The 54,874-nt window shown below is 70.7% G+C and carries 60 protein-coding genes (1 of these 60 cut by a window edge); 37 read left to right on the top strand and 23 right to left on the bottom strand.

Annotated elements, in window-relative coordinates:
* Positions 1 to 144: 144 nt before the first annotated feature.
* On the top strand, positions 145 to 1,014 hold the full coding sequence (locus F0L68_RS20280) for an alpha/beta fold hydrolase (protein WP_149851198.1): 870 nt from the start codon (positions 145 to 147) through the stop codon (positions 1,012 to 1,014).
* Between the two features lie 7 nt (positions 1,015 to 1,021).
* On the opposite strand, the gene F0L68_RS20285 is transcribed toward F0L68_RS20280, so the two are convergent.
* The gene (locus F0L68_RS20285) at positions 1,022 to 1,567 is read right to left on the bottom strand and encodes a CGNR zinc finger domain-containing protein (RefSeq protein WP_149851199.1); all 546 of its coding nucleotides are present in this window, start codon (positions 1,565 to 1,567) and stop codon (positions 1,022 to 1,024) included.
* A 125-nt stretch (positions 1,568 to 1,692) separates the two neighbouring features.
* Positions 1,693 to 2,277 (bottom strand): SigE family RNA polymerase sigma factor, encoded by a 585-nt coding sequence (locus F0L68_RS20290; protein ID WP_223198977.1) that lies wholly within the window; start codon positions 2,275 to 2,277, stop codon positions 1,693 to 1,695.
* Positions 2,278 to 2,407: 130 nt separating this feature from the next.
* Between F0L68_RS20290 and F0L68_RS20295 the strand changes: the two genes are divergently transcribed.
* Complete coding sequence (locus F0L68_RS20295; RefSeq protein WP_149851201.1) at positions 2,408 to 2,689, top strand: YciI family protein; 282 nt, start codon at positions 2,408 to 2,410, stop codon at positions 2,687 to 2,689.
* Positions 2,690 to 2,704: 15 nt separating this feature from the next.
* Here F0L68_RS20295 and F0L68_RS20300 read toward each other — a convergent pair whose 3' ends face one another.
* The 3 genes from F0L68_RS20300 to F0L68_RS20310 form a co-directional block, all read right to left on the bottom strand.
* Entirely contained in the window at positions 2,705 to 3,607 is a 903-nt protein-coding gene (locus F0L68_RS20300) for an SDR family oxidoreductase (protein ID WP_149851202.1), read from the bottom strand.
* Between the two features lie 168 nt (positions 3,608 to 3,775).
* Positions 3,776 to 4,708 carry an aldo/keto reductase gene (locus tag F0L68_RS20305; RefSeq protein ID WP_149851203.1) on the bottom strand — a complete coding sequence of 311 codons (933 nt, stop codon included), beginning with the start codon at positions 4,706 to 4,708 and terminating at the stop codon, positions 3,776 to 3,778.
* 77 nt (positions 4,709 to 4,785) lie between these two features.
* Positions 4,786 to 5,070 carry a DUF427 domain-containing protein gene (locus tag F0L68_RS20310; RefSeq protein WP_149851204.1) on the bottom strand — a complete coding sequence of 95 codons (285 nt, stop codon included), beginning with the start codon at positions 5,068 to 5,070 and terminating at the stop codon, positions 4,786 to 4,788.
* 180 nt (positions 5,071 to 5,250) lie between these two features.
* On the opposite strand from F0L68_RS20310, the gene fbaA reads away from it, so the two are divergent.
* Positions 5,251 to 6,285 carry a class II fructose-bisphosphate aldolase gene (gene fbaA / locus F0L68_RS20315; RefSeq protein WP_149851205.1) on the top strand — a complete coding sequence of 345 codons (1,035 nt, stop codon included), beginning with the start codon at positions 5,251 to 5,253 and terminating at the stop codon, positions 6,283 to 6,285.
* 99 nt (positions 6,286 to 6,384) lie between these two features.
* Here the strand turns inward: fbaA and F0L68_RS20320 are convergent, their stop codons facing one another.
* The gene (locus F0L68_RS20320; RefSeq protein ID WP_149851206.1) at positions 6,385 to 7,566 is read right to left on the bottom strand and encodes a hypothetical protein; all 1,182 of its coding nucleotides are present in this window, start codon (positions 7,564 to 7,566) and stop codon (positions 6,385 to 6,387) included.
* A gap of 388 nt (positions 7,567 to 7,954) precedes the next feature.
* Between F0L68_RS20320 and F0L68_RS20325 the strand changes: the two genes are divergently transcribed.
* The 4 genes from F0L68_RS20325 to F0L68_RS20340 all read left to right on the top strand — a co-directional run bounded on the left by F0L68_RS20325 (position 7,955) and on the right by F0L68_RS20340 (position 11,703).
* Positions 7,955 to 8,371 (top strand): DUF3151 domain-containing protein, encoded by a 417-nt coding sequence (locus F0L68_RS20325; protein WP_149851207.1) that lies wholly within the window; start codon positions 7,955 to 7,957, stop codon positions 8,369 to 8,371.
* 148 nt (positions 8,372 to 8,519) lie between these two features.
* Entirely contained in the window at positions 8,520 to 9,623 is a 1,104-nt protein-coding gene (locus F0L68_RS20330; protein ID WP_188316699.1) for an FUSC family protein, read from the top strand.
* Positions 9,624 to 9,847: 224 nt separating this feature from the next.
* The gene (locus F0L68_RS20335; protein WP_149851208.1) at positions 9,848 to 10,318 is read left to right on the top strand and encodes a hypothetical protein; all 471 of its coding nucleotides are present in this window, start codon (positions 9,848 to 9,850) and stop codon (positions 10,316 to 10,318) included.
* A gap of 236 nt (positions 10,319 to 10,554) precedes the next feature.
* Positions 10,555 to 11,703 carry an IS30 family transposase gene (locus F0L68_RS20340; protein ID WP_438672300.1) on the top strand — a complete coding sequence of 383 codons (1,149 nt, stop codon included), beginning with the start codon at positions 10,555 to 10,557 and terminating at the stop codon, positions 11,701 to 11,703.
* Positions 11,704 to 11,836: 133 nt separating this feature from the next.
* Here F0L68_RS20340 and F0L68_RS20345 read toward each other — a convergent pair whose 3' ends face one another.
* A complete protein-coding gene (locus F0L68_RS20345; RefSeq protein WP_149851210.1) occupies positions 11,837 to 12,520 on the bottom strand; it encodes a hypothetical protein in 684 nt (227 codons plus the stop codon).
* Between the two features lie 69 nt (positions 12,521 to 12,589).
* On the opposite strand from F0L68_RS20345, the gene F0L68_RS20350 reads away from it, so the two are divergent.
* On the top strand, positions 12,590 to 13,879 hold the full coding sequence (locus F0L68_RS20350) for an adenylosuccinate synthase (protein WP_149851211.1): 1,290 nt from the start codon (positions 12,590 to 12,592) through the stop codon (positions 13,877 to 13,879).
* Positions 13,880 to 13,931: 52 nt separating this feature from the next.
* Here the strand turns inward: F0L68_RS20350 and F0L68_RS20355 are convergent, their stop codons facing one another.
* Positions 13,932 to 15,551: a Na+/H+ antiporter gene (locus F0L68_RS20355; RefSeq protein WP_223198978.1), complete on the bottom strand. Its 1,620-nt coding sequence runs from the start codon at positions 15,549 to 15,551 to the stop codon at positions 13,932 to 13,934.
* 116 nt (positions 15,552 to 15,667) lie between these two features.
* On the opposite strand from F0L68_RS20355, the gene F0L68_RS20360 reads away from it, so the two are divergent.
* The 5 genes from F0L68_RS20360 (at position 15,668) to F0L68_RS20380 (ending at position 21,392) form a co-directional block, all read left to right on the top strand.
* Positions 15,668 to 16,801 (top strand): LLM class flavin-dependent oxidoreductase, encoded by a 1,134-nt coding sequence (locus F0L68_RS20360; protein ID WP_149851212.1) that lies wholly within the window; start codon positions 15,668 to 15,670, stop codon positions 16,799 to 16,801.
* 22 nt (positions 16,802 to 16,823) lie between these two features.
* On the top strand, positions 16,824 to 17,456 hold the full coding sequence (locus tag F0L68_RS20365) for a class I SAM-dependent methyltransferase (protein WP_149851213.1): 633 nt from the start codon (positions 16,824 to 16,826) through the stop codon (positions 17,454 to 17,456).
* A 98-nt stretch (positions 17,457 to 17,554) separates the two neighbouring features.
* Positions 17,555 to 18,268, top strand: coding sequence for a TetR/AcrR family transcriptional regulator (locus F0L68_RS20370; RefSeq protein ID WP_149851214.1), 714 nt, complete (start codon positions 17,555 to 17,557; stop codon positions 18,266 to 18,268).
* A gap of 10 nt (positions 18,269 to 18,278) precedes the next feature.
* Positions 18,279 to 19,430 (top strand): FAD-dependent oxidoreductase, encoded by a 1,152-nt coding sequence (locus tag F0L68_RS20375; protein WP_149851215.1) that lies wholly within the window; start codon positions 18,279 to 18,281, stop codon positions 19,428 to 19,430.
* 69 nt (positions 19,431 to 19,499) lie between these two features.
* The gene (locus F0L68_RS20380; RefSeq protein ID WP_149851216.1) at positions 19,500 to 21,392 is read left to right on the top strand and encodes an acyl-CoA synthetase; all 1,893 of its coding nucleotides are present in this window, start codon (positions 19,500 to 19,502) and stop codon (positions 21,390 to 21,392) included.
* Between the two features lie 4 nt (positions 21,393 to 21,396).
* Here the strand turns inward: F0L68_RS20380 and F0L68_RS20385 are convergent, their stop codons facing one another.
* From F0L68_RS20385 to F0L68_RS20405, 5 genes are all read right to left on the bottom strand, one after another.
* On the bottom strand, positions 21,397 to 21,978 hold the full coding sequence (locus F0L68_RS20385) for a Uma2 family endonuclease (RefSeq protein WP_223198979.1): 582 nt from the start codon (positions 21,976 to 21,978) through the stop codon (positions 21,397 to 21,399).
* A gap of 88 nt (positions 21,979 to 22,066) precedes the next feature.
* Positions 22,067 to 22,813 carry an SEC-C metal-binding domain-containing protein gene (locus tag F0L68_RS20390; RefSeq protein ID WP_149851218.1) on the bottom strand — a complete coding sequence of 249 codons (747 nt, stop codon included), beginning with the start codon at positions 22,811 to 22,813 and terminating at the stop codon, positions 22,067 to 22,069.
* 237 nt (positions 22,814 to 23,050) lie between these two features.
* The gene (locus F0L68_RS20395) at positions 23,051 to 23,284 is read right to left on the bottom strand and encodes a DUF397 domain-containing protein (protein WP_149851219.1); all 234 of its coding nucleotides are present in this window, start codon (positions 23,282 to 23,284) and stop codon (positions 23,051 to 23,053) included.
* Positions 23,281 to 24,240 (bottom strand): helix-turn-helix domain-containing protein, encoded by a 960-nt coding sequence (locus F0L68_RS20400; RefSeq protein WP_149851220.1) that lies wholly within the window; start codon positions 24,238 to 24,240, stop codon positions 23,281 to 23,283. Before F0L68_RS20400 ends, F0L68_RS20395 begins: the two co-directional genes overlap by 4 nt.
* A gap of 82 nt (positions 24,241 to 24,322) precedes the next feature.
* Positions 24,323 to 24,862 carry a helix-turn-helix domain-containing protein gene (locus tag F0L68_RS20405; RefSeq protein ID WP_149851221.1) on the bottom strand — a complete coding sequence of 180 codons (540 nt, stop codon included), beginning with the start codon at positions 24,860 to 24,862 and terminating at the stop codon, positions 24,323 to 24,325.
* A 76-nt stretch (positions 24,863 to 24,938) separates the two neighbouring features.
* Between F0L68_RS20405 and F0L68_RS20410 the strand changes: the two genes are divergently transcribed.
* Positions 24,939 to 25,790, top strand: a complete 852-nt coding sequence (locus F0L68_RS20410; RefSeq protein WP_149851222.1) for a CPBP family intramembrane glutamic endopeptidase — start codon at positions 24,939 to 24,941, stop codon at positions 25,788 to 25,790.
* A gap of 15 nt (positions 25,791 to 25,805) precedes the next feature.
* On the opposite strand, the gene F0L68_RS20415 is transcribed toward F0L68_RS20410, so the two are convergent.
* Positions 25,806 to 27,356, bottom strand: coding sequence for a Na+/H+ antiporter (locus F0L68_RS20415; protein WP_149851223.1), 1,551 nt, complete (start codon positions 27,354 to 27,356; stop codon positions 25,806 to 25,808).
* Between the two features lie 68 nt (positions 27,357 to 27,424).
* On the opposite strand from F0L68_RS20415, the gene F0L68_RS20420 reads away from it, so the two are divergent.
* The 10 genes from F0L68_RS20420 (at position 27,425) to F0L68_RS42505 (ending at position 35,462) form a co-directional block, all read left to right on the top strand.
* Positions 27,425 to 27,685 (top strand): UBP-type zinc finger domain-containing protein, encoded by a 261-nt coding sequence (locus tag F0L68_RS20420; protein WP_149851224.1) that lies wholly within the window; start codon positions 27,425 to 27,427, stop codon positions 27,683 to 27,685.
* Positions 27,686 to 27,772: 87 nt separating this feature from the next.
* The gene (gene purD / locus F0L68_RS20425; protein ID WP_149851225.1) at positions 27,773 to 29,038 is read left to right on the top strand and encodes a phosphoribosylamine--glycine ligase; all 1,266 of its coding nucleotides are present in this window, start codon (positions 27,773 to 27,775) and stop codon (positions 29,036 to 29,038) included.
* A 117-nt stretch (positions 29,039 to 29,155) separates the two neighbouring features.
* A complete protein-coding gene (locus F0L68_RS20430) occupies positions 29,156 to 29,572 on the top strand; it encodes a hypothetical protein (RefSeq protein ID WP_149851226.1) in 417 nt (138 codons plus the stop codon).
* The gene (locus tag F0L68_RS20435) at positions 29,565 to 30,170 is read left to right on the top strand and encodes a DUF3558 domain-containing protein (protein WP_188316702.1); all 606 of its coding nucleotides are present in this window, start codon (positions 29,565 to 29,567) and stop codon (positions 30,168 to 30,170) included. The genes F0L68_RS20430 and F0L68_RS20435 overlap by 8 nt, the downstream gene beginning before the upstream one ends.
* 12 nt (positions 30,171 to 30,182) lie before the next feature.
* Positions 30,183 to 31,454 (top strand): hypothetical protein, encoded by a 1,272-nt coding sequence (locus F0L68_RS42500; protein WP_188316703.1) that lies wholly within the window; start codon positions 30,183 to 30,185, stop codon positions 31,452 to 31,454.
* A gap of 5 nt (positions 31,455 to 31,459) precedes the next feature.
* Positions 31,460 to 32,230 (top strand): ESX secretion-associated protein EspG, encoded by a 771-nt coding sequence (locus tag F0L68_RS20445; RefSeq protein WP_149851228.1) that lies wholly within the window; start codon positions 31,460 to 31,462, stop codon positions 32,228 to 32,230.
* A gap of 213 nt (positions 32,231 to 32,443) precedes the next feature.
* A complete protein-coding gene (locus F0L68_RS20450) occupies positions 32,444 to 32,749 on the top strand; it encodes a hypothetical protein (protein WP_149851229.1) in 306 nt (101 codons plus the stop codon).
* 43 nt (positions 32,750 to 32,792) lie between these two features.
* Entirely contained in the window at positions 32,793 to 34,013 is a 1,221-nt protein-coding gene (locus F0L68_RS20455) for a transglycosylase SLT domain-containing protein (protein ID WP_149851230.1), read from the top strand.
* Between the two features lie 61 nt (positions 34,014 to 34,074).
* On the top strand, positions 34,075 to 35,274 hold the full coding sequence (locus F0L68_RS20460) for a pyridoxal phosphate-dependent aminotransferase (RefSeq protein WP_149851231.1): 1,200 nt from the start codon (positions 34,075 to 34,077) through the stop codon (positions 35,272 to 35,274).
* A 32-nt stretch (positions 35,275 to 35,306) separates the two neighbouring features.
* Positions 35,307 to 35,462 carry a hypothetical protein gene (locus F0L68_RS42505; protein ID WP_188316704.1) on the top strand — a complete coding sequence of 52 codons (156 nt, stop codon included), beginning with the start codon at positions 35,307 to 35,309 and terminating at the stop codon, positions 35,460 to 35,462.
* A 96-nt stretch (positions 35,463 to 35,558) separates the two neighbouring features.
* Here the strand turns inward: F0L68_RS42505 and F0L68_RS20465 are convergent, their stop codons facing one another.
* Together F0L68_RS20465 and F0L68_RS20470 are read right to left on the bottom strand one after the other, a co-directional pair.
* Positions 35,559 to 36,155 carry an HAD family hydrolase gene (locus tag F0L68_RS20465; RefSeq protein ID WP_149851232.1) on the bottom strand — a complete coding sequence of 199 codons (597 nt, stop codon included), beginning with the start codon at positions 36,153 to 36,155 and terminating at the stop codon, positions 35,559 to 35,561.
* Positions 36,156 to 36,207: 52 nt separating this feature from the next.
* Positions 36,208 to 37,230 carry a GntG family PLP-dependent aldolase gene (locus tag F0L68_RS20470; RefSeq protein WP_149851233.1) on the bottom strand — a complete coding sequence of 341 codons (1,023 nt, stop codon included), beginning with the start codon at positions 37,228 to 37,230 and terminating at the stop codon, positions 36,208 to 36,210.
* A 200-nt stretch (positions 37,231 to 37,430) separates the two neighbouring features.
* Here F0L68_RS20470 and F0L68_RS20475 point away from each other — a divergent pair, with 200 nt between their 5' ends.
* The 4 genes from F0L68_RS20475 (at position 37,431) to purB (ending at position 40,988) form a co-directional block, all read left to right on the top strand.
* Positions 37,431 to 37,949 (top strand): SigE family RNA polymerase sigma factor, encoded by a 519-nt coding sequence (locus F0L68_RS20475; protein ID WP_149851234.1) that lies wholly within the window; start codon positions 37,431 to 37,433, stop codon positions 37,947 to 37,949.
* A gap of 47 nt (positions 37,950 to 37,996) precedes the next feature.
* Positions 37,997 to 38,782 carry a hypothetical protein gene (locus tag F0L68_RS20480; protein WP_149851235.1) on the top strand — a complete coding sequence of 262 codons (786 nt, stop codon included), beginning with the start codon at positions 37,997 to 37,999 and terminating at the stop codon, positions 38,780 to 38,782.
* Positions 38,783 to 38,920: 138 nt separating this feature from the next.
* A complete protein-coding gene (locus F0L68_RS20485) occupies positions 38,921 to 39,505 on the top strand; it encodes a TetR/AcrR family transcriptional regulator (protein ID WP_149851236.1) in 585 nt (194 codons plus the stop codon).
* 52 nt (positions 39,506 to 39,557) lie between these two features.
* Positions 39,558 to 40,988, top strand: a complete 1,431-nt coding sequence (purB, locus tag F0L68_RS20490) for an adenylosuccinate lyase (RefSeq protein WP_149851237.1) — start codon at positions 39,558 to 39,560, stop codon at positions 40,986 to 40,988.
* Between the two features lie 16 nt (positions 40,989 to 41,004).
* On the opposite strand, the gene F0L68_RS20495 is transcribed toward purB, so the two are convergent.
* Positions 41,005 to 42,189 carry a nitric oxide synthase oxygenase gene (locus F0L68_RS20495; RefSeq protein WP_188316710.1) on the bottom strand — a complete coding sequence of 395 codons (1,185 nt, stop codon included), beginning with the start codon at positions 42,187 to 42,189 and terminating at the stop codon, positions 41,005 to 41,007.
* Between the two features lie 154 nt (positions 42,190 to 42,343).
* On the opposite strand from F0L68_RS20495, the gene F0L68_RS20500 reads away from it, so the two are divergent.
* The 3 genes from F0L68_RS20500 to F0L68_RS20510 all read left to right on the top strand — a co-directional run bounded on the left by F0L68_RS20500 (position 42,344) and on the right by F0L68_RS20510 (position 44,630).
* Positions 42,344 to 43,228: a phosphoribosylaminoimidazolesuccinocarboxamide synthase gene (locus tag F0L68_RS20500; protein WP_149851238.1), complete on the top strand. Its 885-nt coding sequence runs from the start codon at positions 42,344 to 42,346 to the stop codon at positions 43,226 to 43,228.
* A gap of 192 nt (positions 43,229 to 43,420) precedes the next feature.
* Positions 43,421 to 44,212, top strand: a complete 792-nt coding sequence (locus F0L68_RS20505) for a DUF2334 domain-containing protein (protein WP_149851239.1) — start codon at positions 43,421 to 43,423, stop codon at positions 44,210 to 44,212.
* Between the two features lie 199 nt (positions 44,213 to 44,411).
* Entirely contained in the window at positions 44,412 to 44,630 is a 219-nt protein-coding gene (locus F0L68_RS20510) for a hypothetical protein (RefSeq protein WP_149851240.1), read from the top strand.
* Here the strand turns inward: F0L68_RS20510 and F0L68_RS20515 are convergent.
* On the bottom strand, positions 44,624 to 45,619 hold the full coding sequence (locus F0L68_RS20515; protein ID WP_149851241.1) for an NAD-dependent epimerase/dehydratase family protein: 996 nt from the start codon (positions 45,617 to 45,619) through the stop codon (positions 44,624 to 44,626). The two genes, F0L68_RS20510 and F0L68_RS20515, sit on opposite strands and share 7 nt — an antisense overlap.
* Positions 45,620 to 45,861: 242 nt before the next feature.
* On the opposite strand from F0L68_RS20515, the gene purS reads away from it, so the two are divergent.
* The 3 genes from purS to purL are packed head-to-tail and all read left to right on the top strand — an operon-like array spanning position 45,862 to position 49,051.
* A complete protein-coding gene (gene purS, locus F0L68_RS20520) occupies positions 45,862 to 46,101 on the top strand; it encodes a phosphoribosylformylglycinamidine synthase subunit PurS (RefSeq protein ID WP_149851242.1) in 240 nt (79 codons plus the stop codon).
* A complete protein-coding gene (purQ, locus tag F0L68_RS20525; protein ID WP_149851243.1) occupies positions 46,098 to 46,769 on the top strand; it encodes a phosphoribosylformylglycinamidine synthase subunit PurQ in 672 nt (223 codons plus the stop codon). Before purS ends, purQ begins: the two co-directional genes overlap by 4 nt.
* Entirely contained in the window at positions 46,766 to 49,051 is a 2,286-nt protein-coding gene (gene purL, locus F0L68_RS20530; protein ID WP_149851244.1) for a phosphoribosylformylglycinamidine synthase subunit PurL, read from the top strand. The genes purQ and purL overlap by 4 nt, the downstream gene beginning before the upstream one ends.
* A gap of 77 nt (positions 49,052 to 49,128) precedes the next feature.
* On the opposite strand, the gene F0L68_RS20535 is transcribed toward purL, so the two are convergent.
* The 3 genes from F0L68_RS20535 to F0L68_RS20545 all read right to left on the bottom strand — a co-directional run bounded on the left by F0L68_RS20535 (position 49,129) and on the right by F0L68_RS20545 (position 51,962).
* Positions 49,129 to 49,977, bottom strand: coding sequence for a lysozyme (locus F0L68_RS20535; protein WP_149851245.1), 849 nt, complete (start codon positions 49,975 to 49,977; stop codon positions 49,129 to 49,131).
* A gap of 132 nt (positions 49,978 to 50,109) precedes the next feature.
* Positions 50,110 to 50,985 carry a lysozyme gene (locus tag F0L68_RS20540; RefSeq protein WP_223198980.1) on the bottom strand — a complete coding sequence of 292 codons (876 nt, stop codon included), beginning with the start codon at positions 50,983 to 50,985 and terminating at the stop codon, positions 50,110 to 50,112.
* 155 nt (positions 50,986 to 51,140) lie between these two features.
* A complete protein-coding gene (locus F0L68_RS20545; protein ID WP_149851246.1) occupies positions 51,141 to 51,962 on the bottom strand; it encodes a lysozyme in 822 nt (273 codons plus the stop codon).
* 158 nt (positions 51,963 to 52,120) lie between these two features.
* On the opposite strand from F0L68_RS20545, the gene gad reads away from it, so the two are divergent.
* Positions 52,121 to 53,518 carry a glutamate decarboxylase gene (gene gad, locus F0L68_RS20550; protein ID WP_149851247.1) on the top strand — a complete coding sequence of 466 codons (1,398 nt, stop codon included), beginning with the start codon at positions 52,121 to 52,123 and terminating at the stop codon, positions 53,516 to 53,518.
* A 28-nt stretch (positions 53,519 to 53,546) separates the two neighbouring features.
* Here the strand turns inward: gad and F0L68_RS20555 are convergent, their stop codons facing one another.
* The gene (locus F0L68_RS20555; RefSeq protein WP_149851248.1) at positions 53,547 to 53,792 is read right to left on the bottom strand and encodes a hypothetical protein; all 246 of its coding nucleotides are present in this window, start codon (positions 53,790 to 53,792) and stop codon (positions 53,547 to 53,549) included.
* Between the two features lie 141 nt (positions 53,793 to 53,933).
* Between F0L68_RS20555 and F0L68_RS20560 the strand changes: the two genes are divergently transcribed.
* Positions 53,934 to 54,254, top strand: a complete 321-nt coding sequence (locus tag F0L68_RS20560) for a hypothetical protein (protein ID WP_149851249.1) — start codon at positions 53,934 to 53,936, stop codon at positions 54,252 to 54,254.
* 147 nt (positions 54,255 to 54,401) lie between these two features.
* Complete coding sequence (locus F0L68_RS20565; protein WP_149851250.1) at positions 54,402 to 54,659, top strand: hypothetical protein; 258 nt, start codon at positions 54,402 to 54,404, stop codon at positions 54,657 to 54,659.
* A 78-nt stretch (positions 54,660 to 54,737) separates the two neighbouring features.
* Here F0L68_RS20565 and F0L68_RS20570 read toward each other — a convergent pair whose 3' ends face one another.
* Positions 54,738 to 54,874, bottom strand: the end of a protein-coding gene (locus F0L68_RS20570; protein WP_149851251.1) for a ribbon-helix-helix domain-containing protein. The gene runs 148 nt beyond the window's last position; the window shows 137 of its 285 coding nt (coding positions 149-285); its start codon lies off the right edge, out of view — the gene reads right to left on this strand; the stop codon is at positions 54,738 to 54,740.

Below are 54,874 nucleotides of genomic sequence, written 5' to 3' on the forward strand. Positions count from 1 at the left end.
CGCACACCCCGCACCGTCACGAAGTGAAAAAGCTCCCGCCTGACGGGCTTTGGTCAGCGGGTGGTGCGTGGACGGTCAGCGGGCTGGCCGACTCTGAGCACTGCCCGACACGCTCGAAGCCCTCAAGCGAGAGAAGAGAATCCCATGAGCCAGACGACCCAACACTCGGTGAGCGGCCCGCGCACGGTGACCTCGGCGGACGGCACGCCGATCAGCTACCACACGGTGGGGACAGGCCCCGGCATCATCCTGATCGGCGGGGGCTTCCGCCACGCGCAGGACTACCTGCCGCTGGCCCACGCGATGGCCCCCTCCTGCACGGTGCACGTCATCGACCGCCGGGGACGCGGCGCCAGTGGCCCGCAGGGCCCCGACTACAGCTTCCGCACGGAGGTGGAGGATCTGCTCGCCGTCCAAGCGGACACCGGGGCGCGCTGGGCGTTCGGCCACAGCTACGGCGGGCGCGTGGCCCTGGAGGCCGCCAGGGTGTCGACCGTGTTCGAGCGGATCGCCCTGTACGAGCCCGCCCTGTCCACCACCCCCGCCCCCACTGGCTGGATCTCCGCCTACCGCGAGAGGCTGGCCGCCGACGACGCCTACGGCGCGTTCGCGTGCTTCATCAAGGGCGCGGGCGTCGCGCCCCGCGCGATCACCGCGATGCCACGCTGGTACCTGCGGCTGGTGCTGCGTTTGGCCTTCCCGTCGCCGAGCAGGAAGTACGCCAAGCAGCTCATCGCGGCACACCTGGCCGAGGCTATGCAACTCGCCGCCGACCCTGGGCGCCCCGCCGAGTTCGCCGGGGTCACCGTCCCCACCCTCCTGCTGTGCGGCGGCCGCAGCGCGCCGGGGACCACCGAGCCGACCGCGGCCCTGCGCGACGCCCTGCGGGACGCCACCCTCGAAACCCTGGACGGACTCCAGCATTTCGGTCCCGAGGGCAAGACAGCACCCGTCGTCGCCCAGCGCGTGCTGGCCTTCCTGCTCGATGACCGGAACGGCCGGCGCGGCCGGTGAGATTTGGTCAGGCGCTGCGCATCCGCCGCATCGCGTGTCGCCGGGAGCACCAGCGGCGGTTGCCGGCCGGGGAGTCGTCCACGAACCGGATGTCGCAGTCCTCGGCTGCGCACACCTGCACCCTCGGCCGGTCCGGCTCGGCGAGCAGGGCGACGGCGTCCGCCGCGACCGCGCCGAGCGCCGCGGCGACCGGGTCGCCGACGGCCGCGCGATGGGCCCGCAGCACGCCGTCGGCGTCCATCCGCAGCTGTGGCGGCGGCTGGCGGTGCGCCCACGCGTGCCGGTTGATGACGCGCAGGTCGGCGCGGTCGACGGGCCGACCTGCGGCCAGCGCGAGGCTGGTCCGGTCGACGGCCTCGCGTAACTCGCGCGCCGAGGCCAGGTGGTCGGCGGTGACCCTGGCGGGCTCGGCCAGCAACCCGGCCAGCTCGAACCACTCCGCCAGGTCGGCCGGTTCCAGCAGCAGGTCGCGCCGCCGCCTCGACCGGTCCCGCAGGGTGTTCACCAGACTGACGCTCGGCTGCCCGCCGTCCCAGACCCAGTCCTGGCGCATGGCGTCACTCTGTCACCCGAAGTGGTCGCCTAGCTACGGTCACAAGGTCGCAAACTGCTATCGACCGTCGACGATCTTGGTGCCCTGCCACGACAAGCGTGTGGCAGTACCGCAGGCCTTCAGCGCTATCGGCCGGCCATGATCTTCTGGAGCGCGTCTAGGGCGCGGCTCGCGGTCGACTTCACGGTGCCCTTGGAGATGCCGGTCGCCTCGGCGATCTCGGCCTCGGACAGGTCGCCGTAGTAGCGCAGCACCAACACCTCGCGCTGCCTCGGCGGCAGCTGGCCGAGCGCCGCGACGACGGCCTGGTGTTCGGCGGTCAGCATCGCCAGGCTCTCGGCCGAGCGCGCGTTCACCGCGTGCGGCGGCGTGTAGTCCCGCGCCGTCTTGCGGCGGCGCAGCACGCTGCGCGACCCGTTCACCACGGCGGTGCGCAGGTAGCCGAGCGCGGCCTGGGCGTCGCGCAGCCCGCCCCAGTTGCGGTGCAGCCCGGTGAACGCCTCCTGCACCACGTCCTCGGCGGTCGCGGGCTCGTCGACGAGCAGCAGCGCCAACCGGACCAGCCGCATCCGGTGTTGCCGGTACAGGTCTTCCAGGGTCAACGGCGTGGTCGCCGGCGCGGGTGTGCCGTCGAGCACTCGCAAGTGGCTCAGCGTGTTCTCCACGCTGTACTGCGCGCCTCCGCCGGATTGTTCCTGGGGTCCCACCACGGGGATGACGTTACCCAACGAACCGCTCCCCGCGCGCCACGACCGGGTACCTGGGTGGCGCGGGTGTCGGGTCGTGTCCCGCCGACAGGTAGCGTGCCGATGGTCCGATTGGTCCGCACAGGGAGCTGACATGGCGAAGTTCGTGGTGGAGCTGGTGTTCGGCGACAACCGCGAGGAGCGCCTCGCAGTGCGGCCAAGGCACCGCGAGTACCTGCGCGAGCTGGCCGACCGCGATGTGTTGCTTCTCGCGGGCCCGTGGGCCGACGACGCCGGCGCGATGCTCGTCTACGAGGTGGCCGACGAGGCCGAGCTGCGCGAGATCCTGGCCGCCGACCCGTACACGCCCGCGGCCGTCGTCGCCGAGACCCGCGTCCGCGAGTGGCAGGCCCTCACCGGCCGCCTGCTCGCCTGACGCAGGCCAGTACACCTAGCTCCCGCCGACCGCCGCCGCGCCGCCGGGGCCGACGGGCCGGGACGCCGCCTCGGCGCCGCGTTCCTCGATGTCGCGCACGGCGGCCTTGTCCGCGGCCGGCACGAACTTCGCCGCCTGCCGGTCGACCACGCCGGGCGCGAGCGCGCGGAACAGCTTGAGCGCGCCGATCCAGCCCGGCACGTACACCGACTTCGATCGCCGCGCGATCCCGCCGACGACCGCCTTGCCGACGGCGGAGACCGGGTAGGTCCTGCTGGCCAGGCCGGGCATGCCGGTGCGGATTGGCCCGAACACGGGGTGCTGGTCGGCGCTGTTGACCATGTCCGTGGAGATCCACGAGAAGTAGGCGACGCCGACGTCGACGCCGAGGTGCCGCACCTCGGCGCGCAGGCTGTTGGCGAACGCCTCGCAGCCCGCCTTGGCCGCCGAGTACGCGGCGTTGCCCGGCACGTGCACGATCGAGGCGAGCGAGGACACCACCAGGCAGTAGCCGCGCCGCTCGATCAGCTGCGGCAGGCAGGCCCGCACGGTCCGCCAGACGCCGAGCAGGTTCACCTCGATGACGCGGTCGAACGCGGCGGGGTCGATCGAGCGGACGAACCCGGTCGCGGCGATGCCGGCGTTGGCGACCACCACGTCGATGCCGCCGAAGCGCTCGACCACCCCGGCGACGGCGTGCTCCAGCGCGGCCGGGTCGGTGACGTCGGCCTCCCACGCGGCCGCGTCGCCGCCGCACTGCGCGGCCACCTCGCGGAGCTGCTCGCCCTCGAGGCCGACCAGGGCGAGCCTGGCACCCTGCCTGGCCAGCCTGCGGGCCACCTCGGCGCCGATGCCTCGCGCGGCGCCGGTGATCAGCACCACCTTGCCGGTCACGTCAGCCCTACCGCGTGCGCGCACAGCGACCTCCTCGGAATCCCGGTGCGAAAACCTCGTCCGAGTAGGCACGCTAGCCCAACCTACTGCCAGTAAGCTACTGGTGAGTCGGTAGAGATCCCGGCGGGCCGGGACTGGCTCCCGGCCCGCTGAGCCACGCCCGAAACAGGTCGGCGGCGCGGCGGGAACGCCTCAGCTGCTGGCCGCGTCCAGCCGGCCGAGCTCAGCTCCCGTGAGGGTTAGCGAGGCCACCGGCAGCAGCTCGGCGAGCTGCTCGGGGGTCCGCGCGCTGGCGATCGGGGCGGCGACCGTCGGCTGCGCCGCCAGCCACGCCAGCGACACGGCGGCGACCGTCGTGTCGTGCGCCGCTGCGATCTCGTCCAGCGCGGCCAGCACCCGCCCGCCGCGCTCGTCGAGATAGGCGCCTGCGCCGCGGGCGCGCGGGCTGTCCACCTCGACACCGGGCCGGTACTTGCCGGTCAGGAAGCCCTTGGCCAGCGAGAAGTACGGCACCGCCGACAGCTTCGCGTCGGCGACCACAGTGGCCAGCTCCTGCTCGTAGCCCGCCCGCTCGACCAGGTTGTAGTGCGGTTGCAGGGCGACATAGGACGCGAGGCCCTCGCGGGCGGACACCGCGAGCGACTCCGACAGCCGCGCCGGCGTGAAGTTGGACGCGGCGATGTGCCGCACCTTGCCGTCGCGGACCAGCGCGTCGAACGCGCTCAGCGTCTCCTCAAGTGGGGTGCCCGCGTCGTCCTGGTGCGCGTAGTAGAGGTCGATGTGGTCGACGCCAAGCCGCCGTAGCGAGTTCTCCGCCGCGGTGCGGATGTTCGCCGAGGACAGGGTGGTGAGCCCGTCGAGCATGCCGACCTTCGTGGCCACCACGACGTCGTCGCGGTTGCCGCGCGCGGCCAGCCACTCGCCGATGATCGTCTCGGACTCGCCGCCGGAGTTGCCAGGCGCCCAGGCCGAGTAGACGTCGGCGGTGTCGACGAAGTTGCCGCCAGTGGCCGCGTACGCGTCGAGCACGGCGAAGGACTGCTCCCGGTCGGCCGTCCAGCCGAACACGTTGCCGCCGAGGCAGAGCGGGAAGACGTCGAGGTCCGATGTTCCAAGCTTCGTCATGACAAGGACGATATGTCCCGGCTCAACGGGTGGGACAGGTCGTCGAGCCGGGACCGGTGGTCACCTGGATCACACCGTCACGCGGTGATCTCCACGCCGTTCCAGAACGCCACGTAGTCCTTGATCTGCGCGGCCTCCGGCTTCGGCTCCGGGTAGAACCAGGCCGCGTCGATGTTCTCCTTGCCGTCGACGTGCAGCGTGTAGTAACTGGCGGTGCCCTTCCACGGGCAGACCGTCGTGGTGTCCGACGGCCGCAGGTACTGCACGTGCACCGAGTCGAGTGGGAAGTAGTGGTTCCCCTCGACCATTTCCGTCTGGTCGCTCTCCGCGATGACCGCGCCGTTCCAGCGTGCTGTAGCCATGCCTCCAGTCTGCTCCTCGGCGCGCCGTCGCGCCCACGTCGCTGCGCCGGCCGGCGGCATCGGCTGCGCCCGCGAACGCGGCGAGGTTACGAAGAGTTGCCGCCGTGTGATCGGTGTGACCCGGGGCCTCGTAGGATGCAGCGGAACACGGCGCCCCGGGCACCCTGAGGAGGACTTCCGATGCCCATCGCAACCCCCGAGGTCTACGCCGAGATGCTTGACCGCGCCAAGGCGAACGAGTTCGCCTACCCCGCGATCAACGTGACCTCGTCGGAGACGCTCAACGCGGCGCTCCGTGGTTTTGCCGAGGCCGAGAGCGACGGAATCATCCAGGTCTCGACCGGTGGTGCGGAGTTCCTCTCCGGCACCAAGGTCAAGGACATGGTGACCGGCGCTGTCTCCCTTGCGGAGTTCGCCCACGTCGTTGCCGAGAAGTACCCGGTCAACGTGGCGCTGCACACCGACCACTGCCCCAAGGACAAGCTGGACGGTTTCGTCCGCCCGCTCGTGGCGATCAGCCAGGAGCGCGTGGCCGCCGGCAGGAACCCGCTGTTCCAGTCCCACATGTGGGACGGCTCCGCCGTGCCCATCGAGGAAAACCTCCAGATCGCCGCCGAGCTGCTCGCGCAGACCTCGAAGGCGAACATCGTGCTCGAGGTCGAGATCGGCGTCGTCGGCGGCGAGGAGGACGGCGTCGCCAACGAGATCAACGACAAGCTCTACACCACCGCCGAGGACTACCTGCGGACGCTGGACGCGCTCGGCAGCGGCGAGAAGGGCCGCTACCTGCTCGCCGCGACCTTCGGCAACGTGCACGGCGTGTACAAGCCGGGCAACGTGAAGCTGCGCCCCGAGGTGCTCAAGCAGGGCCAGGACGTGGTGTCCGAGAAGCTGGGCCTGCCGGCCGGCTCCAAGCCCTTCGACCTCGTCTTCCACGGCGGCTCCGGCTCGCTGCTCGAGGAGATCCACGAGGCGCTGACCTACGGCGTGGTGAAGATGAACATCGACACGGACACGCAGTACGCGTTCACCCGGCCGATCGTCGACCACATGTTCCGCAACTACGAGGGCGTGCTGAAGATCGACGGCGAGGTCGGCAACAAGAAGCTCTACGACCCGCGCAGCTACCTCAAGGCCGCCGAGCAGGGCATGGCCGCCCGCATCGCCCAGGCGTGCGAGCACCTCAAGTCCGCTGGCCGCATGATCGCCGGCTGACCTTCCCCGCGCCGTGCCACGAAGGGCGCCATCAGGACCTCGAACGGTCCCGATGGCGCCCTTCGTCATGTCCGGACGGCGTTCACGCGCGGACGGCCATCACACGCGGGCGGCCTTCGCCCAGCGCGTCGAGAGCCTGTCGACGCCGAACCACAGCGCCACCAACAGCACCAGCGTCACCGGAATCGTGCGGTAGTCCAGCGGCGGGGCGACGATCACCCGCGACTGCGCCCACAGCGCGCCGTAGCCGAGAGCCGTGAGCAGCGCGCCGCCGAGGCACGCGACGGCCGCCGCGCCGAGCCGCAGCCGGTAGGCGAGGTCAACGGCGAGGCCGAGGAAGATCGCGAAGAACGGCACCGCGGACGGCGGGAAGCTCGTGCCGACCAGGATCGGCCAGATCAGGCAGCGGTAGGCCACGTACGCGGCGGCCACGATCGTCGCGGACCACGCGCCGTTCATCAGGCCCCGCGCCACCACGAGCACCAGCGAGCAGAACGCCAGCGACCACACGGGATACACGTACGACGGAATCGGCAGTGCGAAGTGCAGCAACGAATCCCGGTTCACCGGGTGGCCGAGTTGGTTGGCGGCGAAGGTCAACAGGCTCGGCTCCGCGTACGGCGCGCCCCGGTCCCAGGAGGCGATCTCCAGCACGCCGTACTCCTGCTGCCCGTTGGGGAACCACACGTTCTCGAAGTAGAAGAAGAACAGCGTGCCGAGGCCGACCGCGTAGGCGCGCTTGGCCAGGAAACCGACCCATTTCCAGTCGACCAGCGGGACCAGTGGCCTACGCGGGAAGAACCGCAGCCAGCCGAGCACGACACCGGCCTGCATGATCGCGGTGCCCAGGTAGAGCATCGCGTGCGACGGGCTCCACGACGTCAGGTCGAGGCCGCTGACCCGGTGTTTGATCACGTCGAGCGGGGCGGCGATGATGAAAACGCCCATGCCCCACTGCATCAGCCGCAGGGTCGTCTTGTCGGCGCCGTAGCCGGTGAAGGTGTGGAAGACGACCAGCAGGATCGCCAGGCCGGTGCCGGCGGTGTTGAGCAGGTGCGGCGGCGCGAGGTCGTCGCGTAGCCACTTGAAGTGCCAGGACACGTCCCAGGACGAGCCGAGCAGCTTGCCGAGGAAGGCGAGCAGCCAGGCCAGGTAGAGCGTGACCACCAGCGGCGCCGGAGTCTCCCTGCCGGCCTCGCCGCGCGTCCAGTACAGCCGCGCCTGTTCCTTGAGTAATGCCACGAGGCCGCGCTTCGGCTCGACCTGCTGCCCTGCTGTCACGCGAACATCATCCCCGCACGCTCACCGGCCGAACAGGGCACCCTGCCCTGAAATTCCCCCAAGGATGCCCCCTAGGGGTGTCGCCGACCTGCGGAATTCCAAAATCACCCGCACGAGTGGGTGGTGTTCGTTGCCACGGTGGGCCCCGCTGGAGCAGGGTGCGCCGGATCGAACGGCCGGATGGAGGACTCCTGGTGATGAGCAAGCGCGTGATCGCCGCGGTGCTGGTGTCGGCGATGGTGCTGACGCTGGCCGGAGTGGTCGGGGTGATGGCCACGCTGCTCATCCGCTGAGCCCCGCCCCCGCAGCCTCGCCCCCGCAGCCTCGCCTCGGAAGCCTCGCCCCCTGAGCCGACGGCCGCCGGGGCGCGGTACGGCACGATGGGGCCATGACCTTGCACCAGGACCTGCTCGGCCCGGAGCCGACCCGGCTGCCCGAGCGCCCCGAGCCCCAGGCCGCCATCGACGGCGGCACCGACCCGGCGCAGGTGGCGCGCACCTGGCCGGACTTCAGCGAGGCGTGGGGCAGGCTGGCCGAGGCGGCGCTGACGGCGGGCGACCCGGTCGCGGCCTACGCGTACGCCCGCACCGGCTACCACCGCGGCCTCGACCAGCTGCGCCGGTCCGGCTGGAAGGGGCACGGCCCGGTGCCGTGGAGCCACCGCCCGAACCAGGGCTTCCTGCGCGCACTCGCCGCCCTGGCCCGCGCCGCGGGCGAGATCGGCGACACCGAGGAGTACGACCGCTGCCGGACGTTCCTCGCCGACAGCGACCCCGAGGCCCCCGCCGCACTCGGCCTGGCCTGACCCGCACCCTCGCGCGTCATGAAGGACGCCTTCGCGACACCCCGAAGGCGCCCTTCATGACACAAGCGCGGCCCTCGACCCACGGCGCGACGCTCCGGGCGCTTCCCGGCCTGACCGGGTCCGGCCACCGGTCGCCGGCCGGGTGAGAATGACCGCCGTGAAGAGCGTGCGCACGGAACTGGTCCGGCGGTTGCGGCGGTGGCAGCGGACCGCGCTGCCGATCGGGCAGGCCGCGCTCGCCGCAGGCCTCGCGTGGCTGGTTGCCAACAACCTGATCGGCCACCCGCGCCCGTTCTTCGCGCCCATCGCCGCGGTGGTCTGCCTCGGGGTGTCGCTGGGCCAGCGGCTGCGGCGTGTGGTCGAACTCGTCGTCGGCGTCTCGGTCGGCATCGGCGTTGGCGATGTCCTGATCTCCGCGATCGGCTCGGGACCGTGGCAGATCGCGCTGGTCGTGGCGCTGGCCATGTCCGCGGCCGTGCTGCTCGACGGCGGGGCCGTGATCGCCCTCCAGTCGGCGTCCTCGGCGGTGCTGGTGGCCACGCTGCTGCCGCCGAGCTCCACCGGCGGCCTGAACCGCATGGTGGACGCGCTGATCGGTGGCCTGGTCGGCCTCGCCGTCGCCGCCCTGCTGCCGGCCAACCCGATCACCGTGGCGCACCGCCAGGGCAAGGTCGTGCTTGGCGAGCTGGCCGCCGCGCTGCGCGGCCTCGCGGACGCCGTCGCCGAGCGCGACGGCGTGCAGGCTGCGGCCGTGCTGACGCGGCTGCGCACCAGCCAGGCCGGCATCGAGGACTTCCGTTCCGCGCTCCAGACCGGCAGCGAGATCGCCGCCATCGCGCCCATCCGCTGGAAGCGCCGCGACGAGCTTGGTCGCTACCAGGCCGCGCTGGTGCCGGTCGACTACGCGCTGCGCAACACCCGCGTGCTGGCCCGCAGGGCGCTGGCAGCGCTGCGGGACGGCGAGGAGGTGCCCGAGGCCCTGCCGGATGTTCTGCGGTGCTACGCCGACGCCGTGGACCAGCTGCGCACAGAGCTGGCCGAGGGCGCCGAGCCCACGAAGGCCAGAGCGGCGGTCCGAGACGCCGCGCGCGCCACCACGGCGGCCACCCTCGGCGGCGGAGGCTTCTCCATGCGCGTGGTGCTCGCCCAGATCCGGTCCGTGGCCGTGGACCTCTTGCAGGCCACCGGCCTGAGCCGCAGCGAGGCGACGGCGGCCCTTCCGCCGCTCACTCGTGAGGTGCCGCCGGCCTGAGCCGGCCCCCTCGCGAGTTATCCACAACCGCCCCGGTTGCCCACAGCCGGGGATAGGGGATAGAACGTGATCACATCGGAAATACGCCAGCAACGCATGTCGGATGAGATGCGCGCCAGCGAATATCTGATCTGGATCATCGAGATCAAGATGTGACTTTCGAGGTACCCGCGCCCTTGGCTATATTGTGGTGAAACTTAACCTGACTATACCTGGGGGCGGCTGTGGGCATGCTCGAACGGCGCACGATTGAGGTGGTGACACCATTCCTTGAGGTCGATGAGAATATTGAGATCACCACCTTGGCGATGGTGGGCATCATCCCGGTGAAGCAGAATCTTGCCAGCGCCGCAGCCGCAGCCGCGGTCGGCGTAGCGTTCGGCAGTGCTGTCATGGTGCTCACCTCGCCGAAGAAGTTCTACATTGCGCTGACTGACCGTCGATTGCTCTTTTTCGAAGAGCACAAACTCAGCGGACGGCCCATCAAGAAGGTCGCGTGGAGCCTGCCACGCCAGTTGCTGCACACCAACGAGCCGGCGAACCTATTGATCGTCGCACGGCTACTGCTGACGATTGATGGCCAGGCCAACGCTGTGAAGCTCACCTTTCCCCTGCCGGCCAAGCGTGGTGCCGCGCAACTTGCCGCCGCGCTCAACGGGAGTACCTCGGCAACGACTCAAGAATCAGGTGCCTGAGCCCCCGTTATCCACAACCGCCCCCGCTATCCACAGCCGACCACAAATCGCCACCCCCGACCATGGACCGCGAATAGACTGGCCAAGGGCAGTGCCCCCTTGAGTTCTAGCGGTCATCGCAACACCCGACTTTTGGGGATGCGATGGCCTTCGAGATACGCAAGATCCGCACGCCACAGGGACGCAAGAAGCTGGTCCGGGAGCGGGAGGAATACTTCCGGCTTGTGGATCAAGGTGTGAGCAGCCGGGAAGCCTGCCGGATCGTCGGCATCAACCGCCGGACCGGCAAGCGCTGGCGCAACGGCACCAACCCCACGAAGAACGGCACCAACCCCACGAAGAGACGACCCGCCCAGACAGCACACACAGCGCTGGCTGAGCGGGTCATTTCTGCCTCTCGGCACCTGACGGCGAACGAACGCCTCTACATCGCCGACCACTGGCGGGCCGGAGCCGGCGTCCGAACGATCGCCGTCCAGCTCAACCGTCATCCCTCCACGATCAGCAGGGAACTCAAGCGCAACGCGCATCCGACCAGCGGGGACTACCGCCCCCACGCCGCCCAGGCACGCGCCGAGTCCCGCCGACCGCGTCCCAAGCCCGCGAAGCTTGCCCAGAACCCGGAGCTGCGACAGTACGTGCAGGAGCGTCTGAACAAGCGCTGGAGCCCGGAACAGATCGTCCAGCACCTGCACAGGGACTTCCCCGACCGGCCGGAGATGCACGTGGTCCACGAGACGATCTACCAAGCCATCTACGTCCAAGGCCGGGGCGAACTGCGCCGGGAACTCGCCAAGGCCCTGCGCACCGGCCGAGCCCGCCGCAAGCCCCGACGCCTGGCCCAGCAGCGTCAGCCCCGCTACAGCCACCCCATGGTGATGATCAGCGAACGACCCGCCGAGGTCGATGACCGCGCCGTCCCCGGGCATTGGGAAGGCGATCTCATCATCGGCAAGGACAACGGGTCCGCCATCGGCACCCTGGTCGAACGCTCCACCCGGTACGTGATGCTGCTGCACCTGTCCAACGGCCGTACCACCGAGTTGGTCCGCGACGCGCTGGTCGAGGCCATGAAGACACTGCCGTCCCACCTCACCCGGTCCCTGACCTGGGACCAGGGCAGCGAGATGGGACGCCATCACGAGTTCACCCTCGCCACGGACATCCCGGTCTACTTCTGCGACCCGGCCAGCCCCTGGCAACGCGGCTCGAACGAGAACACGAACGGGCTGCTCCGGCAGTACTTTCCCAAGGGCACCGATCTCTCCGTCCACGGCCGCGAAGACCTCGACGCCGTCGCCGCCGAACTCAACGGACGCCCACGCAAGACGCTCGGCTGGGAAACCCCAGCCGAGCGTCTGCATACACTCCTTGCAGCCGCCTAACACCGACCACGTGTTGCGACGACCACTGGAATTCACCCCCCGTGGTGGGTGGGGGTGTCTTTCGGGGTGGGGGTGTCCCTGTAGGGAGAGCGTTTTCGCAGGTAGGTGGCCCTGACAGGCCAAGCCGCCCCTGTCAGGCCAGGCCGCGCACGAGTCGCAGGTCCTCGGTGTGTCGGTACCAGGTCCACTTGTTCATGGGCCGCGGATGCCGCACCCCGTCGGACGTCACGGTCGTCGGCAGGCACCCGACCTGAAACGCCCGACCCTGCGTGGTCGTCGTCCGCCGCCCGATCAGGCCCCGCCGCGTCACGTGCACGACCAGCCCGAGCTTGCGGTCCGGGTCCGCGGTGACCTCCACCCGCGCGGCCTGTCCGCGCAGCACCTGGTTGTCGTCGCAGTAGCCGACCCCGCGCACCGGCGCGATCACGCCCAGCCCGAGCAGCACCCCGCCGACGTCGTCACGGACCAGCGGCACCGGGTCGGGTTCGCCGCCAAGCGCCACGTCCAGCGCGCGCCCTGGGTCCGTCGACAGGCCCCACAGCTTGGCCACCTCGGAGTCGTGGTCGGCCGGCAGGTAGCCGATCGGGATTTCGCCGAGCCGCTCGGTGCGCAGCAGCCGCAGCACCACGGCGGCCAGGTCGGCGTCGGTGCCGGCCACGACGAGACGGAGGTCACCAAGCTCGCTCAGGACCGGGTCGAGGTCAGCCTTTCCCGGCGTGACGGGCACCCGTTGGAGGCGCAGATCGTCACGTTCGGTGAACGATGGCAACTCGGTGTGGCCGCCCGCATTTCCGCAGGCCAGCACGATTCCACGCACGATCAGCTCCTGGTCTACCCTTGGTCACCGGCATTTGCCCGAACTTCTTCGACCGCCTTGGAGTTTCACATGCCGGCCATCGTGCTGATCGGCGCCCAGTGGGGCGACGAGGGCAAGGGCAAGGCCACTGACCTGCTCGGTGAGAGCGTTCAGTGGGTCGTCCGCTACCAGGGCGGCAACAACGCCGGCCACACCGTGGTGCTGCCGGACGGCAACAACTTCGCCCTGCACCTCATCCCTTCCGGCATCCTCACGCCTGGGGTGACCAACGTCATCGGCAACGGCGTCGTCGTCGATCCCGGCGTGCTGCTCGACGAGCTGGCCGGCCTTGAGGCCAGGGACGTCGACACCAGCCGCCTGCTGATCTCGGCCGACGCGCACCTGATCATGCCCTACCACGTGGCGATCGATAAGGTCACCGAGCGCTACCTCGGCAAGGCCAAGATCGGCACCACCGGGCGCGGCATCGGCCCGTGCTACCAGGACAAGATCGCCCGCGTCGGCGTCCGTGCCCAGGACCTGCTCGACGAGAAGATCCTGCGGCAGAAGGTCGAGGCCGCCCTGGACTTCAAGAACCAGGTGCTGGTCAAGGTCTACAACCGCAAGGCGCTCGACGCGAACCAGGTGGTGGACGGCGCGCTGGAGCACGGCGCGAAGTTCGCCGACCGCATCGCAGACACCCGCCTGCTGCTCAACCAGGCGCTTGAGCGCGGCGAGACGGTGCTGCTGGAGGGCTCGCAGGGCACCCTGCTCGACGTCGACCACGGCACCTACCCGTTCGTCACCTCGTCGAACCCGACCTCGGGCGGCGCGTCCGCCGGTTCCGGCATCGGGCCGACGAGGATCACGACGGTGATCGGCATCCTCAAGGCGTACACGACCCGCGTCGGCTCCGGTCCGTTCCCGACGGAGCTGAACGACGAGATGGGCGAGACGCTGCGCAAGACCGGCGGCGAGTTCGGCGTCACCACCGGCCGGTCCCGCCGCACTGGCTGGTTCGACGCGGTGATCGCCCGCTACGCGGCCAGGGTCAACGGCATCACCGACTACTTCCTCACGAAGCTGGACGTGTTGTCGGGCCACGAGAAGGTCCCGGTCTGCGTCGCCTACGAGGTGGACGGCCGCAGGGTCGACGACATGCCGATGACGCAGACCGACGTGCACCACGCCGTCCCGGTCTACGAGGAGCTGCCGGGCTGGTGGGAGGACATCAGCAAGTGCCGCACCTTCGACGAGTTGCCCGCCAACGCGCGGGCCTACGTCGAGCGGCTCGAGGAGCTGTCCGGCGCGCGCATCTCGGCGATCGGCGTCGGCCCCGGCCGCGAGCAGACCATCGTCCGGCACAGCATGACGGGCTGACCTCGTCAGCCCGCGTGGACAGTGCCGCTCCGGCGGCACTGTCCACATCGGACTAGAGCCGGGACCGCCACGAGCTGGTCAGGGCGGCCTCCTCAAGGTCTAGTTCGCGCAGCACCCGCCGCATCACCTCGTCGTCGAGCCTGCCGGCGTCCCGCTCGGCCACCAGCGCCTCCCGTTGGGTGCTGAGCAGCTCGCGCCGCAGCCGGGTGAACGCGCCAGCCCGACCGTCGGCGTCCTCGTCGTCGGTCTGCTCGAGGCGCCGCGCCGCGACCTTGGCCCGCATCCGTTCCATCGCGCGCAGCCGTTCGCTGAGCTTCGCGGCGACCTCGGGCGGCAGTTGCACGGCGGCGGGCGCGACGAGCTCGTCGAAGCGCGCCATGGCCGCCGCGGTGGCCGCCTCCCTGGCGTTCGCCTCCGCCTCGGCGTCCCGTCCCCGCTCGCCGGGGTCGCGCACGTCCAGCCTGCGGATCAGCCACGGCAGGGTCAGGCCCTGCACGAGCAGCGTGCCGACGGTGACCACGAACGCGACCAGCGCGATGGTCTCCCTGCCGGGGAACGGCGCGCCAGAGTCGGTGGTCAGCGGGATGGCCGCGGCGGCGGCCAGCGTCACCACGCCCCGCATCCCGGTCCAGGAGATCACCAGCAGCGCCCGCCACGACGGCCGGTCGCGCCGCTGCGGGATCAGCGGGACGCGCGGCAGCATGCCGAGCACGAACACCGCGACGACCCTGATCACGATCACCGCGAGCAGCACCAGCAGCGCCTTGCCGACGACCGTGTTCAGGGCGACGCCGGACGCGTTCAGGCCGTCCAGCACGGTGCGCAGCTGCAACCCGATCAGCGCGAAGACCACCGTCTCCAGCAGCAGGTTCACGGTGTTCCACACGGTCTGCGCCTGCAACCTGGTGGCGAAGCTCGCGCGCGGCGACAAGTGCCCGAGCACGAGCCCGGCGGCCACCACCGCGAGCACGCCGGAGCCGTGCAGCTCCTCGGCGATCAGGTAGGCCGCGAACGGCACGGTCAGCCCGAACACCGACTCAAGCGAGGTGTCCCCGAGCCGCATCCGCACGGCGTGTGCGGCCCAGCCGAGCACGAGGCCGAGCGCGATGCCGACCACCGTGGCGAGCCCGAACACCCCGACACCGCGCGCGAACGAGCCGCCAGCGCCGACGACGGCCGCGACGGCGACCTTGTAGACCGTCAGCGCGGCGGCGTCGTTGACCAGGCTCTCGCCGCTGAGCACCGTCATCAGCCCGCGCGGCAGCCCGAGCTGGCGGCCGATGGCCGCCGCGGTCACCGCGTCGGGCGGTGCGACGACCGCGCCGAGCGCGAGTGCCGCCGCGAACGGCAGGCCGGGCATCAGCAGGTGCACGACGTAGCCGACGGCGAAGGCCGTCACCACCACCAGCACAACGCCGAGGCCGACGATCGGCCGGACGGCGGCCTTGAGGCTCAGGTAGGAGCTGTCCAGCGCGGCCGAGTACAGCAGCGGCGGCAGCACGACCGTGAGCACCAGTTCGGGGTGCAGTTCGAACGGCGGCACGCCGGGCAGGAACGACACCACCATCCCGACGGCCACGAGCAGCAGCGGGGCCGACCAGTTGAGCCTGCGCGCCAACGCGGTGACGGCGAGCGCGGCGATCAGCAACCCGAGCAGGTGGGCGTTGTGCACGGCGGAACCTCCGGGTGCTCTGGTCGTCAGGGCGTTTCCAGGATTCGGGACGGGGACGTCGTCCGTTGACTTCCTCCTGACGTGGCGAGAAAACTCACCCGGGTGAGTGAGCGCAGATGAGCCTGACGCTGCACTGGTTCCTCCCGACCTCTGGGGACGGCAGGAACGTGATCGAACGCTTCCACGCCAACAAATCCCTCGGCGGGGCCGCGCAGCGCGGTCCCGACATCGACTACCTGGCCCAGGTCGCGGTCGCCGCGGAACACCTCGGCTTCACCGGGGTGCTGACGCCGGCCGGCACGTGGTGCGAGGACGCCTGGCTGACCACCGCCGCGCTGATCGCCAGCACCACGCGGCTGAAGTTCCTGGTCGCGTTCCGGCCAGGTCTCATCTCCCCGACGCTGGCCGCGCAGATGGCCGCGACCTACCAGCGGATCTCCCGGGGTCGGTTGCTGCTCAACGTGGTGACCGGCGGCGACGAGCTGGAGCAGCGCCGGTTCGGCGACTGGCTCGACCACGACCAGCGCTACGCCCGCACCGACGAGTTCCTGACGATCGTCCGATCGATCTGGTCCGGCTCGCCGGTCGACTTCACCGGCGCGCACTACCGGATCGCCGGCGCGACCCTGCTGGCGCCGCCGGATCCGGTGCCAGCCGTGTACTTCGGCGGTTCCTCGGCCGCCGCGCTCCCGGTCGCGGCCCGCCGCGCCGACGTCTACCTGACCTGGGGCGAGCCCCCGGCGCAGGTGGCCGAGAAGATCGGCAAGGTCCGTGCCCTCGCTGAGGAACAGGGCCGCAGGCTCCGTTTCGGCGTGCGGCTGCACACGATCAGCCGCGACACCTCGGCTGAGGCGTGGGCCGAGGCGAAGCGCCTGCTCGACGCCCTGGATCCGGGACAGGTGGCGCGGGCGCAGGAACAGTTGCGCGCCAGCCAGTCCGTCGGTCAACAGCGGATGGTCGCGCTGCACGGCGGCGGCCTGGACAAGGGCGTGCGCGGTCTGGAGATCCACCCGAACCTGTGGGCCGGCGTCGGCCTGGTGCGCGGCGGGGCCGGCACCGCGCTGGTGGGCAGCCACGAGGAGGTCGCCGACCTCATCGAGGAGTACCACGCGGTCGGCGTCGACGAGTTCGTGCTGTCGGGCTACCCGCACCTTGAGGAGGCGTACTGGTTCGGCGAGGGCGTGCGCCCGGTGCTCGCGCGGCGCGGACTGCTCGGCACGGCAACGGATTCGACGCTCGTGTCGGCGTAGTCGCCGTGGCAGGCTGGTCCGCATGGGGGATCACGACAGGGTCCGGTTGAGCTACGACACCGTGGCCGAGGAGTACGCCACCAGGCTGTGTGACGAGCTGTCGGGCAAACCGCTGGACCGCGCCCTGCTGGCCAGCCTCCTTGAGCAGGCGGAACCGGACGCCCCGATCGCCGACCTCGGCTGCGGCCCCGGCCACGTCGCGGCCTGGCTGGCCGAACGCGGCGCGCGCACGGTCGGCGTCGACCTGTCGGCCGGCATGGTCGAGGTGGGCCGACACCGTTACCCGGCGGTGGAGTTCCGACAGGGCGACCTGCTGTCGCTGCCGGCCGGGGACGGCGAGTTCGGCGCGGCTGTCGCCCTCTACACGATCATTCACCTTGCGCCCCAGGAACTTCGTCGCGCCTTCGAGGAGCTGGGGCGGGTGCTGCGCCCCGCCGGTCTCCTGCTGCTCTCCTTCCACGTTGGCGAGGAGGTCCGGCACCTGGACGAGTGGTGGGGCCACGACGTGGACGTCGACTTCCGCTTCCTCGACCCCACCCGCATCGCGGACCTGTTGGCGGACACCGGTTTCACGGTCGAGATGCGGATGGAACGCGTCAACTACCCGCACGAGGCCGCGACGCGCAGGGCCTACCTGTTGGCCCGCCGAACCTGACCCGGCGAACCCGGACCTAGAACCCGACCACTGGCGACTGTGACGAACACATTCGCCACGAACATGCACGTAACGAACATGTTCGTTAGACTGCGAGCATGACACCACGACCCAGGACCCCGCTCAGCCGGCGGGAGCGACCAGCGAAACCGGCCCTGACCAGGGCAGGGATTGTCGCCACCGCAGTCGCCGTGCTGCGCGCCGAGGGCCTGGAGAAGGTGACCATGCGGCGCCTCGCGCAGGAGCTGGACACCGGCCCCGCCTCGCTCTACGTGTACGTGGCGAACACCGCCGAGCTGCACGCCGCCGTGCTGGACGAGCTGCTCGGCGAGGTCGACCTGAACCAGGCCGAGAGCGTCGGCGACTGGCGCGAGCGCCTCGCAGGAGTCCTCACCTCCTACACAAGGATGCTGTTCCAGCACCCCGCGCTGGCCCGCTCGGCCCTGACCGCGCGCCCCACCGGCGAGCACTCCCTGCGCCTGCTGGAGCGCCTGCTGGCCCTGCTGGCCGAGGGAGACGTCCCGCCGGCGCAGGCCGCCTTCGGGGTGGACGTGTTGCTCCAGTTCGCCACCGCCACCGCGGCCGAGCACGCCACCCGCGCGCAGTTCGCCGACGCCGCAGCTGACTGGGACGCCCTGACCAACGCCCTGCACGAGGTCTCCGAGCGAACCCACCCGCACGTGCACGCCCTGGCCGCCAGCCTGCTGGCCGGCTCGCCGGAAGAGCGCATGTCCTGGTCCCTGCGAATGCTGATCAACGGCATCGCCACCACCCCGGTGCCGGACACCACCACTGACTCGCCACACCCATAAGGACCCCACCATGACCAGCACTCCCCACCACCCGATCGCGATCATCGGCAGCGGCCTCGGCGGCCTCACCCTGGCCCGCGTCCTGCACGTCAACGGCATCGCCTCGGCCGTCTTCGACCTGGAGGCGTCGCCCGAGGCGCGCACCCAGGGCGGCATGCTCGACATCCACGACGACTCCGGCCAGGTGGCGCTGCACGCCGCCGGCCTGCACGACCGGTTCCGCACCCTTATCCACGCCGGCGGCGAGGCCATGCGCATCGTGGGCCCGGACGGCACGGTCCGCCTGGCCGAGGAGGACGACGGCACCGGCAGCCGCCCCGAGATCGACCGAGGCGACCTGCGTGACCTGCTGCTGAACTCGCTGCCGCCCGACACCGTCCGCTGGGGCCGCAGGGCCGCCGGCGCGCGCCCGCTCGGCGACGGCCGGCACGAGGTGACCTTCGCCGACGGCACCACCGTCACCACCGACCTGCTCGTCGGCGCCGACGGAGCCTGGTCCAGGGTGCGGCCCCTGCTCTCCGCCGCGACCCCCGCCTACACCGGCATCTCCTTCGTGGAGACCGACCTGCTCGACGTCGACACGCGCCACCCGGCCAGCGCGGCCCTGGTCGGCAACGGCTTCTTCATCTCGCTCGGCGAGCACCGGGGAATCCTGGCGCACCGCGAGAGCGACGACAGCCTGCACGTCTACACGGCACTCAAGGTCGGCGAGGACTGGCTGGACACCCTCGACGCCACCGACCCCGAGACCACCAGGAAGGCCGTCCTCGGGCACCTCGACGGCTGGCACGACAGCCTGCGGGCGCTGGTCGCCGACGCCGACGGCGCACCCGTCCTGCGCCGCGTCAACGCCCTGCCCGTCGGCCACCGGTGGGACCGCAGCCCTGGGGTGACCCTCCTCGGCGACGCCGCGCACCTGATGTCCCCCTTCGCCGGGGAGGGTGCCAACCTCGCCATGCTCGACGGCGCCGAGCTCGGCCGCGCGCTCGCCGCCAACCCCGGCGACACCGAAGCCGCCCTGGTCGCCTACGAGCGGGACCTGTTCCCCCGCAGCGAGACTTCCGCCGCCGAGTCCGCAGCCAACCTGGAGCTGATGTTCGGCGACAACGCCCTCCAACGCCTGCTCGACCAGTTCGCCGACCGCGACCAGGCGGTCACCTGATCCGATCCGCCAACCTGGCGTGCCCGTCCGACCAGTGACGACACCGCACCCCATCTGACAGGGTGGGGCATGACCACCTCGTCCTCCGCGCACGATCTGCTCTGGCCGCACTACGCGGGGCCGGAGGACCTGGCCGCGATCGAGGCAGTGCCGCTGGAGCGACGCGGCCTGCCCGACAGCACCTACGACCTGGTCACCGGCGCCGCGCGGCAGTGGCCCGACCGCATCGCCCTCTCCCTCCTGCCGAGCGCGGCGCGCTGGGACGAACCGGTCGTCTGGACCTTCACCGACCTCGCCGACCGCGTGCACCGCATCGCCAACGTCCTGACGTCACTGGGCATCGGCCGCCGCGACGCCGTGGGGTTGTTGTCCCCCAACGTGGGCACGCTGTTCGCGGCGACCCTCGCCGCCGAGGCCGTCGGGATCGCCGCGCCCGTCAACCCCGCGCTCGCCGCCGAACAGGTCGCCGAGCTCCTCACGCTGTCCGGCGCGAAGCTACTGGTCGCCGCAGGCCCTGAACTGGCCCCCGCCGCCTGGGACAGGGCCGTCGAGGTCGCCAAGCTGGCCGGCATCGAGACCGTCCTGGCGCTGCGCCCCGACGGCGCGACCGACGACCCGCCGCCCCTGTCCACCGGCGCGTACCTCGACGACCTGGCCGCCGAGCAGCCCGGCGACCGGCTGCTCGCCGCCGACCGCCCGACGGCGACGGACCTCGCCAGCTACTTCCACACCGGCGGCACCACCGGCACCCCGAAGCTGGCCGCGCACACGCACGGCAACGAGGTCGCCATGTCGTGGACGCTGGCTGCGGAGAAGTCCCTCGGCGACGGCGCGGTGTACCTCGGCGGCCTGCCGCTGTTCCACGTGAACGCCGTGCTGGTCACCGGCCTCGGGCCGTTGATGGCCGGCCAGCAGGTGGTCTGGGCCGGGCCGACCGGCTACCGGGATCCCGCGCTGTACCAACACTTCTGGAAGATCGTCGAGCGCTACCGCGTCACCACGTTCTCGGCCGTGCCGACCGTGTACGCGGTGCTCGGGCAGGTCCCGGTCGACGCGGACCTCAGCAGCCTCCAGTTCGGCGTGGTCGGGGCCGCGCCGCTGCCGCCCGCCGTCGCGGACCGGTTCACCCAGCACACGGGTGTGCCGCTGGTGCAGGGTTACGGGCTCACCGAGGCGACCTGCGCCACCGCGCGCAACTACGCGGGACACCAGCGCGAGGGCTCGGTCGGCCAACGCCTGCCGTACCAACAGATCAAGGCCGTGCGCGTGGACGAGGAGACCGGCGCGTTCACCGATCTCCCGCCGGGCGAGACCGGCACCCTGGTGATCTCCGGCCCGACCGTGTTCCCCGGCTATCTCCGGCAGGGTCCGGACGGCCCGGTGCCCGAGGCGACCGGCAAGGTCGTCGACGGCTGGCTCGACACCGGCGACCTCGGCCGCGTCGACGAGGACGGTTACGTGTACCTGTCCGGCCGCCGCAAGGATCTGATCATCCGGGGCGGCCACAACATCGACCCGGCCGTCATCGAGGACGCGCTGCTCGCGCACCCCGCCGTCACCGGGGCCGCCGCCGTCGGACGTCCCGACGCGCACTCCGGCGAGGTGCCCGTCGCCTACGTGACCCTGCAACCGGACGCGACCGTCACCGTCGACGAACTCCTTGCCTGGGCGGCGGAACACGTTCCAGAGCCGGCCGCCGCGCCCAAGCTCGTCACCGTGCTGGCCGAACTGCCCCTCACGGCCGTCGGCAAGCCCTTCAAACCCGCGCTGCGCAAGGACGCGCTGCGCACGGTCGTGTCCGAGGAACTGGCCGCGCTTGGCTTGTCTCATCTCACCGTCGACGTCGTCCTGGACGGCAGCGACCCGGTGGCCGTCATCGGCGGACCCGCCGAGGAGGCCGAGGTCGAGGCGATCCGCCAGGCACTCGGCCGCTACACCTGCACCTGGCGGCTCAGCGGCTGACCAGTCATCGTGGGCACAGCTCGGCCGGGTCGACGGCCACCGGTACCGGGGCAGCCGTGATGGTGGTCGTGCGGCCTGGCCTTGCGACGGTGTCCTCGACATAACGGCCACGTTCGAGCCGGTAGGCGGTCACCGAAGCGGTTCCGATCCGGTCCTGGTCGACAGCCCAGAAGAAGGGCACACCGGCGGTCGCGTAGGCGGCCACCTTGGTCTCGCGTTCGCTCCTGGTGTTGCCCGGAGACCAGATCTCCGCCGCCAGCACGACATTCCTGGCGTGGAAGCTCACGCCGACCGGCTTGGTGTCGAGCACGACCACATCAGGAATCAGCGCTGTCCGCATGGCGGAGCTGATCTCGACTCCGACGGCCGGAACCACGTGAAGATCCGTCCTCTTCGCGTCCCGTACGGCGTCAAAGATGAGGCGTGCCAAGGCGAAACCGGCGTGTTGGTGCTGACCGGATGGTGCTGGACTCACGTGGAAGTAACCCCAGATCAGTTCGAGGCGCGAGCCATCCGATGGGTGCTCCGCCGTCAGCCAGTCCTCGACCGTGTTCGGACCGATAGGGTGTTGCAGCGCGGCGCTCACTGACCCGCCTCCCTGGTTAGGGTTCGCCCCTAGTGTTGCACATTGCCGCTGGTCAGGGCGATCGAGCGGCCAGGCGGCCCGTTGCGGCTCAGGCGAGGTTGGGGCGACCGCAACACTTCTTGTACTTGACGCGCGATCCACACCAGCACGGCTCATTGCGCCCAGGGGGCCAGGCGATCACACCGCCCTCGGCGATGATCTCGTCCATGCAGTCGCGTCGCGTGTCCTCGTCCTCGGGGTCACCGCCGGTGTTGGCGGCGAACTCGATCAGCCTGGCCACGGTCAACGGAACCATGACGATCTGGGCGACGCCGGCCTCGGACAACTCGCGGTTGGCGATCTCGCGATCGATGGTGACACTGTCCGCCTCACCGTGCTCCACCAGTACCGGCCACCGTTGGTGGGCGAGCGGCACCTCGTCGCGTGGCCAGAACAGCACCCGCACCTGGCGGGGCGGGCGAGCGCCATCGGCAAGGCGCTCGGCGAGGTCCTCGCCGTCGAACGCGCCAGCGTCGGGCACGGGCGCCGACTCGTCCAACTCGTCCGGTGGCAGACCAAGAGCCTCGCGGACACGCCGCCGGCCCTGGACGATGCCAGCGACATGGCTCAGGAACCCCAGCTCCGACCGGAGTTCGGCCAACTCCTCGTCGCTGACGCGGGAGACGGCCATGTTGAACCAGGTCAACGCCTCCTGGTACGCCTCACGTTCCTCCATAAGCTCCCCGGCCATGTGGTAGGGAGCTGGCGAAGCGGGCCGCTCGGTCCGCAGCGCCACCAGTTGCGCCTCGGCCTCGTCCGCGCGGTCGAGTTCGTACAGCACGTCGGCCAGCTGCACCCTGGCGTAGCCGCCGTCCTCGCCGCCCAGCGCGGTCGCCTCGGTCAGCAGCTCGATCGCGCGACCGTGCTCACCGGCCGAGTACCAGGCGTGGGCGGCCTCACTCAGGATCTCGGCGCGTTCCTCGGGATAGTCGTCGAGCTTGCTTCCAACTCCCGAGCTTGTTCCGCGTGCTGGTTCGATCCCGTCGCCATGCCGGCGAAGGTACGCGGTCCCGCCGGTTCGGTCGCGCGGTGGTCAGCCGGTGAGGCGATCCGCCTTGGCTGCGCCGAGGAACGCGGCGAGTTCCGCCCTGGTGAAGGTCAGGACGGCCCCGTCCGGGTTCTTGGAGTCCCGGAAGCCGACGTGCGTCGGCGCGTGCCCGACCTCGACGCAGTTCTCCTGAGCGTCGCTGTGGCTGCTCTTGCGCCAGGACATCTCGACGCAGTTCTCCTGGCCACTGCTGTAGCTGCTCTTCCGCCAGACGGTCATTGCCGCGCTCCTTCGTCGCCACGTGACAGCCCGGCGGCGATGTCCCGGAGCAGTTCCACCGAGCGCCTGGCATCGAGTGCCGCCGCCAAGATGCCCTTGAAGGCCAGCCTATAGGCGTTCAGGTGTGCCGTTTCCTCCAGATAGAGGCTGGCGACCTTGTTCTCCAACAACACCAGGCTGGGCAGCACCGCGAAGTGCAGCACCGCGAAAGGCGTATCCAATCCAGGGTGCGCGCCGGCATCCAGCCGCACCACTCGGATGGTCACAGACGGGCGCTCGGCGGCCTCCACCAAGTGCTCGAGTTGCCCGCGCATGATGTCCGGGCCGCCAACGTTCTGGCGCAGCGCGGCCTCATTGAGCACAACGGTGAGCGCAGGTGCATCGGGTAGGCGAAGTAGCGTCTGGCGTGCGATCCGGGCGTTCACCCGGCTCTCGATCTCCTCGTCGCTCAGCGGAACGCCGTAGCCTGCGATCACCGCACGGGCATAGCCAAACGTCTGTACCAGTCCAGGCACCAGCAGCGGTTCGTAGTTCCAGATCTCGCTGGCGTCCTCCTCGAAGCCGAACCACGTCCGGAACGTGTCCGGCAGGGTGAGGTCGGCCATGTCCAACAAACCCGGCTCGTCCGCGCTGCCGTGCAGCTTCAACAACGCGTCCCGCAGCCGCCTCGGCGCGTGATAGACGGCCAACAGGGCGCTCAGGTCATCCCGTTTGAGTCCCCGCTGTCCGCTCTCCCACCGGGAGATCGTGCTCTCCGAGGCGTCCAACTTTCGCGCCACCTCGCTACACGTCAGCCGCGCTTCCTTCCGCAGTCGGTGAAGTTCCATCCGCACCCGCCGCATCCGGATGCTGTGCTGTCGTCTCCGCTGAGCCGCCATGCCCGGAACCCTCCGGCAGGCAAGGCCGGCCGCGCCATTACCCGATCTGGGCCTTGCCTGACCGGGTGGCAAGCCCATTCACCAGTAGCCATGGGCACTTGTCGACAAACCGGCATGTCGTGCCATCGACCTTTGACCCGATCGGGGGCGCGATTCGCTCCTACGCCGGGTTTGCGGGCTTGTCCGGCACGACGACGAGGCTGACGATGCGACGGGTGCGGCCGCCCTCCGGGGCGTTGGGGATGCGCGAGACGACCGCGTTCTCGATCTCGTCGACCATCACGGCGAACTCGTCGTCGGTCAGCGACACCGCCGCCTGCCGGTAGACCACGCCGTCCGCGACGGGATCGGCGTCCGCGCCCTTGAGGTACCGGTCGAAGTCCGAAAGCAGGGACGCCGCGAACGTGGTGAACGCCCGTTGGTGGTCCTCCGGCGTCATCGCCGCCCGCGCCGCGGGGTCGACCACCGCCATCTCGGGCCGCACCCGGTAGCTGCGCTCCACCGTGCCGCGCACCCGCCGCTCGGCCACGACCTCCAGCACGCCAGCGTCGACCAACACGGCGATCTGCCGGTACATCGTCGCCGGGGCGACGTCGGGGATGCGGTCCCGCAGTTGCGCGGTGGTCATCGGGTCCGCGTCGAACAGCGTTTGCAGGATGCGCATCCGCACGGGATGCAGGAGCAGGTCTGCGGTCGCCATGGACCAATGTTCTCACATGCGATATCGTTCTCACTGTTGATAACATTCGCACTGTCGAGAGTGATGGAGAAAAGGCGTGACCACCTCAGCCCCTGCCCGTCAGCGAAGCGGCCTTGCTCTCTACTTCGCTGTCACATTCGCGACGACCTGGGCTCTCTGGCTTGTCGCGATCGTGCTCGGCGCACCGGGAGGACCGAGTTCCCCGATCGTCGTGCTCGGCGCCTTCGGCCCGGCGATCGGCGCGATCGTGGTCCGAATCCGCCGCGCCGTCCGCCGTCAACCGGCCCCCGCCCGCACGGTGCCGCTCCGGCTGTGGCCCCGGCTGTTACTGGTGCTGCCGATGCTGGTGCTGACCTCGGCGACCGTGCTGGGCGGCGCGCTGCTCGCGTCCCTGCTCGGCGGTCCCGCAGTGAGCCTGACGGGTGGGCAGACGCTGATCACGACCGTCGGCGGGCCCGTCCCGTTCGTCATCAGCATGCTGATCGCCGGTCCATTGGCCGAGGAGCCCGGCTGGCGCGGCACGGCCTATCCGCGCATGCGCGCGTCGATGGGCCGCATTCCCGCCGCCCTGCTGCTCGGTGTCGTCTGGGCGGTCTGGCACGTGCCGCTGTTCTTCATCCCCGGCACCGTTCAGGCCACTCTCGGTCTGTTCAGCTGGAGCGGCCTGGCGTTCATGGTCAGCGTCATCCCGATGGCCCTCCTGACCGGTTACGCCTACGAGCGCGCCGGGGTCGCGGCGTCGATCGCGGTCCACTTCGCCGGTAACGTGACACTCGCGCTGCTGTCCGTCAGTTCGCCCGTCACGCAGGCGTTCATCGTGGCGGTGCAGGTCATCGTCGCGATCCCGCTGCTGGCCCTGCACCCCGACCGCCAGGCGGACCCGGCAACCGGTGCGTCCAATCAGGAACACGCCTCGCTGCCGCGCTGACTCCTGCTCCTGTGCTCACTCCCGCGACAGCGCCGCCTCCTCCAGATCCAACTCCCGCAACACCCGCCCGAGCACCTCATCATCGATCTCGCCCGCGTTGCGCGCCGCCACGAACACGTCCCGCTCCGCGGCCAGCATCGTTCGCCGCAGCCGCCGGAACGCGGCCGCCGGGCTCTCCTGTTCCTGCCGCCCCAACCGTTCCCACGCCGCGTTGCCCCGATGCTCCGCGATGGTCCGCAACCGGTTCACCACATGCTCCGGTGCGGTCCCCTCCGCGACCTCCTGGTCCAGCCGCGCCACCGCGGCCAGCGCCGCGTTGTGCTGCGCCTGCGCCTCGGCCAGCGCGTCCGAGCGCCCCTCGTCCCCCCGTAGGCACACCCACCGGATCAACAGCGGCAACGTCGTGCCCTGAACCAACAACGTGCCCACCGTGATCACGAAAGTGAACAGCACCACCACATCACGGCCGGGCATGTCCGCCGGAATCGCCGAGGCGGCCGCGAGCGACACCACACCCCGCATGCCGGCCCAGGCGATCACCGACACCTGCCGCCAGCCCGGCGCGCTCTCGCGCCTGCGGATGTGCCTGAACAACACCCTCGGGAGGTAGGCCGCGGGGAACATCCAGACGATCCGCACCAGCATCGTCGCCAACAACACCACCACGGCCGCGCCGAGCAGCCCCCACGTCACGTGCCCCGCGCCAAGCACCGACCGCAGCTGCAACCCGATCAGGGCGAACACGAACGACTCCAGCAGCACGTCAACCGACTTCCACACGGCGGCGTCCTGGAGGCGCGTCGAGTACTCCACCTTCGGCGCGTTGTGCCCGACGAACAGCCCGGCGACGACCACCGCCAGCACGCCCGACGCGTGCACCTCCTCCGCGAGCAGATAGGCGCCGAACGGCACCAACAGCCCGAGCGCGCTCTCCAGCACGCCGTCCCGCAGCTTGACCCGCACCGCCTGCACGGCCATCCCGACCAGCAGCCCGACCACGATCCCGCCGCCGGCCGCGACCAGGAACACCAACAACCCCGAGCCCCACGACATCGACGCCCCGGCGGCGGCCGCGACCGCGACCTTGTAGGCCGTCAGCGCCGTCGCGTCGTTGGCCAGGCTCTCGCCGGCCAGCAGCGTCATCGTGCGACGCGGCAGCCCGAGCCTGCGGCCGATCGTGACCGCCGCGACCGCGTCCGGCGGGGCCACCACCGCGCCGAGCACCAGCGCGGCCGTCAGCGGCAGGCTCGGCACGACCAGGTGCGCGACCACGCCGACCACCAGCGTGGTGGCCAGCACCAGCCCGACCGCGAGCAGCCCGATCGGCCGCAGGTTCGCCCGGATGTTCAGGTATGAGCTGTCCACCGACGCCGAATACAGCAGCGGGGGGATGATCAGGATCAGGATCAGGTCCGGTTCGAGCCGAAACTCGGGCAGACCAGGCAGATAGGACACGACCAGACCGACGCCGACCAGCAGGAGCGGCGCCGACCAGTTGAGCCGCCGCGCCACGGCGGTCACGATCAGTGACCCGAAGAACAACAGCAGCAGCTCGTACCCGTGCATCGACCCTCCTCGCGATGGTGCCGGGTAAGGATGACTGCTGAGACCGAAGAAAGCATGAGAGGACCGTCATGAGCTGCCAGCACGTGGACACCCTGCCCGTCGAGGTCACCGCGGACTCCAAGGAAGGCTGCCCCGAGTGCCTGGCGCTCGGCGAGCACGGCTGGGTGCACCTGCGGATGTGCCTGTCCTGCGGGCACGTGGCGTGCTGCGACTCCAGCCCGCACCGCCACGCCACCGCGCACCACCAGAGCACCGGCCACCCCGTCATGCGCTCCTGCGAGCCCGGCGAGAACTGGCGCTGGTGCTACGTCGACGACCGCATCGTGTGACCCGTCACGCCCCTCTTCGCCATCCACTGGGCTGAACGGAGCACGTGGTTCACGGTGCCGAGAAGCGGCCATCTACGCTCATGCCTCGTGCGCGTCCTGGTAATCGGGTCAGGTGCTCGTGAGCACGCCCTACTCCTCGCCCTGTCGCGGGATCCTCAGGTGACCGCGTTGGCCTGCGCGCCAGGCAACGCCGGTACGGCCGCCCTGGCCGAGACCTACGGGGTCGACGTGGCCGACGGCGCGTCCGTGGCCGCCCTGGCCACCAGGTGGGACGCCGACCTCGTCGTGGTCGGCCCGGAACAGCCCCTGGTCGCGGGTGCTGCCGACGCCGTCCGCGCCGCCGGCATCCCGTGCTTCGGCCCGTCGAAGGCGGCGGCCAGGATCGAGGGCTCCAAGGCGTTCGCCAAGGACGTCATGCACGCGGCCGGGGTGCCGACCGCGCACAGCGAGGTCGTGGACAACCCGGCCAAGCTGGACGCCGCGCTGAACCGCTTTGGCCCCACCTACGTCGTCAAGGACGACGGTTTGGCGGCCGGCAAGGGCGTCGTCGTCACCACCGACTTCGACCTGGCGCGGGCGCACGCCATGACCCTGCTCGACGGCGGTCACCCCGTCCTCCTCGAGACGTTCCTGGACGGCCCGGAGGTGTCCCTGTTCTGCCTGGTCGACGGCGGGCACGTGGTGCCCCTCGTGCCGGCGCAGGACTTCAAGCGCGTTGGCGACGGCGACGCCGGCCCCAACACGGGCGGCATGGGTGCGTACGCCCCGCCGTCCTGGGCTCCAGACGGCCTGGTCGACGACGTGGTCGAGCGAATCGTCCAGCCCGTCGTCGACGAACTCGCCAAGCGCGGCACCCCGTTCGCCGGCCTGCTCTACGCGGGCCTGGTCCTGACCGCCGACGGTCCCGAGGTCATCGAGTTCAACTGCCGGTTCGGCGACCCGGAGACCCAGGTCGTCCTGGCGCTGCTCCGCACTCCGCTGGCCGGCCTCTTCCTGGCCGCGGCCGAAGGTCGCCTCGCGTCCGAGCCGCCTCTCGACTGGGAGCCCGGTTACGCCGTCACCGTCGTGATCGCCGCCGAGGGCTACCCCGGCAGGCCGAGGACCGGCGACGTGATCGCCGGCGGCGACGCCGAAGGCGTGCTGCATGCCGGCACCCGCCGCCGCGAGGACGGCGCCGTGGTCTCCGCGGGAGGCCGCGTCCTGTCCGTGGTCGGCACCGGTGTCGACCTGGCCGCCGCCCGCCGCACCGCCTACGACCGCGTCGAGGGCGTGCACCTCACCGGCTCACACCACCGCTCCGACATCGCGCTCCGCGCCGTCAACGGCGAGATCGGCGTGCCGACAAACCACTGAAGTTTCGACGGAACCGACCGACCGCGTTCTTCGTCCAATCTCAGGCTCGGCTCACGTGGCCGTTGGTAGCCTGCGAAGCGAGACCGGTCCGTTACCGTACGTTCGGGGGTAGACGTCGTGGCACAGGAGAGCTGGTTCGACCGGGTGACCGACAACGTCCTCGGCGGAGTCGGAGCCTTCGCTGAGTTGACCAAGACACCAGCCGGACCCGCGCAGAGCTTCACCGTCAACCACGACAACGTCCTCCAGGCCGCGAAAGTTATTCAGGACCAGGCCGACCAGTTGCAGGATCTGTACCGGAACTCGGTGGATGTCCTCGGCGTGAATCTTCCCGCAAGCGCTGACCTGGTGAACAAAGACATTGCTGACGCGTGGAACGATCGTCTGCTGCTGGCGGATGACTCCTATGGCGCTCGGGTGGGGCAGTACATCACTAGCCTCAACAAGCTGACCGGTCAGCTGCGTGATGCTGCCAAGCAGTACGGCTTCACCGAGGACGAGGTCACGAGCGCGTTGGGTGACAAGCGTGCCTGACCGCAAGCTGATCGGCCTCGTCGGTGCGGTGGCGGCCGTCCTCGTGTTGTCGGCATGTTCGAACACCGAGCCCGGCAAGTCGAGTGCGGCCTCGTCCGCCCCGGGAACCTCCTCCTCGACTGGCAGTACGGCTTCGTCGCTCCCGCCAAGGCCCAAGGACTTGAAGGTGGACAAGGTGACCGACCCTTGTTCACTGCTTACCGATGCGCAACGGGCGGAACTGTCGATTACGCGGGCCCGCAAGGGCACTGCTGATCCGGTGCACACCGGACCCGTTGCCGCCTGCATGTTGAATCCGAGCGGCCCTTCCGCCACTTACCGAGTGGTTGCTGTTCCGAACACGGGCGTTGGCTACTGGTTCGATGTCGTCAATATGAGCACGCAGGTCATCGACGTATCAGGTTTTCCTGCGGTTCGCGCCACGTTCAGCGGGTCGGCCGGAGTCGCCGCGTGCAGCATCGCGGTGAGCGTTGCTGACAACCAACAGCTGTTGGTGGATTTCACGCCGGACGATCGCCAGTTCAGCCAAGAACAGATGTGCCAGAACGCGCAGAAGGCAGCCGGCCTCGCGCTGGCGACCCTTCAGACGATCAAGTGAGGGGGCACGACCATGGGCCACAAGCAGTTGAGCGGACACCGTTTCCAGGGGTATGACAACAACGGCCTCGCGGGAATCGTCCAGGCGTTCCACACGAGCAACGCGTCGCACAAGTTCGCCGAGGCGGCGTTCGCCCTCAAGCAGCTTGCGATGGGTCTCGCCGAAACGGACCAGGTGCTTCGCCAGCAGCTCAAGCAGCTGGGCATCGACTGGCAGGGCGCGTCGGGTGATGCCGCCGCCACGACGGTGAAAGCCTCCTCCGACTACGGCGACCAGGCGCACGAGCACGGCACCAACACGTCTACCACGGTGATGGACCAGAGCTCCAACTACGGCCACACCAGCAACACGCTGCCGAGCGCCTCGACGCTCCAGGGACCGACGTCGGAGAACCTCGGCGACAAGGTGATGGGCTTCTTCGGGCACACCACCGACCACGCCAAGGAAGTCCAGCAGACCAACGTGGCTCGGCAGCAGACGATCGACTCGCTGACCAACTACACCGACCAGAGCCAGCAGTCGCTGAACAGCTACCAGCCGATGCCGCAGCCGCCGGGGTTCGACCTGCATACCTCGACCTCCAGCACGAGTTCGGGCATCACCGCACCCTCCAGCTTCGACTCCTCCGGCGTCGGGACGCAGCCGGGCACGGGGACGAACAGCCCCAGCTTCGGCGTGTCCGGCAACCAGGGCGCCAACGGGCTGGTCGGCACGCCCGCCCCCATCGGCACCGGCGGCGTCCCCGGCGTCCCGGGAAGTCCCGGCACACCAGGTGCCCGGCTGCCCGGCGGCGGTAACTCCACGGGTGTCATGCCAGTCGGCGAAGGCCAGCTGCCGCAGGGCACCTTCACCGGCGGCACGCCTCGGCCGACGCCGAGCAACTTCGGGCTCGGGGTCGGGCTCGGCACGATGGGCGGGCTCGGGCTCGGGGCGATGGCCGCGGGCGCGAAGGGCGGTCAGGTCGTGCGGGGCGGTCCCGGCGGCGCGGCGGGCGGCAGCAGCAAGGGCGGCCTGTTCGAGGAGGAGGCCGCCTCGGCGAAGAAGGGTTCGGCAAGCTCCGGCATTATCGGCGAGGAGGAGCGGCTCGCGGGCCGGGCGGGCGGCAAGGCGGGCGTGGCCGGCAAGGGCGGGTCCTCGATGATGCAGCCTGCCGCCGCTGGCAAGGGCAAGAAGGACGAGGACGCCGAGCACGTGCGCAAGTACGGCGTGGACGACTCGGACGTCTTCGACGACGAACGCCTTGTGGTGCAGTCGGTCCTTGGCGACGACAAGAAGGACCAGTAGTCGCGGTGACATCCTCCGGCAGCGTTGTGCTGTCCACTGTGGAGTTCGACGTGGTGTGGGAAGCCGAGCGCTTCCCACACCGGCACGTCGCGTTGGACGTCCCGAGTCCCGGCGTCACGCACACGGAACGGGCCGAGATCGTCTCCGGCGTCTGGGATTCGCTCGAACAGCGCGGGCTGGCGGAGCGGGGACGGGTCGTTCCCGAGCTCGCGGACAGCCTCGCGCTGCTGGCCAATCCCCAACAGTCCGTCGACATCTGGGTCTGGACGGACCGCAACATCAGGGGCTTCGCCTCCGCCGCGGGCGAGGCCGCCCTGCTCGCGGTCGTCGACGGCGGCGAGGTCTGGCTGATCGGGGCGCACGGCACCTCGCTGGCCGAGTCGGCGGTGTCCGTCGCCGGTGACATGCCGGCCGGCTTCGGCCGTTCGGTGAGCCTGCCCAACGAGTTCCTGCACGGTGCCGCCGCCGAGGCGGGTGACGACGCCGAGCGGCTGATCACGGCCCTTGAGCGGCGTGGTGTCGGCCTCGGCGACGCGCAGGAGCTCGCCGCGATGGTCAACGGCATCAGCATCCGCGGGCAGTTCGGGGCGGAGCGCGCCGGGCGCGGCGGTTCGGCCTCCCGCGCCGACCGGGTGGTCGCCTTCCACGACACCCCGTCCGGCCGCTACCTGCACCTGGTGCGGCCGAGCACGGACGGCAGGCTGTGGAGCACGATCGCCCCTGCGGACAACGCTCGGCTGGCCGGCTGCGTGTGGGAGCTGCTCGACGAGGCCTGATTCGGCAGGTCGGACGGGCTGGCGGACGAGGCGCGGACGGGTCGAGTACGGCCCAGGACGGCCCGGGTTGGATGACTCCGTGAACCAGGTCGGATGACGCTGTGCGATACGTCCTTACCGAGCGCTCAACTCGCTCTAAGGTTGGGGAACCGGCTCGGTCGGCGTCGCGTCAGACCGGGTGCAAGGCGGGCGTGCCGAAGGGGGTTGGCCTAGGTGTCAGTCGCGAAGTTCAACACCGATGCCCTTGAGCAGTGCCGCACGATGGCGAGCGGGCAGGCCAGCCAGTTCGGCGGCCTCGGCGACGGTTTCGCCCAGCACCACGGCAATCCCGCGATCTTCGGCAAGCTGACCAGCTCGGCGGGCATCTCGGCTGCGGTCGACTCGTTGTGCGCGGCGGTGCGCACGGAGTTCGCCGCGGCGGAGTCCGTGCTCGGCAAGGTCGAGCGCGCCGTCGACGCCATCACGCAGAGCACCGCCGACGTGGAGCAGGCCAACGCGGGTTCGTTCAAGTCGGTCTGACAGGTCACGGTCCGACAGGTCGCAGCGGGGAGAGCGCAGAGCGATGAGTGCCAAGGACGAAGTGGCGGGACTCCCGGGGGGAGCGGCGCTCGCCGCGCTCGCCGACAAGGTGGACAGCGCGCAGCCGGACAGCGTGCGCGAGATCGCCAACCAGCTGACGACCGCCGCAGGCAAGTGCGACGAGTCCGACACGGCCGTCGGCAAGTCCGTCGCCCAGCTCGACGGGGCCTGGGAGGGCAAGTCCGCGCAGGGCTTCACCACCTACATGGCTGACTTCACCAAGGCGGGCGGTTCCGTGAAGGACGCGCTCACCAACGGCGCGACCGCCCTCAACACCGCCGCTGGCGCGTTGCAGACCGCCAAGGACTCGATCAACCGCATCTGCGAGGATCTGCTGACCCGCGTCCGCGCGCTGCGTTCGGCGGAGAAGGACGACGCGGACAAGTCCCAGCACGACGCGGCCATCAGCCGCATGTGCGCCGAGGCGGTCAGCGACGCCCAGCCCAAGATCACCGAGGTGGAGCAGGCGCTCGGCACGGCGCTTGGCACTATCAACGGCCTGCCCGGCGCGATCGCGCCCAAGTTCTCCACCATGGCCGACCCGAACACGCAGGCGTTCACCCCGGCGCCCGGCAAGAAGGTCGAGTGGACGGCGAAGCCTGCGCCCACCACGGGGACCTCCGGCGCCGACGGCAGCGCCCCCATCACGCCGCCGCAGGACCACGGGAACGGCTCCGGGTCTGGCTCCGGGTCCGGCGGGGACTCCGGCGGCTCAGGCAGCGGTAACAGCGGCAGCGGTCACGGTGGCGGTGGCCACGGCGGTGGCGGTGGTGGCGGCGGCACGGACGGTGGCGGTGGCGGCGGTCTCGGGCCCAGTGGTGGCCCGCCGGCCAGCGGCCCGCCGCCCGGCAACGTGCAGGACTGGATCAAGCAGGCCATCGAGATCCTGCGGGCCAACGGCGTGAACGTCAGCGACGCCGACATCAACACCATCTGGTCGATCATCCAGCACGAGTCGGGCGGCGACCCGCACGCGATCAACAACTGGGACTCCAACGCGGCGGCGGGACACCCGTCCAAGGGCCTGATGCAGTGCATCGACTCGACGTTCCAGGCGCACAAGCTGGCCGGCCACGACGACATCTGGAACCCGGTGGACAACATCATCGCCGGCGTGAAGTACTCGGTGGACCGCTACGGCGGCCTTGGCAACGTGCCCGGCGTGAAGGCCCTGCACGGCGGCGGCAGCTACGTGGGCTACTGAGTTGCCGCGTCCGGAGCAAGGCGGCGTGGGACGGATGGGCTAGCGCGCGTAGCCTGTCGCCATGTTGGCCCAGGACAGCCTGTTGACCGTCGCGGCACGGGCGGACGTGCCGCCGTTCCACGTCATGGACGTGGTGTCGGCGGCGGCCCGACGCGCCAGGACACACGGCGACGTGATCTCGTTGTGCGTCGGCCAACCCGCGAGCGCCGCGCCAGCACCGGTCCGTGCGGCGGCCGTCGAGGCGTTGTCCGCCAACACTCTCGGCTACACCGAGCAGCTCGGCATCCCCGAGCTGCGCGCGGCCATCGCCGGGCACTACGACCGGCAGTACGGCCTCGCGGTCGACCCCGATGACGTGGTGGTCACCACGGGGTCCTCCGGTGCGTTCCTGCTGTCCTTCCTCGCCGCCTTCGACGCGGGCGACCGGGTGGCGCTGGCCAGCCCGGGCTATCCCGCCTATCGCAACATCCTGCGCGCCCTCGGCTGCGAGGTCGTCGAGCTGCCCTGCGGGCCGGACACCAGGTTCCAGCCGACCGTCGACCTGCTCGCCGGGATCGGCCCGATCAAGGGGCTCATCGTGGCGAGCCCGGCGAACCCGACCGGCACGGTGCTCGACCCGGCCGAACTCGGCGCGCTCGCGGCCTGGTGCGCCGAGCACGGCGTGCAGCTGATCAGCGACGAGATCTACCACGGCATCAGCTACGGCCGGCCGCTCGGCTGCGCGTGGCAGGACTCCCGCGAGGCCGTCGTGGTGAACTCGTTCTCGAAGTACTGGGCCATGACGGGCTGGCGGCTCGGCTGGATGCTGCTGCCCCGACGGTTGCGCCGCGCGGTCGACCGGCTGACCGGGAACTTCACGCTGTGCCCTCCCGCGTTGGCCCAGCACGCCGCGGTCGCCGCGTTCACCCCCGAGTCCTACGCGGAGGTCACCGGGCACGTGGCGCGGTACCGGGCGAACCGGGACGCGCTGGTGGCCGGGCTGACCGCGCTCGGCATCGACCGGCTTGCCCCGGTCGATGGCGCCTTCTACGCCTACGCGGACGTGTCGCACCTGACGGATGACTCGATGGCGTTCTGCCGCAGGCTGCTCGACGACACCGGGGTGGCGATCGCGCCGGGGGTGGACTTCGACCCGGCGCGCGGCGACCGCTTCGTCCGGCTGTCCTTCGCGGGGTCCGCGCACGACATCGAGGAGGCCCTGCGGCGGCTCGCCGGGTGGCTGCCGGGAACTCCACTGCGCGGCCGACCGTTCACACGCTGAGAGTCTTTCGGGGGGACGAAGGGAAAGCCGCCATGTGGGCCATCATCGGGATTCTGCTCGTCGCCTGGCTGGCACTGGGCATCGTCGGGGCGGTGGTGCACGCGCTGTTCTGGGTCGGCATCGTCGTCGTCGCGATCGCCGTTGGCGCGAAGGGCTACAAGGCGATCAAGGGCAAGTCCTCGACGTGACCGCCGCCGTGCCCCGCCGGCCTGGCGGGGCACAGCGGCCTGGCGGGGCACCGCCGCGGCCGGCTCAGCGGTGGCGGTAGACCGGGCAGGCTCGGCTCAGGACAGGAAGCTGAGCTGGGTGAGTCGCGTCCTGGCGTCGGCGGCGTCGGCCCACAGCCAGCCGCCGAGGCCGGCGGCCAGCGCGCCGTCGATGTTCTCCTGACGGTCGTCGAGGAACACGCAGTCGGCCGGCCGCGCGCCGAGCCGCTCGACCAGGGTCGCCCAGATCTCCGCGTCCGGCTTGGCCACGCCGAGGTCGCCGGAGAAGACCAGGTGCCGGAAGTGCTTGGTCCACGGCTGCCGCTCCGCGACCCGCCCGAACGAGACCGGCGCGTTGGACAGCAGCGCGAGCGGCACCCCGGCCTCGTCCAGGTCGGCGAGCAGCTCCAGCGTCGCGGGCTCCGGGTACAGCCAGCCTGCGACGTCGAGGTCGGTCAGCTCGCTCGACGTGCCCTCGTCGACGGTCACGCCGAACGGCGCGGCGACGGCCCGCCAGTAGTCCAGGTCGGCCTGGCCCCGGTCGTAGGGGTTGCGGGCCGCCCAGTAGGACGCGTCGAACGCCTCGGCATCCACGCCGAGGCGGGCGGCCAGCGCCGGCACCGCCTCGGTCCGCCGGCTGATCACCTCGCCGTAGTCGAACACCAACCAGCGCACGCGGGTCCCCTCTCGTTGGGCTGCAACAACTTTCTCCGGCCGAGACGACGTCTCAGGCGGCCGAGGCGATGCGCCGAAGGGCCTCGGCGATGTCCTGCGCCGAGACGTCCCGGTGCGTGATGAACCGGACCTTGCCGGACATCGGCCCGGCCAGCACGCCGAGCCCAGTCAGGTGCGCGAGCGTGCCTGGCAGGTCCGGCACGGCCGCCAGCACGATGTTGGTCTCCGGCGGCGGGACGTCCCAGCCGAGTTCGGCCAGGCCCGTGGCCAGCGCCGTCGCGTTCGAGTGGTCCTGCGCCAGGTCGTCGAGCCGGTCCAGCCCGACGAGCCCGGCCGCCGCGAGCACCCCGCCCTGCCGCACCCCGCCGCCGAGCATCTTGCGGACCCGCCGCGCCTCCGCGACGAACTCGGCCGTGCCGGCGACGACGGATCCGACCGGCGCGCCGAGCCCCTTGCTCAGGCAGACCTGCACGGTGTCGACGTCGCCGACGAGCTCGGCAGGGGCGACCCCGAGCGCCACTGCCGCGTTCCACAGCCGCGCGCCGTCCAGGTGCACGCGCAGGCCCGCCGCCCTGGCCGCGGCGACCACCTGCCGGAAGTCCTCCGGCGCGGTCACGGTGCCGCCCGCCGCGTTGTGGGTGTTCTCCAGGCACAGCAGGGTGGTGCGCAGGGCGTAGTACGGGCAGCTGCCGCCCTCGGCCGCCGCGCGGACCGCCGAGGGCGAGATCCGGCCGGGTCCGGCGTCCCAGTCCAGCGCCTCCGGCATCCCGCCGGCCAGCCAGGCCGGGGTGCCGAGCTCGTTGCCCAGCACGTGCGCCGCGCGCGGCGCGAGGAAGCGGTCGCCCCTGGTCAGGTGCGTCATGAGGGCGATCAGGTTGCCCATCGAACCGCTCGGCACCCACAGCGCGGCCTCGACGCCAAGCAGCCCGGCGACCCGCTCCTCCAGCGCGCGCATCGTGGGGTCGTGGCCGAGCACGTCGTCGCCGACCTCGGCCCGGCTCATCGCCAGCCGCATCCGCTCGTCGGGCTGCGTGACAGTGTCGGAACGGAGGTCGATGGGAGCCAGTAGCGTCACGAACCGATCACATCACAGCCCGCCCTTTCCGACCAGGCTGCGTAGAAGTCGACCTCCTGACGGGTTCTCGCCCCTTCCTCGGCCTGTTTGGTTCGGTGGCGGTATCAGGGTGACGTAGATCTCGGCGTAAGTTCGTGCAACCGTTGTGGGTGCCAGCCCCGTCCGGACAGTGCAAGCACGAGGAGCGGAGAGCAGTCCGCGTGGATCAGCGCGAGGAGCAGGAGTTCGCGGAGTACTTCGTGGCTCGGCGGGAAGCCGTGCGCCGAACGGCGTACCTGCTCTGCGGCGACTGGCACCGGGCGGACGACTTCGCGCAGACCGCGTTCGTCGCACTGCATCGGAGGTGGCGCAAGGTGCGGGACAAGGGAGCCCTCGACGCCTACGTCCGCCGCAGCCTGGTGCGCGCGGTCATCGACGAGTCGCGGCGGCCGTGGCGGCGCGAGCGGTTCGTCGACGAGCTGCCGGAACGGCCGAACGGCGACGGCGAGGTCGGCGACGCGGTGGCCACCAGGGCCGCGCTGCTCGACGGCCTCAAGCTGGTGCCGCCGAGGCAGCGGGCCGTGCTGGTGCTGAGGTTCCTTGAGGGACTGGACGTCGCGGGCACCGCCGAGGCGCTGAAGTGCTCGGAGGGGACCGTGAAGAGCCAGACGTCGCGCGGGCTTGCCGCGTTGCGGGAGGCGCTGGGCAGCGCGCTGGACGACCTGCGGCCGGCATCGTGAGCAGACTGGAGCAGGCGGGCGACGACGTGTCGAGGAGGTGGGCGTAGATGGACGAGCGCAGGCTCGCGGAGCTGTTCCGGGACGCGGTGCGGGACGTGCCGCCGCCCTCCTTCGACGAGGGCGACGTGCGCGCCGAGTCGCGGCGGGCTGCGGCGCGGCAACGCAAGTCGCTCGGCGTGGCTTCCGCGGCTGCCGTTGCCCTTGTCCTCGGCGGTACGGTGCTCGCAGTCGGACTTCAACACGGCAACACCATGAGCGCCGACAGTGTGCGGGCCGCCGCCCCCGCGCCGGTCAGCGGTAGTGGCAGTGGTCCGACCAACTCGCGCATGGCCCCGCTCAACAAGCAGGACACCAACGACAACTCCGCCCATTCGACCACCCCGTATCGCGGCGGACCGCCGCCCAACAGCATCCCGGAGGGCACGCCTACGCAGGGGGGCGCGTCGTCCGGGAGTGCCAGCCCTTCGGCTGGCGGCACCCCTGGTGGGTGCGGACCGGTGGACCGGGAGCTCGCTGTCGCCCTCGCCAACGAGCTCCCGGCCGCCGCCGGCCTCACCCCGGTGCCGGTCGACGGCAACTGCCCGGACGGCACCAGGTCGGCGGGGTTCCTGGTCAAGGACGGCGCCGTGACCGGCCTGTTCTCGGTCGTGTTGGTGCCGACCGAGGGCGCGGCGCCGGACTTCTCGCCGCTCTCCGGCGTGCAGCAGGACACGCAGGCGACGCCGCACGGCGGCAGGCTGACCGTGGTCAGCAGGCCGCAGCCGGGTGCGACGACCGCGCCGTTCGCGGACCGGGTCGCGGACGTGGCCAAGCGGATCGCCCCCAAGTACTGAACGCCTCCAAGTACTGATCGCTCCGAGTACCGACCGCGCCGAAAATCGCCTCGATTGCGCGGATCCTTCGGCGGCGTCATCGGCCTGAACCCGGCCGGTGGCGGCCACTGACCGGGCGGCCTGGGAGAATCGCAGGTCATGACCGCAGCGAGCACGCCGAAGGGCGAACGCCGTCGCCAGGCGCTCGTCGAAGCCGCAGCCGACCTCCTCGTCGGCGGCGGCTTCGAGGCGGTCCGCCACCGGGCCGTCGCCGAGCGCGCCGGCCTGCCGCTCGCGTCGACCACGTACTACTTCACCAGCCTCGACGAGCTCGTCGAGGCCGCCGTGGAACACCACGGCCGTGTCGAGCTCGCGAACGGCAAGGATCGGCTGGCCGGGTTGGCCGCCGAGCGGTGCGACACGGACCGGCTCGTCGAGCTCGTGCTCGACCTGCTGCTCGGCCCGCAGCGCGAGGGCGAGGCCGACGCCGAGGCGGTGCTGCTGCGCTACGAGCGCCTCGTCGCCACCGGCCGCCGCCCCTACCTGCGTCCGCTGATGCGCAGGCTCAGCCGCGAGCTGCACGAGCTGCTGCTGGAGATCTTCGACCGCTCCGGCCACGCGGTGGACTCCGCCAGGGTCGAGGAACTGATCGCGCTCGTCGACGGCACCGTGGTGAACGCGCTGCTGGAGATCCACCCCGATCCGCGCGGCGCGGCCCGCCGGATGCTGCGCACGCATCTCTGACGGGAACCGCCCGCGCCGCCGGCCCTGCCGGGGCCACGTAGGCTGAGCAGCCGTGACGAAGCCCCGCATCGCCAACGTGCTGGCCAGCCGCTACGCCTCGACCGACCTCGTGACGCTCTGGTCGGCCGAGCACAAGATCACGCTGGAACGGGAGCTGTGGCTCGCGGTGCTGCGGGCGCAGGCCGAGCTCGGCATCGAGGTGCCGGCCGGGGCGGTCGCCGACTACGAGCGGGTGCTCGACCAGGTCGACCTCGCGTCGATCGCCGAGCGCGAGCGGGTCACCAGGCACGACGTGAAGGCGCGCATCGAGGAGTTCAACGCGCTGGCGGGGCACGAGCACGTGCACAAGGGCATGACCTCGCGGGATCTCACCGAGAACGTCGAGCAGTTGCAGATCCTGCGTTCGCTCGAGCACGTCCGGGGCAGGGTCGCGGCCGTCCTCGCGCGACTCGCGCGGCTGGCCGCCGAGCACAGCGACCTGGTGATCGCCGGCCGGTCGCACAACGTCGCCGCGCAGGCCACGACGCTCGGCAAGCGGTTCGCCACCTCGGCCGACGAGCTGCTGGTCGCGTTCGGGCGGCTGGAGGAGCTGGTCGCGCGCTACCCGCTGCGCGGCGTGAAGGGGCCGGTCGGCACCGCGCAGGACATGCTCGACCTGCTCGGCGGGGACCGCGAGAAGCTGGCCACGCTGGAGCGTCGCGTCGCCGAGCACCTCGGCTTCGAGCGGGTGCTGACCAGCGTCGGGCAGGTCTACCCGCGCTCGCTGGACTTCGACGTGCTGTCCGCGCTGGTCCAGCTCGCCGCGGCGCCGTCAAGCCTGGCCAAGACCGTTCGGCTGATGGCGGGCCACGAGCTGGTCACCGAGGGCTTCAAGGCAGGCCAGGTCGGGTCGAGCGCCATGCCGCACAAGATGAACACCCGGTCCTGCGAGCGGGTCAACGGGCTCGCCGTGGTGCTGCGCGGCTACCTGTCGATGGTCGGCGAGCTGGCCGGCGACCAGTGGAACGAGGGCGACGTGTCCTGTTCGGTGGTGCGCAGGGTCGCGCTGCCGGACGCGTTCTTCGCGCTGGACGGCCTGATCGAGACGTTCCTGACGGTGCTGGACGAGTTCGGCGCCTACCCGGCCGTGATCGCCCGCGAGCTGGACCGCTACCTGCCGTTCCTGGCCACCACGAAGGTGCTGATGGCGGCCGTGCGGGCCGGTGTCGGCAGGGAGACCGCGCACGAGGCGATCAAGGAGAACGCCGTGGCCGTCGCGCTGGCCATGCGCGAGCAGGGCGCCGCGGAGAACGACCTGCTCGACCGGCTGGCCGCCGACGACCGGCTGCCGCTGGACCGGGCCACACTCGACGCGCTGCTCGCCGACCGGCTGTCGTTCACCGGGGTGGCCGCCGAGCAGGTCGACGCCGTGGTGAAGCAGGTCGACGCGGTGCTGGCGAAGCACCCAGACGCGCTCGCCTACGCCCCGGCGCCCATCCTCTGACCTGGGCGAAGCAGCCTCAGTTCTCGCGCGGCTGCTCGAAGCAGCGCGGCGTGCCGTGCTGGCCGCGGTGCGCCGCGTCATCGTCGAGCACGAACTCGGGACGCAGCGGCTCGGTGTCGTAGTACCGGTGGAACACCGGGGTCAGCGCGCCCGAGATCGGCGGCACGATCCAGGACCAGTCGGCCGGGCAGGACCTGCCGGCCTTCTCCTCCCTGGCCACGTGCGTGAGGAACCGCTCCGACTCGGTGTGGTGGTCGGCGATGCTGACCCCGGCCTCGGTGAACGAGTGCAGCACCGCGCGGTTGATCTCGATCACCGCGCGGTCCCGCCACAGCGTCTGCTCGCTGGAGCGGTCCAGGCCCATCCGCTCGCCGACCAGCTCGGAGAGGTCGTAGCGGTCGCGGTCGACCAGGTTGCGCGCGCCGATCTCGGTGCCCAGGTACCAGCCGTTGAACGGCGCGGCCGGGTAGGACACCCCGCCGATCACCAGCCGCATGTTGCTGATCGCAGGCACCGCGTGCCAGCGAAGGCCGAGCGAGCCGAACCAGTCCAGCTCGGGATGGCTCAGCGGCACCTCGAAGACGTCCTCCCGCCACAGCGGGTGCAGCGTCGGCCCCTCCTGCTCGGTCTCCACGATCAGCGGCAGCGCGTCGAACATGCCGGGCTGCTCCGGCGGCTGCCAGCCGAGGTCGAGCGCGGTCCTGGTGAAGCCGAGGTACCTGCGGTCGCCGAGGACGCCGCCGTCCCGCTCGTAGCCCGCGTACCGGATGAGCTGGTCGTTCCAGATCCTCGGCGCTGGCCTGCCCGGCTCGTCCGGGGCGAACACGCTCATCACCGGCCGGATCCGGCCGCCGTTGGCGGCCAGCCGCAGGTGCCGGCGGCAGTGCGCGGCGACCCGGTCCGCGTCCCGCACCGCGCGCAGGTCGCGGACGCGGAGGCTGCGCCAGTACAGGCGGCCGATGCACCGCGCGCTGTTGCGCCACGCCACCTGCGCCCCGAAGGTCAGCTCGGCGGTCGTGTGCCGGTAGGAGCCGGTCGCCTGGATCTCGGCGCGCACCCAGCGCAGCCGGGGTAACACCGGGCCGGCCTCGGGATTCTCGGCGTGGAAGAGCCGGATGAACTCCTCGGCCAGCTCGAAGTCCACCTCGTCCGTGCTGCTCAGGACGCTGTCCGACGCGGGTGGGGCGGGGTGCTGGGCCACCGGGCACTGGGCGGACGAACGCACCGGCGCGGCGGGCGAGATTGTCACGGTGTCATAACGTAGCCGCTCACCCTTGGTGAGCGACAGCCCTCCTGCTGCGACGGTCGCACTCGTCCGGTTCGGCCGAGTGGAGCAGGCCGTAAGCTCCAGGACCGTGCCAACGCTCGCTGATTACCCCAAGGTCGCGGTAGGCAAGGTCCGGGAGCTGTACGAGGTCGACGACGAACACCTGCTGTTCGTCGCCTCCGACCGCCTGTCGGCCTTCGACTACGTGCTCGACACGGAGATCCCCGACAAGGGGCGCGTGTTGACCGCGATGAGCGTGTTCTGGTTCGAGCTGCTGGCCGACGTGGTGCCCAACCACGTGGTCGCCTGGGACGACCCGCGCATCCCGGCCGAGGTGCGCGGCAGAGCGCTGCTCGTGCGCAAGTTGGAGATCCTGCCGGTGGAGTGCGTCGTGCGCGGCTACCTGACCGGCTCCGGCCTCGACACCTACCGGCGGACCGGCTCGGTGTGCGGGGTCGAGCTGCCGGCCGGCCTCGTCGAGTCCGACGAGCTGGCCGAGCCGATCTTCACGCCGACCACCAAGGCCCCGATCGGCGAGCATGACGAGAACATCACCTTCGACGAGGTGTCCGGGCAGCTTGGCGCGCACCTCGCCGAGCGGCTGCGCGACACGGCCCTGCTGGTCTACGGCCGGGCCCGCGAGTTCGCCAGGACGCGCGGGGTGCTCCTGGCCGACACGAAGTTCGAGTTCGGCCTCGCCCCCGGCGGCACCCTGGTGCTGGCCGACGAGGTGCTGACGCCGGACTCCTCGCGCTACTGGCCGGCAGACGGCTACCAGCCCGGCCGGGTGCAGCCCTCGTTCGACAAGCAGTACGTCCGGGACTGGCTGACCTCGCCGGCGTCCGGCTGGGACCGCTCGTCGAACACCCCGCCGCCCGCGCTGCCGGACGAGGTCGTCGCGGCCACCCGCGCGCGCTATGTCGAGGCGTACGAGCGGATCTCGGGACGCAGCTTCGCCGACTGGCCCGCCTAGATCCCCTGACCGACCGACCGTCGGTCGGCGCCACTTTCGGGTGATGGAGCCTGGCGAGTCGACCGGGGAAATCCCGATGTGGCGCAAGGATTGTCCCTTGTGCGGCCAGTGCGACAGGGAGTTCGCCGGATCGGCGTCGGCAGGTCATCTCGGGGTCAGGCCGACGTCACCCCGAGGCGTCTTCCTTGTACCGTGCGTCCACGACTGGTCGTCTCGCTGTCCGGCATCGGCACCAGCACGCTGCACCGGTGCGTAGCCCTCGCCGCCGAGTTGGACCGCAGGCAGGTCCCGCTCTCGCTGCTGCTCGCGCCGCGCCCGACCTCGGCGCGCGGTGCGGCCGCCGAGCGCGGGCTCGCGCCGGCCATCGACTGGATCCGTGCCCGCACCGCCGAGGGCGACGCGGTGGTGCTGCACGGCTTCGACCACAACACCCACCCGTGCCACCGGCCGGTCAGCATCCGGCGCAGGGCCGAGTTCGCCGCGCTGCCCGCGCACGAGGCCGGGCTGCGGCTGCTCGCCGCCCGCGCCGTCGTCGACCGGCTCGGTCTGGCCACCGACTGCTTCGCCCCGCCGCGCTGGCTCGCCTCGCCCGGCACGCTGACCGCGCTGCGGCGGCACCAGTTCGCGATCTGCGCGGACGCCGCGACCGTCCGCGACCTGCGCACGGGCGCGGTGCACGTCGGCCGCGTGCACGGGCTCGGCCGGACCGCGGGACTCGGCGGCCGGACCGAACCGTGGTGGTGTCTCGCGCTGGTGCTCGGCGCGGCCCGTTCCGCGCGGCGCGGCGGCCTGGTCCGGATCACCGTCGACGCGGCCGAACTGGACCGACCCGGCCCGAGGCAGGCCCTGCTCGACGCCGTGGACATCGCGCTGCACCACGGCGCCGAGCCGACCACCTACCTCGGGCTGGCCTCGACGGGCTCCTCGCTCGGCAGCGCCAGCACCTCGGTGCCGGCCGGCCTGAGCCGCTCGAACCTCGCGTAGGAGACCTCGACGAGGGCCGCCGGCCAACCCTGGTCGAGTGGTCGGCGTGCTGATTGGTCACCAAGATGCCGCCCAGCCCGATTTCGGGGCCGCGCTACTCCATATCGAGCCGCAAACGCGACCATCGGCCTGATGACGTGGTCGGCGTTTGCCGGCATCATCGTGCGCAGCACCACCCGACTAGCCACGAGGTGATCCAGTGCGGAAGACACGCAGGACTCTGTTGGTCATCGCGGCGGCGGCCTTCTCGTTGCAGATCATGCCGGGCCTGATGGTGCTCGACCCGGCCACCGTTCCCGGCGGCAAGCCGTACGAAGCGACCCTCGCGTCCGCCGGCCAGGACACGCAGCCGGGTGCGGCGCCGTACAGCAGCACCGACACCGCCCCCGACACCGTCCCCGGCGGCCAGCCCTACTGAGCCGCGAGGAGCTTGGCCTCCTCTTCAAGGGTGAGCCCGGCGCGACGCTCGCGGTCCAGGCCGAGTTCGCGTTCGTACGCCAGGCTGTCGCGGGCCGTCTCGGCCAGCGGCCGCACGGTCAGGCCGGCGGCCAGTGAGGGGCCGGCGTCGCGGTCCATCATCGCCTCGTAGCCCTCGATGCTCATCACCCACACGGGCAGCGAGCGCGGGCCGACCCAGCCCTGCACCTCCGCCTCGACCAGCTCCTCCTTCGTCATCGGCACCAGCTCGGTGCCCTCTGGCGCGACCGCCTCGGCGATCTCGGCGAGGAACTCGCCGAGCGGGCGGGCGGGCGACGAGCCGTCGAAGGTGCCGGTCACGCCCCGCTCGGCCGCGGTGAGGATCCAGGCGGCCAGGTCGCGGGCGTCGATGATCTGCGTCGGCTGGTCTGCGGTGTCCGGCACCAGGACCCGGCCGCCCTGCGAGATCCTGGCCGGCCAGTAGCCGAACCGGTCGCTGAGGTCGCCGGGACCGCAGATCAGGCCGGCGCGCACGATGAACGCCTTGTCGCCGAGCGCGTCGCGGACGGCGCGCTCGCTGGAGACCTTGATACCGCCGTACTTCGCGCCGCGCTCCTCGATCTCGGTGTCGTCCTCCAGCGGCGGCAGCAGCGGCGAGTCGACGGTCTGCCCCGGGGTGCCCTGGTCGGCGTACACCGAGCAGGTCGACACGAACGTCCAGTGGCCCGCGTTGTCGCCGAGCTCCCGCAGCGCCTCGCGCACCCAGTTCACCGACATGGTGGCCACGTCGACGACGGCGTCGAACCGTTCGCCGCGCAGCGGCGCCAGCCCGTCGGGGGCGTCGCGGTCGATCGCGACGAGCGTGGCTCCTTCCGGGACCGTGCCCGAGGTGCCGCGCGCCGCGCACACCACCTCGTGGCCGCGCCGCACGGCCTCCGCCGCGACGGCCTTGCCGAGGAAAACCGTTCCACCGAGTACGAGAACACGCATGAGCACACTTTCAGGGCACAAGCCCCGATCCGCCACCGTTCTCGCGGAGAGCGAAAGCCGCAGGTGATCGACAGCGTGATCGCCGACCGGATAACCGAGGGCTAGCGGCGACGCGGTCCAGGTCACACCGAGCAGGAAGGTAGGCTCCGCCGGTACCGCCGACCGTACCAAGGCTGCGGTCGGGGTCGGCAAGGACACAGTTTTCGCTGTCTTGTTCAGCACAGAACCGGGAGCATCCTGTCGTGGCCCGAGTCGTCGTCGACGTCATGCCCAAGCCCGAGATCCTCGACCCCCAGGGCCAGGCGGTGGCCAATGCGCTGCCCCGCCTCGGTTTCGAGGGGATCACGAGCGTCCGCCAGGGCAAGCACTTCGAGCTGGAGGTCGCCGACGACGTCGACGACGCCACGCTCGCCAAGATCGCGGAGACCTTCCTCGCCAACCCGGTCATCGAGGACTGGGTGGTTCGGCGGGTGGACGCGTGAAGATCGGCGTCATCACCTTCCCAGGCACCCTGGACGACACCGACGCGCAGCGCGCGGCCCGCTACGTCGACGCCGAAGCGGTGGCGCTCTGGCACGCGGACGCCGACCTGCACGGTGTCGACGCGGTGATCGTGCCTGGCGGCTTCTCCTACGGGGACTACCTGCGGGCCGGCGCGATCGCGCGGTTCGCCCCGGTGATGCGGTCCGTGGTCGAGGCGGCCGGCAAGGGCATGCCCGTGCTGGGCATCTGCAACGGCTTCCAGATCCTGTGCGAGGCGGGCCTGCTGCCCGGCGCGATGCTGCGCAACGCCGGCCTGCACTTCGTCTGCCGCGACCAGTGGCTGCGGGTGGAGAACAACACCACCGCGTGGTCGAGCCGCTACGAGCAGGGCGCCGAGATCATCGTGCCGGTGAAGAACATGGACGGCCGCTACACCGCCAGCCAGGCCACCCTGGACGAGCTGGAGGGCGAGGGCCGCGTGGTGTTCCGGTACGTCGGCGTGAACCCCAACGGGTCGTGCAACGACATCGCCGGCATCACCAGCGCGAACGGCCGGATCGTCGGCCTGATGCCGCACCCCGAGCACGCCATCGACGCGCTCACCGGGCCGTCCGACGACGGCCTCGGCATGTTCTACTCGGCTCTCGACGCGGTGGTGACGGCATGACCTCCACGCAGGTGCACATCGACACCGTGGCACGCGCCGAGGCGAGCCCGGACCAGCCGCAGCCCTACCGCGAGCTGGGCCTCAAGGACGACGAGTACCAGAAGATCCGCGAGATCCTCGGCCGTCGGCCGACCGAGGCCGAGCTGGCCATGTACTCGGTGATGTGGAGCGAGCACTGCTCCTACAAGTCCTCGAAGGTGCACTTCCGGCACTTCAAGGAGAACACCACCGAGGAGATGCGCTCGAAGATGCTCGCCGGCATCGGCGAGAACGCTGGTGTGGTGGACATCGGCGACGGCTGGGCGGTCACCTTCAAGGTGGAGTCGCACAACCATCCGTCCTATGTGGAGCCCTATCAGGGCGCGGCGACCGGCGTCGGCGGCATCGTCCGCGACATCATGGCGATGGGCGCCCGTCCGCTGGCCGTGCTCGACCCGCTGCGGTTCGGCCCGGCCGACGCCCCGGACACCCGCAGGGTGCTGCCGGGCATCGTCGCCGGGGTCGGCGGCTACGGCAACTGCCTCGGCCTGCCCAACATCGGCGGCGAGGTCGTCTTCGACGAGTCCTACGCGGGCAACCCGCTGGTCAACGCGGCGTGCGTCGGCGCGATGCGGGTCGAGGACCTGCACCTGGCGCACGCGTCGGGCACCGGCAACAAGGTCATCCTGTTCGGCGCGCGGACCGGCCTCGACGGCATCGGCGGCGTGTCCGTCCTCGCCTCGGAGACGTTCTCCGGCGAGGAGGGCGGGACCGGGCGGAAGAAGCTGCCGGCCGTCCAGGTCGGCGACCCGTTCACCGAGAAGGTGCTGATCGAGTGCTGCCTCGAGCTGTTCGGGGAGCGGATCGTCGTCGGCATCCAGGACCTCGGCGGCGCCGGCCTGTCCTGCGCGACCAGCGAGCTGGCCAGCGCGGGTGACGGCGGCATGCGGGTCTGGCTGGAGCGGGTGCCGCTGCGCGCCGAGGGCATGACCCCGGCGGAGGTGCTCTCCAGCGAGTCGCAGGAGCGCATGTGCGCCGTGGTGCGGCCGGAGGACGTGCCGGCGTTCATGCGGGTGTGCCAGAAGTGGGACGTCATCGCCACCGAGATCGGCGAGGTGACCGACGGCGACCACCTGGTGATCACCTGGCACGACGAGGTCGTCGTGGACGTGCCGCCGAGGACCGTCGCGCACGAGGGCCCCGAGTACCACCGGCCGATCGCGCGCCCGGCCGACCAGGACGCGTTGCAGGCCGACGTGCCCGACTCGCTGCCGCGTCCGTCCACACCGGACGAGCTGCGCGAGACGATCCTGCGGATGATCGCGTCGCCGAACCTGGCCTCGCGCAAGTGGGTCACCGACCAGTACGACCGCTACGTGCGTGGCGGCACGGTGCTGGCCCAGCCGTCCGACTCGGGCATGATCCGGATCGACGAGGAGACCGGGCGCGGGGTCGCGCTGGCCACCGACTGCAACGGCCGGTTCTGCAAGCTCGACCCGTACACGGGCGCGCAGCTGGCGCTGGCCGAGGCGTACCGCAACGTGGCGGTCAGCGGGGCGACCCCGCTGGCCGTGTCGGACTGCCTGAACTTCGGCTCGCCGGAGGACCCCGCGGTCATGTGGCAGTTCGAGCAGGCGATCAGGGGCATCGCGGAGGGCTGCCGCGAGCTGGGCATCCCGGTGACCGGCGGCAACGTCAGCTTCTACAACCAGACCGGCACGACGGCGATCCTGCCGACCCCGGTGATCGCGGTGCTGGGCGTCATCGACGACGTGCGGCGGCGCATCCCGACCGGCATCGGCGCCGAGGCTGGCGAGACCCTGCTGCTGTTGGGTGAGACGCGCGACGAGTTCGGCGGCTCGGAGTGGGCGAACGTCGTGCACGGGCACCTCGGCGGCCTGCCGCCGAAGGTCGACCTGGCGCGGGAGAAGCTGCTGGCCGACGTGCTGCTGGCCGGCTCGCGGGACGGCATGGTGTCGGCCGCGCACGACCTGTCCGACGGCGGCCTCGCCCAGGCGCTGGTCGAGGCGTGCCTGCTCGGCGAGACGGGCGCCAGGGTGTTCGTGGACGGCGACCCGTTCGTGCAGCTGTTCAGCGAGTCCGCCGGCCGGGTGCTGGTGGCCGTGCCGCGCACCGAGGAGCTGCGGTTCACCGACATGTGCACCGCGCGCGGACTGCCGTGGAGCAAGGTCGGTGTGGTCGACCCCGAGTCCGAGTCGCTGGAGATCCAGGACGTCGCGACGATCGGCCTCGCCGAGCTGCGCACCGCCTGGGAGGGCACGCTGCCCGCCCTGTTCGACTGACGGTTCGACACGGAGGAGCGCGGCACCCGTCGTGGGTGCCGCGCTTCCCGCGTGGTGTTTCGCGATGGCGACCGGGGTCAGCCGTTGGCCAGCGCCACCAGGCGGTCGGCCGCGCCGTTGAAGACGTCCTGGTCACCGGGGAAGGTGCCGTGGTCGTTGAACTGCCAGAAGGTGTAGAAGCCCCAGCCCGCGGGCAGGGTGCCGGCGCTGGACGAGTAGCGGGCGATGAACAGCGGGTTGGTCGAGCCGAGCGCGGTCCAGTTGCCGACGCACTGGTTCCACCAGTTGGTCGAGGTGTAGACGGTCGGGTACCGGCCGGTGCGGGAGTGCACGGTGTTGCTGAAGTCCAGGATCCACGAGCGCATGGCGCCCTGGCTGATGCCGTAGCAGGTGGAGCCGCTGGGGTTGTACTCGATGTCCAGCATGGGCGGCAGCGTCTTGCCGTCCCTTGACCAGCCGCCGCCGTGCGAGACGAAGTAGTTGGCCTGGGTCGCGCCGCTGGAGCTGTTGGGGTGCGCGAAGTGGTACGCGCCCCTGATCAGCCCGACGTTGTAGGAGCCGTTGTACTGCTGGGCGAAGTACGCGTTGGTGTAGCCGGTGCCCTCGGTGGCCTTGACGTAGGCGAACCTGGCGCCGTTGGCCCTGACCGACGACCAGTTGACGTTGCCCTGGTAGCCGCTGACGTCGAGGCCGGGGGTCTGGGTCACCATCGGGATGAGCGTGCGGTCCGCTAAACCCTGGTGACCCTCGTGCTTGGCGATCTCTGAACCTGCGTAGTGGTCGAACGATCCGCTGTCCACAGCGGCGAGGTCGCTGGCCGGAGCCGCGTCCGCCGGGCTGACCGAGCCCAGCACGAGCGCGGTCGCGGCGATGCCGACCGCCGCGGCCAGCAGACCTCGCCGCGTGTTCGTGATCCTGATCTTCATCCTCGACCCTTCTGGTGCCGTCGTCCCCAGCGGTGAAGTGTCGTGGATGACCTAACAGGTTGACTAGAGTCTTCGTTAATTGATCACGAATGTTCGATTGACGTGAAATTAGCAGCCGGGGTTTCGGTCCGTTCAGCCGTTGGCGAGTGCCTGCAACCGGTCCATCGCGCCGTTGAAGACGTTCTGGTCACCGGGGAACGCGCCGGAGTCGGCGTACTGCCAGAAGGTGTAGACGCCCCACGCGTAGGGCAGCGTGCCGGGACCGGACGAGTAGCTGGCCACCCACAACGGGTTGGTGCTGCTGAAGTCGCCGGAGTTGCCGGTGCACTGGCTCCACCAGTTGTTCGCGGTGTAGATCGTCGGCCACCGGCCGGTGCGGGCCTGCACCTCGTCGCTGAAGTCCTTGATCCACTGCACCATGGACCACTGGCTCAGCCCGTAGCAGGTCGCGCCGTACGGGTTGTACTCGATGTCCAGCGCGGGCGGCAGGGTCTGCCCGTCGCCGGACCAGCCGCCGCCGTTGTCCACGAAGTAGTCGGCCTGGGTGGCTCCGCCGGTCTGGTCGGGCAGCGCGAAGTGGTACGCGCCCCTGATCATGCCGACGTCGTAGGCGCCGTTGTACTGCTGGGCGAAGTACGGGTTGGTGTAGCCGGTGCCCTCGGTCGCCTTGGTGTAGGCGAACCTGGCCCCGTTGTTCCAGGCGGTCTGCCAGTCGACGTTGCCCTGCCAGCCGCTGACGTCCATGCCGTAGGTCGCGGTCGAGGCGACGTGCGGGCGCACGGTGCCGGCCGGCGGGCGGCCCTCGTGCTTGGCGATCTGCGAGCCGGCCGGATGGTCGAGGCGGTGGATCATCGCGGCGAGCCTCGGGTTGTCGGCCGGGTTGTTCGGCAGGGCTTGGCCGACAGCGGCGGTGGCGGGGCTGATCGCGCCGAGTAACAGGCCGCCGGTGCACAGTCCGACGGCGACGGCCATTCGGGCGCGAGCCCACGAGCGAAAGGTCGTAGTCATGGCTGACCCTCTCCAACGAGCGCAGGGGACGATGATCACTCAAGGTGACCATCTAGCTCGAAAGTGTGAGGGTCCAGTAACGAAATTGCCAGTCGTGTGGTGAATTAGTCACGTAGAAGGACTAAGATCGTCAGCTGCCGGACGGTCGCGCGTCGTCACCCGGTCGCGAACGCCCGCAGTTGGTCGTAGCTGCCGTTGAAGGCGTTCTGATCACCGGGGAACATGCCGGAGTTGGCGTACTGCCAGATCGAGTAGCCACCCCAGCTGGCCGGCAGGTCGCCGACGCTGTCGGCGTACCTGGCCACCCACAGGGGGTTCGCGCCGAAGCCCGGGTTGTTGTTCGTGCAGCGGGCCCACCAGTTCAGGCTGGTGTAGATCACCGGATAGCGGCCGATGCGGGCCCTGATCTGCTCGCTGAACGCGCTGAGCCAGTTCGCCATCTGGAACCGGTCCATGCCGTAACACGTGTCGCCGTAGGGGTTGTACTCGATGTCCATCGCCGGCGGCAGCGTCCTGCCGTCCGGCGACCAGCCGCCGCCGTGGTCGACGAAGAAGTTGGCCTGGTCGACGCCGTTGGACACGTCCGGCAGCGCGAAGTGGTAGGCCCCGTGGAACATGCCGACGTTGTAGGCGCCGTTGTACTGCTGGCCGAAGTTCGGGTTGGTGTAGGTGACGCCCTCGGTCGCCTTGACGTAGGCGAACCTCGCGCCGTTGTTCGCGGCGGCCTGCCAGTCGATGTCGCCCTGGTGGCTGCTGACGTCCATGCCGGCCACGCCGCCGTCGCGCAGGTGCGTAGGCGCGCTCCGCGCGACGCCCTCGTGTTTGGCGATCTCCGAGCCCGCGTAGTGGTCCTCCGGCGAGGAACCCGGCGGGGCGGCCGCGGCGACCGGCAGGCCGCCGATGATCACGGCGCTCGCCACGAGCGTCGCGGTGCCGAGTCGGGTGCTCCAGGGGCGCGGGCGGTTGCGGTGGGCCACGGATGTCCCCCATCCGGTTGGGCGGAGGCCGCCATGCTGGTGTTCGGTCAGCGAGGTGACCTCGGTGTGGTGGCGCGCTTCGACTGTTCGGGTTAGATCGTGCAGCCTTTCGCGGCAATCCGCATCCGGTGATCCCCTCGGGTCCTACATTCGGTGACATGCCGCGCGCACACGAACCACTCGAGGAAGACAACGGCAGGGCGGAGGTCTCGGTGAACCCGGTGTTCACCAGGGAACCCGTGCGGGTGCCCCGCAACGAGCTGCCGCCACGGGGCGTCGACCCGGACATCGCCTACCAGGTCGTGCACGACGAGCTGATGCTCGACGGCAACGCGCGGCTCAATCTCGCCACCTTCGTGACGACCTGGATGGAGCCCCAGGCGAAGGTGCTGATGGCCGAGTGCTTCGACAAGAACATGATCGACAAGGACGAGTACCCCAGGACCGCGGATCTGGAGATGCGCTGCGTCCGGATGCTCGCCGACCTCTGGCACGCCCCGGACGCCTCGCTCGCGCCGGGCTGCTCGACCACCGGATCGAGCGAGGCGTGCATGCTCGCCGGCCTCGCGCTCAAGCGGCGCTGGCAGCACGCGCGCCGCGCCGCCGGCAAACCGACCGACCGGCCCAACATCGTGATGGGCGTCAACGTCCAGATCTGCTGGGAGAAGTTCGCCAACTTCTGGGACGTCGAGGCGCGCCTGGTGCCCATGTCCGGCGATCGGTTCCACCTGTCGGCGGCGGAGGCGGCCGCGCACTGCGACGAGAACACCATCGGCGTGGTGGCGATCATGGGCTCGACCTTCGACGGCAGCTACGAGCCGGTGGCCGAGATCTGCGCCGCGCTCGACGAGCTGGCCGAGCGCACCGGCGTGGACGTCCCGGTGCACGTGGACGGCGCGTCCGGCGCGATGATCGCGCCGTTCTGCGATCCGGGGCTGGAGTGGGACTTCCGGCTGCCCAGGGTCGCCTCGATCAACACCTCGGGGCACAAGTACGGGCACGTCTACCCCGGGGTCGGCTGGATCGTCTGGCGGGAGGTCGCCGCGCTGCCGGAGGACCTGGTGTTCCGGGTGAACTACCTCGGCGGGAACATGCCGACCTTCGCGCTGAACTTCTCCAGGCCCGGCGCGCAGGTGGTCGCCCAGTACTACAACTTCCTGCGGCTGGGCTTCGACGGCTACCGGCGGGTGCAGGAGTCCTGCCGCGAGGTGGCCACCTCGCTGTCGGCGCGGATCGCGGCGCTTGGCCCGTTCCGGCTGCTCACCGACGGCAGCGAGCTGCCGGTGTTCGCCTTCACCCTGGCCGAGGGCGTCACCAGCTTCTCGGTGTTCGACGTGTCGGCGGCGCTGCGGGAGAACGGCTGGCTGGTGCCGGCGTACACGTTCCCGGCGGACCGGACGGACCTCGCCGCGCTGCGGATCGTGGCGCGCCTCGGGTTCTCGCACGACCTGGCCGACCTGCTGGTCGAGGACCTGACCAGGGCGCTGCCGAGGCTGCTCGCGCAGAGCGGGCCGATCAGGGGTCCCGAGGGGGCCAGCTTCGCGCACGGCGCCTGACCCGGATCGCCCAGCGATCGGCACAGCTCTACAGCAGCACGACCTCGCGGACGGTGCGGTCGGTGCGCACCAGCACCTCGGCGTGCTCCTCCCGGATGGCGCGGTAGACCAGCTCGCCGTAGGCGACGAGCCGGCGCAGCGCCTCGCTGAGGCCGACGTGCTCGCGCTCGATCACGAGCTGGAGCGCGAGCACGGTCTCCGGGGCGACGGCCGCGTCGATCCGGCTGACGCGGTGCGCGGCGCCGTGACGGGTTGGCTCAGTGGCATGGTCCATGACGCCGCCCTCCGTTGGTCGCCCCTCTGTTCGTCGAGTATCGCATCATCACCACGTTGCCGCAACATATCTGCCACACATTCTGTGGTAGATCGTCACTGGCTATGATCTGATCCGGGGGTCACGGAGAGGGATCGCGCGATGACCGAGTCGAAGCCCGAGGCCGACCAGGTGGAGACGTGGACGGACGAGGACAGTGGTCCGCTGTTCCTCGGTCCCGTCGTCGACGCCCGCGAGCAGCGCCGGCACGTGGCCGGCATGCAGTCCCGCGTGCTGCTCGGCATCGGCGCGATCTTCCTGGTGACGCTGCTGGTCATCGTGCTCGGCCCGAGGTACTTCCAAATGCAGCAGGACGTCGTGCACCAGCTCATCCAGACCGTGCTGCCCTCGGTGCTGGCGGCGGGCGCGACGATTGTCGGCACGCTGTTCGGCGCGGCCGCGAACCGGCGCGAGGATCGCTGAGCTGCCATCCTCACTCGAATGCGCACCCGGTAGGGGTCCGGAAAGTGGCCCAGAAGCGGGCCGGGGTGGGTCAGAATGTGGCCGGTGATTATGTGGATTCGATAACTGTGTACACGGGTGTGTCCACGTGGGTGTACACATATTGATATGGGTGACGTGGTGGGGGGCCCAGTCGCGTTGTCGGTTCGCGAGGCGCGCGCTCAACTGTGCCAGATCCTGCGGGACTACCGAGATCGTCCCGACGAGGCCGAACCGGTCTACATCGGCACGCACCGGCATCACGAGGCGGTGCTGATCAGTGCCGAGCTGTTTCACGAACTCGCGAAATGGGCCGCGCGCGGCAGGTCGATGGCCTGGTACTTCGAAGAGCATCAAGAAGCCGGGTTCGGCCTTCGCGAACGCTGAAGAAGCCGAGAGCGACGCGCTCCCGGCTTCCCGAGTCTTCCTGTGCCATTGCCGATATCTGCAACATTGCCGATATCGTTAGAGCAGGACGACTTCCTTGGTCGAGTCGTCCGTTTTCACCAGCAGGTCGGCGCCGTCCTCCCGGACGGCCCGATAGACGAACTCCCCGTAACCGATGAGCCGCCGAACCGCCTCCGTGAGACTCACGCCCTCAC

Source organism: Solihabitans fulvus (assembly GCF_008386585.1).
GTDB lineage: Bacteria > Actinomycetota > Actinomycetes > Mycobacteriales > Pseudonocardiaceae > Solihabitans > Solihabitans fulvus.

Excerpts from the sequence above, each read along its gene's own strand:
- F0L68_RS20420 (WP_149851224.1), top strand. The coding sequence starts at position 27,425 with ATGAGCTGCCAGCACGTGGACACCCTGCCCGTCGAGGTCACCGCGGAC.
- F0L68_RS20370 (WP_149851214.1), top strand. The coding sequence starts at position 17,555 with ATGACACCACGACCCAGGACCCCGCTCAGCCGGCGGGAGCGACCAGCG.
- F0L68_RS20480 (WP_149851235.1), top strand. The coding sequence starts at position 37,997 with ATGGACGAGCGCAGGCTCGCGGAGCTGTTCCGGGACGCGGTGCGGGAC.
- F0L68_RS20565 (WP_149851250.1), top strand. The coding sequence starts at position 54,402 with ATGGGTGACGTGGTGGGGGGCCCAGTCGCGTTGTCGGTTCGCGAGGCG.
- F0L68_RS20535 (WP_149851245.1), bottom strand. The coding sequence starts at position 49,977 with ATGAAGATCAGGATCACGAACACGCGGCGAGGTCTGCTGGCCGCGGCG.
- F0L68_RS20560 (WP_149851249.1), top strand. The coding sequence starts at position 53,934 with ATGACCGAGTCGAAGCCCGAGGCCGACCAGGTGGAGACGTGGACGGAC.
- F0L68_RS20295 (WP_149851201.1), top strand. The coding sequence starts at position 2,408 with ATGGCGAAGTTCGTGGTGGAGCTGGTGTTCGGCGACAACCGCGAGGAG.
- fbaA (WP_149851205.1), top strand. The coding sequence starts at position 5,251 with ATGCCCATCGCAACCCCCGAGGTCTACGCCGAGATGCTTGACCGCGCC.
- F0L68_RS42505 (WP_188316704.1), top strand. The coding sequence starts at position 35,307 with ATGTGGGCCATCATCGGGATTCTGCTCGTCGCCTGGCTGGCACTGGGC.
- F0L68_RS20515 (WP_149851241.1), bottom strand. The coding sequence starts at position 45,619 with ATGCGTGTTCTCGTACTCGGTGGAACGGTTTTCCTCGGCAAGGCCGTC.
- F0L68_RS20350 (WP_149851211.1), top strand. The coding sequence starts at position 12,590 with ATGCCGGCCATCGTGCTGATCGGCGCCCAGTGGGGCGACGAGGGCAAG.
- F0L68_RS20310 (WP_149851204.1), bottom strand. The coding sequence starts at position 5,070 with ATGGCTACAGCACGCTGGAACGGCGCGGTCATCGCGGAGAGCGACCAG.
- F0L68_RS20280 (WP_149851198.1), top strand. The coding sequence starts at position 145 with ATGAGCCAGACGACCCAACACTCGGTGAGCGGCCCGCGCACGGTGACC.
- F0L68_RS20415 (WP_149851223.1), bottom strand. The coding sequence starts at position 27,356 with ATGCACGGGTACGAGCTGCTGCTGTTGTTCTTCGGGTCACTGATCGTG.
- F0L68_RS20555 (WP_149851248.1), bottom strand. The coding sequence starts at position 53,792 with ATGGACCATGCCACTGAGCCAACCCGTCACGGCGCCGCGCACCGCGTC.
- F0L68_RS20485 (WP_149851236.1), top strand. The coding sequence starts at position 38,921 with ATGACCGCAGCGAGCACGCCGAAGGGCGAACGCCGTCGCCAGGCGCTC.
- F0L68_RS20540 (WP_223198980.1), bottom strand. The coding sequence starts at position 50,985 with ATGACTACGACCTTTCGCTCGTGGGCTCGCGCCCGAATGGCCGTCGCC.
- F0L68_RS20285 (WP_149851199.1), bottom strand. The coding sequence starts at position 1,567 with ATGCGCCAGGACTGGGTCTGGGACGGCGGGCAGCCGAGCGTCAGTCTG.
- purL (WP_149851244.1), top strand. The coding sequence starts at position 46,766 with ATGACCTCCACGCAGGTGCACATCGACACCGTGGCACGCGCCGAGGCG.
- F0L68_RS20400 (WP_149851220.1), bottom strand. The coding sequence starts at position 24,240 with ATGGGCTTGCCACCCGGTCAGGCAAGGCCCAGATCGGGTAATGGCGCG.
- F0L68_RS20330 (WP_188316699.1), top strand. The coding sequence starts at position 8,520 with ATGACCGCCGTGAAGAGCGTGCGCACGGAACTGGTCCGGCGGTTGCGG.
- F0L68_RS20405 (WP_149851221.1), bottom strand. The coding sequence starts at position 24,862 with ATGGCGACCGCAGACCTGCTCCTGCATCCCGTGCGGATGCGCATCCTG.
- gad (WP_149851247.1), top strand. The coding sequence starts at position 52,121 with ATGCCGCGCGCACACGAACCACTCGAGGAAGACAACGGCAGGGCGGAG.
- F0L68_RS20395 (WP_149851219.1), bottom strand. The coding sequence starts at position 23,284 with ATGACCGTCTGGCGGAAGAGCAGCTACAGCAGTGGCCAGGAGAACTGC.
- F0L68_RS20375 (WP_149851215.1), top strand. The coding sequence starts at position 18,279 with ATGACCAGCACTCCCCACCACCCGATCGCGATCATCGGCAGCGGCCTC.
- F0L68_RS20305 (WP_149851203.1), bottom strand. The coding sequence starts at position 4,708 with ATGACGAAGCTTGGAACATCGGACCTCGACGTCTTCCCGCTCTGCCTC.
- F0L68_RS20365 (WP_149851213.1), top strand. The coding sequence starts at position 16,824 with ATGGGGGATCACGACAGGGTCCGGTTGAGCTACGACACCGTGGCCGAG.
- F0L68_RS20455 (WP_149851230.1), top strand. The coding sequence starts at position 32,793 with ATGAGTGCCAAGGACGAAGTGGCGGGACTCCCGGGGGGAGCGGCGCTC.
- F0L68_RS20380 (WP_149851216.1), top strand. The coding sequence starts at position 19,500 with ATGACCACCTCGTCCTCCGCGCACGATCTGCTCTGGCCGCACTACGCG.
- F0L68_RS20360 (WP_149851212.1), top strand. The coding sequence starts at position 15,668 with ATGAGCCTGACGCTGCACTGGTTCCTCCCGACCTCTGGGGACGGCAGG.
- F0L68_RS20460 (WP_149851231.1), top strand. The coding sequence starts at position 34,075 with ATGTTGGCCCAGGACAGCCTGTTGACCGTCGCGGCACGGGCGGACGTG.
- F0L68_RS42500 (WP_188316703.1), top strand. The coding sequence starts at position 30,183 with ATGGGCCACAAGCAGTTGAGCGGACACCGTTTCCAGGGGTATGACAAC.
- F0L68_RS20325 (WP_149851207.1), top strand. The coding sequence starts at position 7,955 with ATGACCTTGCACCAGGACCTGCTCGGCCCGGAGCCGACCCGGCTGCCC.